47 protein-coding genes, 1 tRNA gene, 1 other RNA gene and 1 pseudogene (1 of these 50 running past the window's edge) are annotated in these 57,671 nt (G+C 73.1%); 28 read left to right on the top strand and 22 right to left on the bottom strand.

Annotation, left to right across the window (positions count from 1 at the left end):
- Window positions 1-108: 108 nt before the first annotated feature.
- Window positions 109-285: a hypothetical protein gene (locus K8Z49_RS14050; protein ID WP_161791047.1), complete on the top strand. Its 177-nt coding sequence runs from the start codon at window positions 109-111 to the stop codon at window positions 283-285.
- Here K8Z49_RS14050 and K8Z49_RS14045 read toward each other — a convergent pair.
- Window positions 242-1,147, bottom strand: a complete 906-nt coding sequence (locus K8Z49_RS14045) for a LysR family transcriptional regulator (protein ID WP_412519122.1) — start codon at window positions 1,145-1,147, stop codon at window positions 242-244. The genes K8Z49_RS14050 and K8Z49_RS14045 overlap by 44 nt on opposite strands.
- A gap of 130 nt (window positions 1,148-1,277) precedes the next feature.
- Here K8Z49_RS14045 and K8Z49_RS14040 point away from each other — a divergent pair, with 130 nt between their 5' ends.
- The 9 genes from K8Z49_RS14040 (at window position 1,278) to K8Z49_RS14000 (ending at window position 8,739) form a co-directional block, all read left to right on the top strand.
- The gene (locus tag K8Z49_RS14040) at window positions 1,278-2,711 is read left to right on the top strand and encodes a form I ribulose bisphosphate carboxylase large subunit (RefSeq protein WP_021596381.1); all 1,434 of its coding nucleotides are present in this window, start codon (window positions 1,278-1,280) and stop codon (window positions 2,709-2,711) included.
- Complete coding sequence (locus K8Z49_RS14035; RefSeq protein WP_021596380.1) at window positions 2,711-3,139, top strand: ribulose bisphosphate carboxylase small subunit; 429 nt, start codon at window positions 2,711-2,713, stop codon at window positions 3,137-3,139. Before K8Z49_RS14040 ends, K8Z49_RS14035 begins: the two co-directional genes overlap by 1 nt.
- Complete coding sequence (gene cbbX / locus K8Z49_RS14030; RefSeq protein ID WP_412519119.1) at window positions 3,136-4,083, top strand: CbbX protein; 948 nt, start codon at window positions 3,136-3,138, stop codon at window positions 4,081-4,083. The genes K8Z49_RS14035 and cbbX overlap by 4 nt, the downstream gene beginning before the upstream one ends.
- A gap of 117 nt (window positions 4,084-4,200) precedes the next feature.
- Window positions 4,201-5,109: a proteasome assembly chaperone family protein gene (locus tag K8Z49_RS14025; protein WP_024936063.1), complete on the top strand. Its 909-nt coding sequence runs from the start codon at window positions 4,201-4,203 to the stop codon at window positions 5,107-5,109.
- Between the two features lie 51 nt (window positions 5,110-5,160).
- Window positions 5,161-5,580: a CBS domain-containing protein gene (locus tag K8Z49_RS14020; RefSeq protein WP_111829765.1), complete on the top strand. Its 420-nt coding sequence runs from the start codon at window positions 5,161-5,163 to the stop codon at window positions 5,578-5,580.
- Window positions 5,577-6,212, top strand: a complete 636-nt coding sequence (locus tag K8Z49_RS14015; protein ID WP_075020189.1) for a dienelactone hydrolase family protein — start codon at window positions 5,577-5,579, stop codon at window positions 6,210-6,212. The genes K8Z49_RS14020 and K8Z49_RS14015 overlap by 4 nt, the downstream gene beginning before the upstream one ends.
- Entirely contained in the window at window positions 6,212-7,312 is a 1,101-nt protein-coding gene (locus K8Z49_RS14010) for a geranylgeranyl reductase family protein (protein WP_412519116.1), read from the top strand. The genes K8Z49_RS14015 and K8Z49_RS14010 overlap by 1 nt, the downstream gene beginning before the upstream one ends.
- A 47-nt stretch (window positions 7,313-7,359) precedes the next feature.
- Window positions 7,360-7,434 (top strand) — tRNA-Val (locus K8Z49_RS14005).
- Window positions 7,435-7,728: 294 nt separating this feature from the next.
- Window positions 7,729-8,739 (top strand): aldo/keto reductase, encoded by a 1,011-nt coding sequence (locus K8Z49_RS14000; RefSeq protein WP_412519114.1) that lies wholly within the window; start codon window positions 7,729-7,731, stop codon window positions 8,737-8,739.
- 44 nt (window positions 8,740-8,783) lie between these two features.
- Here the strand turns inward: K8Z49_RS14000 and K8Z49_RS13995 are convergent, their stop codons facing one another.
- Entirely contained in the window at window positions 8,784-8,918 is a 135-nt protein-coding gene (locus K8Z49_RS13995) for a hypothetical protein (protein WP_021596374.1), read from the bottom strand.
- Window positions 8,919-9,226: 308 nt separating this feature from the next.
- Here K8Z49_RS13995 and K8Z49_RS13990 point away from each other — a divergent pair, with 308 nt between their 5' ends.
- Complete coding sequence (locus tag K8Z49_RS13990) at window positions 9,227-9,778, top strand: Imm15 family immunity protein (RefSeq protein WP_412519112.1); 552 nt, start codon at window positions 9,227-9,229, stop codon at window positions 9,776-9,778.
- A 282-nt stretch (window positions 9,779-10,060) separates the two neighbouring features.
- Here the strand turns inward: K8Z49_RS13990 and K8Z49_RS13985 are convergent, their stop codons facing one another.
- Complete coding sequence (locus tag K8Z49_RS13985; protein WP_021596372.1) at window positions 10,061-10,744, bottom strand: DUF899 domain-containing protein; 684 nt, start codon at window positions 10,742-10,744, stop codon at window positions 10,061-10,063.
- A gap of 52 nt (window positions 10,745-10,796) precedes the next feature.
- Window positions 10,797-11,312 carry a MarR family winged helix-turn-helix transcriptional regulator gene (locus K8Z49_RS13980; protein WP_021596371.1) on the bottom strand — a complete coding sequence of 172 codons (516 nt, stop codon included), beginning with the start codon at window positions 11,310-11,312 and terminating at the stop codon, window positions 10,797-10,799.
- Between the two features lie 95 nt (window positions 11,313-11,407).
- Between K8Z49_RS13980 and K8Z49_RS13975 the strand changes: the two genes are divergently transcribed.
- Entirely contained in the window at window positions 11,408-12,616 is a 1,209-nt protein-coding gene (locus K8Z49_RS13975) for an MFS transporter (RefSeq protein ID WP_412519109.1), read from the top strand.
- A gap of 46 nt (window positions 12,617-12,662) precedes the next feature.
- Here K8Z49_RS13975 and K8Z49_RS13970 read toward each other — a convergent pair whose 3' ends face one another.
- Window positions 12,663-13,724 carry a right-handed parallel beta-helix repeat-containing protein gene (locus K8Z49_RS13970; protein WP_021596369.1) on the bottom strand — a complete coding sequence of 354 codons (1,062 nt, stop codon included), beginning with the start codon at window positions 13,722-13,724 and terminating at the stop codon, window positions 12,663-12,665.
- Window positions 13,725-13,985: 261 nt separating this feature from the next.
- Window positions 13,986-14,522 (bottom strand): hypothetical protein, encoded by a 537-nt coding sequence (locus K8Z49_RS13965; RefSeq protein ID WP_075020193.1) that lies wholly within the window; start codon window positions 14,520-14,522, stop codon window positions 13,986-13,988.
- A gap of 367 nt (window positions 14,523-14,889) precedes the next feature.
- Between K8Z49_RS13965 and glnII the strand changes: the two genes are divergently transcribed.
- Together glnII and K8Z49_RS13955 are read left to right on the top strand one after the other, a co-directional pair.
- Window positions 14,890-15,903 carry a glutamine synthetase gene (glnII, locus tag K8Z49_RS13960; protein WP_021596367.1) on the top strand — a complete coding sequence of 338 codons (1,014 nt, stop codon included), beginning with the start codon at window positions 14,890-14,892 and terminating at the stop codon, window positions 15,901-15,903.
- A 170-nt stretch (window positions 15,904-16,073) separates the two neighbouring features.
- Complete coding sequence (locus tag K8Z49_RS13955) at window positions 16,074-16,703, top strand: hypothetical protein (protein WP_412519106.1); 630 nt, start codon at window positions 16,074-16,076, stop codon at window positions 16,701-16,703.
- 13 nt (window positions 16,704-16,716) lie between these two features.
- Here the strand turns inward: K8Z49_RS13955 and K8Z49_RS13950 are convergent, their stop codons facing one another.
- Window positions 16,717-17,160 (bottom strand): universal stress protein, encoded by a 444-nt coding sequence (locus tag K8Z49_RS13950; RefSeq protein WP_033333123.1) that lies wholly within the window; start codon window positions 17,158-17,160, stop codon window positions 16,717-16,719.
- A gap of 32 nt (window positions 17,161-17,192) precedes the next feature.
- Window positions 17,193-18,926: a RelA/SpoT family protein gene (locus K8Z49_RS13945; protein ID WP_412519103.1), complete on the bottom strand. Its 1,734-nt coding sequence runs from the start codon at window positions 18,924-18,926 to the stop codon at window positions 17,193-17,195.
- 257 nt (window positions 18,927-19,183) lie between these two features.
- Between K8Z49_RS13945 and K8Z49_RS13940 the strand changes: the two genes are divergently transcribed.
- From K8Z49_RS13940 to K8Z49_RS13920, 5 genes are all read left to right on the top strand, one after another.
- Window positions 19,184-20,206, top strand: a complete 1,023-nt coding sequence (locus K8Z49_RS13940; RefSeq protein ID WP_412519101.1) for an alpha/beta fold hydrolase — start codon at window positions 19,184-19,186, stop codon at window positions 20,204-20,206.
- A 215-nt stretch (window positions 20,207-20,421) separates the two neighbouring features.
- A complete protein-coding gene (locus K8Z49_RS13935; protein WP_412519099.1) occupies window positions 20,422-26,925 on the top strand; it encodes an SDR family NAD(P)-dependent oxidoreductase in 6,504 nt (2,167 codons plus the stop codon).
- Window positions 26,922-31,223 carry a beta-ketoacyl synthase N-terminal-like domain-containing protein gene (locus K8Z49_RS13930; protein WP_412519097.1) on the top strand — a complete coding sequence of 1,434 codons (4,302 nt, stop codon included), beginning with the start codon at window positions 26,922-26,924 and terminating at the stop codon, window positions 31,221-31,223. Before K8Z49_RS13935 ends, K8Z49_RS13930 begins: the two co-directional genes overlap by 4 nt.
- Before the next feature lie 43 nt (window positions 31,224-31,266).
- Entirely contained in the window at window positions 31,267-32,487 is a 1,221-nt protein-coding gene (locus K8Z49_RS13925; protein ID WP_412519095.1) for a glycosyltransferase, read from the top strand.
- Window positions 32,488-32,525: 38 nt separating this feature from the next.
- Entirely contained in the window at window positions 32,526-33,260 is a 735-nt protein-coding gene (locus tag K8Z49_RS13920; RefSeq protein ID WP_412519093.1) for a maleylpyruvate isomerase family mycothiol-dependent enzyme, read from the top strand.
- On the opposite strand, the gene K8Z49_RS13915 is transcribed toward K8Z49_RS13920, so the two are convergent.
- On the bottom strand, window positions 33,248-34,147 hold the full coding sequence (locus tag K8Z49_RS13915; RefSeq protein ID WP_024936057.1) for a LysR family transcriptional regulator: 900 nt from the start codon (window positions 34,145-34,147) through the stop codon (window positions 33,248-33,250). The genes K8Z49_RS13920 and K8Z49_RS13915 overlap by 13 nt on opposite strands.
- Before the next feature lie 72 nt (window positions 34,148-34,219).
- On the opposite strand from K8Z49_RS13915, the gene K8Z49_RS13910 reads away from it, so the two are divergent.
- Entirely contained in the window at window positions 34,220-34,603 is a 384-nt protein-coding gene (locus tag K8Z49_RS13910) for a RidA family protein (RefSeq protein WP_412519091.1), read from the top strand.
- Window positions 34,604-34,636: 33 nt separating this feature from the next.
- Here the strand turns inward: K8Z49_RS13910 and K8Z49_RS13905 are convergent, their stop codons facing one another.
- Genes K8Z49_RS13905 through K8Z49_RS13890 form a run of 4 tightly spaced genes read right to left on the bottom strand, consistent with a single transcriptional unit; the run spans window position 34,637 to window position 39,417 of the window.
- Entirely contained in the window at window positions 34,637-35,290 is a 654-nt protein-coding gene (locus tag K8Z49_RS13905) for a DUF1361 domain-containing protein (RefSeq protein ID WP_024936056.1), read from the bottom strand.
- A gap of 17 nt (window positions 35,291-35,307) precedes the next feature.
- Entirely contained in the window at window positions 35,308-38,031 is a 2,724-nt protein-coding gene (locus K8Z49_RS13900) for an ATP-binding protein (RefSeq protein WP_412519088.1), read from the bottom strand.
- Window positions 38,032-38,033: 2 nt separating this feature from the next.
- A complete protein-coding gene (locus tag K8Z49_RS13895; protein ID WP_075020199.1) occupies window positions 38,034-38,609 on the bottom strand; it encodes a 3'-5' exoribonuclease domain-containing protein in 576 nt (191 codons plus the stop codon).
- On the bottom strand, window positions 38,596-39,417 hold the full coding sequence (locus tag K8Z49_RS13890) for a hypothetical protein (protein WP_412519086.1): 822 nt from the start codon (window positions 39,415-39,417) through the stop codon (window positions 38,596-38,598). The genes K8Z49_RS13895 and K8Z49_RS13890 overlap by 14 nt, the downstream gene beginning before the upstream one ends.
- Before the next feature lie 469 nt (window positions 39,418-39,886).
- Between K8Z49_RS13890 and K8Z49_RS13885 the strand changes: the two genes are divergently transcribed.
- The gene (locus K8Z49_RS13885; RefSeq protein ID WP_412519084.1) at window positions 39,887-42,007 is read left to right on the top strand and encodes a hypothetical protein; all 2,121 of its coding nucleotides are present in this window, start codon (window positions 39,887-39,889) and stop codon (window positions 42,005-42,007) included.
- Here the strand turns inward: K8Z49_RS13885 and K8Z49_RS13880 are convergent, their stop codons facing one another.
- From K8Z49_RS13880 to K8Z49_RS13860, 5 genes and pseudogenes are all read right to left on the bottom strand, one after another.
- Window positions 42,008-42,676 carry a M48 family metalloprotease gene (locus K8Z49_RS13880; RefSeq protein WP_412521358.1) on the bottom strand — a complete coding sequence of 223 codons (669 nt, stop codon included), beginning with the start codon at window positions 42,674-42,676 and terminating at the stop codon, window positions 42,008-42,010. It abuts the gene before it with no gap.
- A gap of 1,350 nt (window positions 42,677-44,026) precedes the next feature.
- Window positions 44,027-44,116, bottom strand: a pseudogene (locus K8Z49_RS13875) (DUF2510 domain-containing protein); the annotation flags it as partial.
- A gap of 69 nt (window positions 44,117-44,185) precedes the next feature.
- Window positions 44,186-44,584, bottom strand: a complete 399-nt coding sequence (locus K8Z49_RS13870) for a hypothetical protein (protein WP_021597445.1) — start codon at window positions 44,582-44,584, stop codon at window positions 44,186-44,188.
- Window positions 44,585-44,636: 52 nt separating this feature from the next.
- On the bottom strand, window positions 44,637-44,981 hold the full coding sequence (locus K8Z49_RS13865) for a DUF6191 domain-containing protein (protein WP_024936756.1): 345 nt from the start codon (window positions 44,979-44,981) through the stop codon (window positions 44,637-44,639).
- A 45-nt stretch (window positions 44,982-45,026) separates the two neighbouring features.
- Window positions 45,027-45,569: a pyridoxamine 5'-phosphate oxidase family protein gene (locus K8Z49_RS13860; protein WP_021597443.1), complete on the bottom strand. Its 543-nt coding sequence runs from the start codon at window positions 45,567-45,569 to the stop codon at window positions 45,027-45,029.
- A 113-nt stretch (window positions 45,570-45,682) separates the two neighbouring features.
- On the opposite strand from K8Z49_RS13860, the gene K8Z49_RS13855 reads away from it, so the two are divergent.
- From K8Z49_RS13855 to rnpB, 5 genes are all read left to right on the top strand, one after another.
- A complete protein-coding gene (locus K8Z49_RS13855; protein WP_075020203.1) occupies window positions 45,683-46,504 on the top strand; it encodes a Nif3-like dinuclear metal center hexameric protein in 822 nt (273 codons plus the stop codon).
- Window positions 46,501-47,244 carry a zinc ribbon domain-containing protein gene (locus K8Z49_RS13850; RefSeq protein WP_021597441.1) on the top strand — a complete coding sequence of 248 codons (744 nt, stop codon included), beginning with the start codon at window positions 46,501-46,503 and terminating at the stop codon, window positions 47,242-47,244. Before K8Z49_RS13855 ends, K8Z49_RS13850 begins: the two co-directional genes overlap by 4 nt.
- Window positions 47,241-48,341: a bifunctional RNase H/acid phosphatase gene (locus tag K8Z49_RS13845; protein ID WP_075020204.1), complete on the top strand. Its 1,101-nt coding sequence runs from the start codon at window positions 47,241-47,243 to the stop codon at window positions 48,339-48,341. Before K8Z49_RS13850 ends, K8Z49_RS13845 begins: the two co-directional genes overlap by 4 nt.
- A 72-nt stretch (window positions 48,342-48,413) precedes the next feature.
- Window positions 48,414-49,757, top strand: a complete 1,344-nt coding sequence (locus K8Z49_RS13840; protein WP_021597439.1) for a TrpB-like pyridoxal phosphate-dependent enzyme — start codon at window positions 48,414-48,416, stop codon at window positions 49,755-49,757.
- 81 nt (window positions 49,758-49,838) lie between these two features.
- An RNA gene (gene rnpB, locus K8Z49_RS13835) (RNase P RNA component class A) lies at window positions 49,839-50,235 on the top strand.
- 578 nt (window positions 50,236-50,813) lie between these two features.
- Here rnpB and K8Z49_RS13830 read toward each other — a convergent pair.
- The gene (locus tag K8Z49_RS13830; protein ID WP_021597438.1) at window positions 50,814-51,062 is read right to left on the bottom strand and encodes a hypothetical protein; all 249 of its coding nucleotides are present in this window, start codon (window positions 51,060-51,062) and stop codon (window positions 50,814-50,816) included.
- Window positions 51,063-51,289: 227 nt separating this feature from the next.
- Here K8Z49_RS13830 and K8Z49_RS13825 point away from each other — a divergent pair, with 227 nt between their 5' ends.
- Window positions 51,290-51,493 carry a hypothetical protein gene (locus K8Z49_RS13825; protein WP_021597437.1) on the top strand — a complete coding sequence of 68 codons (204 nt, stop codon included), beginning with the start codon at window positions 51,290-51,292 and terminating at the stop codon, window positions 51,491-51,493.
- Between the two features lie 45 nt (window positions 51,494-51,538).
- Here the strand turns inward: K8Z49_RS13825 and K8Z49_RS13820 are convergent, their stop codons facing one another.
- The 3 genes from K8Z49_RS13820 to K8Z49_RS13810 all read right to left on the bottom strand — a co-directional run bounded on the left by K8Z49_RS13820 (window position 51,539) and on the right by K8Z49_RS13810 (window position 56,648).
- The gene (locus K8Z49_RS13820; RefSeq protein ID WP_075020207.1) at window positions 51,539-53,797 is read right to left on the bottom strand and encodes a SulP family inorganic anion transporter; all 2,259 of its coding nucleotides are present in this window, start codon (window positions 53,795-53,797) and stop codon (window positions 51,539-51,541) included.
- Between the two features lie 109 nt (window positions 53,798-53,906).
- Window positions 53,907-55,784, bottom strand: coding sequence for a hypothetical protein (locus K8Z49_RS13815; protein WP_412519079.1), 1,878 nt, complete (start codon window positions 55,782-55,784; stop codon window positions 53,907-53,909).
- A 273-nt stretch (window positions 55,785-56,057) separates the two neighbouring features.
- Entirely contained in the window at window positions 56,058-56,648 is a 591-nt protein-coding gene (locus tag K8Z49_RS13810) for a YbhB/YbcL family Raf kinase inhibitor-like protein (protein WP_235206392.1), read from the bottom strand.
- Window positions 56,649-57,036: 388 nt separating this feature from the next.
- On the opposite strand from K8Z49_RS13810, the gene K8Z49_RS13805 reads away from it, so the two are divergent.
- A protein-coding gene (locus tag K8Z49_RS13805; protein ID WP_021600125.1) for an NAD(P)/FAD-dependent oxidoreductase crosses the window boundary here: on the top strand, window positions 57,037-57,671 show its 5' end (the start). Its footprint extends 739 nt past the window's final position; only the first 635 of its 1,374 coding nucleotides appear in the window; its start codon is at window positions 57,037-57,039; the stop codon falls past the right edge of the window.

The following is a 57,671-nucleotide window of genomic DNA, read 5'->3' as shown; positions in this document are numbered from 1 at the left end:
GTTCCGAATCCGATTCTGTCGTTTTCGTGCCCCGGCGTGTACGCGGGCACGGCGATGTGAGGGACCGCACTCCTCTAGGGTTGCTCCGGTGATGCGGATGGTGGCGTGGTGACCGGGCTCGCCGTGGCGATGGACGTCGTCGCCGCGGGGTTCTTCGCGTGGTTCCTGGTGCTGGTGACCCGCAAGAGGGGCGTGCCCGCCGGCGAGGGCGGCCGGTCCGTCGCGATGGTCCTCATCGCGGTCAGCCTGGGGCTGCTCTCGGTGTCGCTGTGGAGCCTGCCCTAGCGGCGGTCCAGCCCGGCGCGTCCAGCAGGTGCCGGACGAACAGCAGCGTCGTCGGGGTCGGCGCGGCCCCGGCGACCGCGTGCCACGGCCGGTCGAGCGGCATGCCCGGCGCGCCGACCACCACGAGCCGTCCCGCCTCCAGTTCGGCGCCGACCGCGTCCCGGGACACCAGGGCCACCCCCAGCCCCGCCGCGGCGCCCGCGACCACCGCGCCGTTCGAGCCGAGCACGAGCCGCGGCGGCGCGGTCTCCCGCTCGGCCAGGTAGGCGTCCGCGCTGGCCCGCGTCCCCGAGCCGGGCTCGCGCATCACCCACGGCGTGCGCGCGAGGTCGAAACCGGCCGCGACCGCGGGCGCACCGACCACGACCAGCTCGTTCGGGCGCCTTGCCAGCACGGTCGCCGCGGCCTCCGCGGGGGCCCGGCCGGCGAGCACGAGGTCGGCCTCGTGCGCGGCGAGGCTGCTCCACACCTGGCGGCGCGGCCCCACCTCCAGCGTCAGCTCGACCTCGGGCCACCGCTCGCGGAACGACGCGAGCAGGTCGGGAAGGAGCTGGTCGGCGGCCGTCGTGACCGCCGCCAGCCGCAGCGTCCCGCGGCCGGGATCGGCCGCGCCGCGCGCCGCGGCCCGCCCCTCCTCCAGCAGCCCGAGCACCTGCCGCGCGTACCCGGCGTAGGCGGTGCCCGCCTCGGTCAGGCCGATCCCGCGCCCCTGCTTGCGGACGAGCGCGACGCCGAGATCGCGGGTCAGCGCCGCCACCGCCGCCGACACCGCGGACTCGGTCACGTACAGCCGCCGCGCCGCCGCCCGCACCGACCCGGTGTCGGCGAGGGCCACGAACGTCCGCAGCCGTGCTTCAGTCACGCGTCCGGCCTCCTCATTCAAGTGAATGCTTGATGGTCACCGAGAACACTTGATGGACATCGCAAGTGTCGGGCGGCGAAGCTCGACCCGTCACGGTTCCACGAATGCTCCAGGCTGAAGGAGAGCGGCGATGAGCTCGGGCAGATGGTCGGCGGGCGTGATCCCCTACGCGGAGATGGGCTACTGGCGTCCGGACTACGAGCCGAAGGACAGCGACATCCTCGCCGCCTTCCGGATCACCCCGCAGCAGGGCGTGCCGCCGGAGGAGGCCGGCGCGGCCGTCGCGGGCGAGTCGTCCACCGCGACCTGGACGGTCGTGTGGACGGACCGGCTCACGTCCTATGAGAACTACCAGGGCAAGTGCTACAAGGTGGAGCCCGTCCCAGGGCAGGGCGACCAGTTCATCGCCCACATCGCCTACGACCTCGACCTGTTCGAGGAGGGATCGATCGCGAACCTGACGTCGTCCATCATCGGCAACGTCTTCGGGTTCAAGGCGCTGAAGGCGCTGCGCCTGGAGGACATGCGGATCCCGCCCCACTACGTGAAGACGTTCCAGGGGCCGGCCCACGGCATCGTCATGGAACGCGAGTACCTCGGCAAGTTCGGCCGCCCCCTGCTGGGCGCGACCGTCAAGCCCAAACTCGGCCTGTCGGCCCGCAACTACGGACGTGTCGTCTACGAGGCGCTCCGCGGCGGCCTGGACTTCACCAAGGACGACGAGAACATCAACTCCCAGCCGTTCATGCGGTGGCGGGACCGCTTCCTCTACTGCATGGAAGGCGTCAACCGGGCCCAGGCCGCGACCGGCGAGGTCAAGGGCCACTACCTCAACGTCACCGCCGCGACGATGGAGGACATGTACGAGCGCGCCGAGTTCGCGAAAGAGCTCGGCAGCGTCGTCGTGATGATCGACCTCACGATCGGTTACACGGCCATCCAGTCGATGGCCGGATGGGCGCGTCGCAACGGCGTCCTGCTGCACCTGCACCGCGCTGGGCACTCCACGTACACGCGGCAGAAATCCCACGGCGTGAACTTCCGCGTCATCGCCAAGTGGATGCGCCTCGCAGGCGTCGACCACATCCACGCCGGGACGGTCGTCGGCAAGCTGGAGGGCGACCCGAACAGCGTCCGCGGCTACTACGACACGCTGCGCCTGGACAAGGTCGAGGCCGACCCGGTGAAGGGCCTGTACTTCGACCAGGAATGGGCGTCGATGCCCGGGACGATGCCCGTCGCCTCCGGCGGGATCCACGCCGGGCAGATGCACCAGCTCCTGCACTACCTGGGCGAGGACTCGATCCTCCAGTTCGGCGGCGGGACGATCGGCCACCCCATGGGCATCGCCGCCGGCGCGACCGCCAACCGCGTCGCGCTCGAAGCGATGATCAAGGCCCGGAACGAGGGCCGCGACTACCTCGCCGAGGGACCCGACATCCTGCGCGCCGCCGCCAAGCACAGCCGCGAACTCGACATCGCCCTGTCCACCTGGGGCGACATCACCTTCACCTACGAGTCCACCGACACCCCCGACGTCGTCGAAACCCCGGTGAGCATCTGATGCGGATCACCCAAGGCACCTTCTCCTACCTGCCCGACCTCACCGACGAGGACATCGCCGCGCAGATCGCCTACGCGCTCGGCCAGGGCTGGCCCTGCTCGGTCGAGTTCACCGACGACCCGCACCCGCGCAACCCCTACTGGGAGATGTGGGGGCTCCCGATGTTCGACCTCGCCGACCCGGCCGGCGTCCTCTACGAGATCAACGAGTGCCGCAAGGCCTACCCGCACCACTACATCCGGCTGAACGCCTACGACGCCCGCTACGGACGGCAGACGACGGCGCTGCAGTTCATCGTCCAGCGCCCGGCCGAAGAGCCCGGCTTCCGGCTCGACCGGACGGAGACGTCCGACCGGCGCGTCCGGTACACGCTGCACCCGTACGCGCTCGACCGTCCCGAAGGCGACCGCTACGGGGCGGGACGTTGACCGAGCGGCCCGGCTTCGGGATGCGCCGGAACGGCTCCCCGGTGGATCCCACCCCGTCCACCGGGGAGCCGCTTCCGCCCGGCGCCCGCGTCGACCTCGCCCGGGAACGCGCCGACTCGCAGGCCGGATCCGTCCTGGACGCCCTCGACGCCGACCTCGTCGGGCTCGCCCCGGTCAAGACCCGCATCCGCGAGATCGCCGCGCTGCTGCTCGTCGACCGCGTCCGGGCCCGGTTCGGCATCGACTCGGGACGCCCCAGCCTGCACATGTGCTTCACCGGCAGCCCCGGGACGGGGAAGACCACCGTCGCCGTCCGGCTCGCCGAGCTGCTGCACCGCCTCGGCTACGTCCGCCGCGGCCACCTCGTCTCCGTCACCCGCGACGACCTCGTCGGCCAGTACGTCGGACACACCGCCCCCAAGACCAAGGAGGTCCTGAAACGGGCCATGGGCGGCGTGCTGTTCATCGACGAGGCCTACTACCTCTACCGGGCCGAGAACGAGCGCGACTACGGGCAGGAGGCCATCGAGATCCTCCTCCAGGTCATGGAGAACCAGCGGGACGACCTCGTCGTCGTCCTCGCCGGCTACAAGGAGCGCATGGACTCCTTCTTCGCGTCCAACCCCGGCATGAGCTCACGCATCGCCCACCACATCGACTTCCCCGACTACGAACCAGAGGAGCTGGAGGCCATCGGCCGGCTGATGATGGCCCGCGAGGGCTACGCCCTCGCGCCCGAGGCCGAACCGATTTTCCGCGACTACCTCGCCCGCCGCCGCGACCAGCCCCGCTTCGCCAACGCCCGCTCCGTCCGCAATGCCATAGAACGCGCCCGCCTGCGGCACGCCAGCCGCCTCCTCACCGCCGGTGAGGTGGGCCGCGAAGACCTCACCACCCTCCACCCAGACGACTTCCTCCCCAGCCGCGTCTTCCAAGGGCCATGAGCTCGGATGGAGCCGGGGCCGCCCGGCGTGGAGAGTGACGGGCGTCACGACCGAACCGGGGATGAGCCTCCGGATGTCCTAGTGTTGTGCGCAGGACATGTAGAGGTGGGGGAGAAGTTGCTTAACCCTGAGGATCTGTACGAGCTTGACGGCGACCTGCCGGAGATGACGGGTCCGGTGCTGCTGCACAGCCTCGACGGTTTCGTGGACGCCGGGTCCACCGGCCAGCTCGTGCGGGAGCACCTCCTGGAGGCGCTGGAGCACCGCGTCATCGCCCGCTTCGACGTCGACTCGCTGATCGACTACCGCGCCCGCCGGCCGCCGATGACCTTCGACCGCGACCACTGGGCCTCCTACGAGGCGCCCGAGCTCGTCGTGCGGCTGCTCCACGACGACGTCGGCAGCCCGTTCCTGATGCTGTCCGGGCCCGAACCCGACCGGCTGTGGGAGGGTTTCACCGCGTCCGTCCTGCACCTGGTGAAACGGCTCGGCGTCGGGCTGGTCGTCGGCTTCCACGGCATTCCGATGGGCGTCCCGCACACCCGTCCCGTCGGCACCACCGCGCACGCCACCCGCCCCGAGCTGATCACCCGCAACTCCTGGTTCGACAAGGTCCAGGTCCCCGGCAGCGCCGCCGGGCTGCTGGAGCTGCGGCTCGGCGAGGCCGGCCACGACGCCGTCGGGTTCGCCGTCCACGTCCCGCACTACCTGGCCCAGTCCGCCTACCCGGCCGCCGCCGTCTCCGCCCTCGACGCGATCGTCTCCGTCACCGGGCTCGTGCTGCCCGTCGAGCGGCTCCGGGAGGCGGCCGCCGCCACCGACGCCGACATCGCCGAGCAGGTGGACGGCAACGACGAGGTCGAGAAGGTCGTCCGGGCCCTGGAGCAGCAGTACGACGCGTTCGCCGGCGCCGCCGAGCGCGACAACCTGCTCGCCGAGTCGCAGGACATGCCCACCGCCGAGGAGCTCGGCGCCCAGTTCGAGCGCTTCCTCGCCGAGCAGGACGGTCCGGACGCGGCCGGGTAGACATATCCCGTCCGCCGCTGGGTAGGCGACGCCCCGAGAGGGGAGGTCCGCATGGCCCAGAGGGTGAACGAAGTGATGACGCCGGTGCCCGTGGCGGTGTCACCGGACACCAGCCTGGTGGAGGTCGGCGACCTGATGCGCCGGCACGGCATCGGCGACGTCCTGGTCGTCCATGAGGGCCGGCTCCGGGGCCTCGTCACCGACCGCGACATCGTCGTCCGCGCCGTCGCCGCCCAGCGCGACATGGCCGGCACCACCGTCGCCGAGATCTGCTCCACCAACATGATCACGATCGCGCCGGGCGAGGACGCCGACGCCGCCGTCCGCCTCATGCGGCGGCACGCCGTCCGCCGCCTCCCGGTCGTCGACGGCGACCGCCCGGTCGGCATGGTCTCCATCGGCGACCTCGCCGTCCAGCGCGACGAGCGCTCGGCCCTCGCCGACATCAGCGCCGAACCGCCCAACACATGATCACGCTGAGGCTGCCGGACGCCGAGCTCGGCGGCGACCTCGCCCTCCCGGACGCCGCCACGGGCGTCGTCCTCTTCGCGCACGGCAGCGGCAGCTCCCGGCACAGCCCCCGCAACCGCGCCGTGGCCCACGGCCTCAACGCCGCGGGCATCGGCACCCTCCTCATCGACCTCCTCACCGAGCACGAGGACGAGATCGACCGCGTCACCGCCGCCCTCCGCTTCGACATCGAACTGCTCACCCTCCGCCTCATCGGCGCGATCGACGCGCTCGCGGACGGCCTCGAATCCGCCCCCCACACCGCCGGGCTCCGCATCGGCCTGTTCGGCGCGAGCACCGGCGCCGCCGCCGCCCTCGCCGCCGCCGCGGCCCGCCCGCAGATCGGCGCGGTCGTCTCCCGCGGCGGCCGCCCCGACCTGGCCGGCCCGTCCCTCGCCCGCGTCCGGGCCCCCGTCCTGCTGATCGTCGGCGGCCGCGACACCGAGGTCCTGGAACTGAACCGGAAAGCATCCAAGAGCCTGGAGGACTCCGAGGTGCACGTGATCTCCGGCGCGGGCCACCTCTTCGAGGAGCAGGGCGCGCTCGAAGAGGTCACCACCCAGGCCGCCGACTGGTTCAACCGGCACCTGTGATGCACGACGTCATCGTGGTCGGCGCGGGCCCCGCCGGATCCGCCGCCGCGACCCACCTCGCCCGCTCGGGCCTGGACGTCCTCGTCCTGGAGAAGACGTCCTTCCCCCGCGAGAAGATCTGCGGCGACGGCCTGACACCCCACGCCGTCCGGGAACTCCACTCCCTGGGCGTCGACATCACCACCCCCGGCTGGTTCCGCAACGACGGCATCCGCCTCATCGGCGCCGGCCGCCGCCTGGAGATCCCCTGGCCCTCCGGCTCGGGCCTCACCCGCACCCGCGCCGACCTCGACGAACTCCTGGCCCGCAATGCGATCTCCGCGGGCGCGACCCTGCTGAACACCAAGGCCACCGCCCCCATCTCCACCCACGGCCGGGTCACCGGCGTCCGCACGGCCTCCGGAACCCACCGCGCCCGCCTGGTGATCGCCGCGGACGGCGCCTCGTCCCGTCTCGGCGTCGCCCTCGGCCTGCGCCCCCGCCGCGACCGCCCCATCGGCATCGCGGGCCGCCGCTACTTCCGCAGCCCCCGCCACGACGACCCCTACCTCGGGATCTGGCTGGACCTGGCCCCCGCCGGCTACGGCTGGATCTTCGGCATGGGCGACGGCACCGTCAACGCCGGCGTGGCCCTCCTCCGCACGGACCACCCCGACTACCACGGCCTCTGCTCCCGCTGGCTGGCCTCCCTCCCCACACACTGGAACCTCACCGAGGAACACGCTGTGGGCCCCCTCCGCGGCGCGGCCCTCCCGATGGGCTACAGCCGCCGCCCCCACTACCTACCCGGCCTCCTCCTCGCCGGCGACTCCGGCGGCATGATCAACCCATCCAGCGGCGAGGGCATCGCCTACGCCCTGGAGGCCGGCCGCATCGCCGCCGAAGTGATCACCACCGCGTCCCGCTCCCCGTTCCCCGAACACGTCCTCCGCCGCTACCCCGACGCCGTCCGCCGCGCCAACGCCACCCCCTTCACTCTCGGCCGCGCCTTCACCCGAGCCATCGACGACCCCCGCATCATGCGCCTGGCCACCCGCCACGGCCTCGCCCACCCGCCCCTGATGCGCCGCGCCCTGAAGACCCTGGGCGCCCTCCCCTGACCGTTTCGCGCACCCCCTCCAGAACCAGGTACGCTTTCCCGGCACCCGGGCGCGTAGCTCAGGGGAAGAGCACTCGCCTTACAAGCGAGGAGTCGGCGGTTCGAACCCGTCCGCGCCCACCAAGGTCAGGGCCATGATCCGCTGTCGCGGATCATGGCCCTTCCTCATCCGAGTGACAAAGTGAGTGACTAAGCTAAGAGATCCCGCGGATAGGGGCGCCGTCGCGAGCGCCGCGATACCGCCGCCCGGGCCAGCGGAATTAATGGTCGAGCGATGATCGGTCGTGGCGACGGAATCGCGAGGGCGGGTTGCCGTCGGGGCTGAGCAGTGTCCCACGCTCGGGAACCTGACAGGGCGCGTATGCCCCCGCCTCCGAGTTTGCGTTGGAGCGCACTCCAGCTCCTAGGTTCCGAAGCGTGCGATACATCAAACTCGGAACGACCGGACTGGAAGTCTCCGCCATCACCCTCGGCTGCATGAGCTTCGGCGAACCGGGCCGGGGCGGCGAGCCCTGGTCGCTGGGCGCGGACGCCAGCCGGGACATCATCAAGCAGGCTTTCGAGGCCGGCGTCAACTTCCTCGACACAGCCAATGGGTACAGCGCCGGAAGCAGCGAGGAGATCGTCGGCCAGGCGGTCAAGGCCTTCACCCGGCGAGAGGAGGTCGTTCTCGCCACCAAGGTCTGGATGCGGATGCGCCCCGGCCCGAACGGCGCCGGGCTGTCCCGCAAGGCGATCTTCGCCGAGCTCGACGCCTCGCTGAAGCGACTGGGGACCGACTACATCGACCTGTACCAGATCCACCGCTGGGACTACGACACCCCGGTCGAGGAAACCCTCGAGGCGCTGCACGATGCGGTCAAGTCCGGGAAGGTCCGCTACATCGGAGCCTCTTCCATGTACGCCTGGCAGTTCGCCAAGGCCTTGTACCTGGCTGACCTGAACGGCTGGACCCGGTTCGTGTCGATGCAGGACCACTACAACCTCATCCACCGAGAAGCAGAGCAGGAGATGCTCCCGCTCTGCGCCGACCAGGGCATCGGCGTGATCCCGTGGAGCCCGCTGGCGCGGGGCAGGCTGACGCGGGTCCGTGACACCGCCACGGCGCGTGCCGAGACCGACGAGGGGGGCAAGATCCTCTACCGCGACGAGGACCAGGCAGTGGCCGAGCGCGTCCACGAGATCGCGGGCAAGCGGGGTCTGTCCCCAGCCCAGGTCGCCCTTGCCTGGGTCATGCGCAACCCGGTGGTGACCTCGCCCATCGTCGGGGTCACCAAGCCGGCCCAACTGGCCGACGCGATCGCCGCGGTGGACGTCGAACTCGACGACGACGAGGCCGCGTACTTGGAGGAGCCGTACCAGCCGCACGAGGCCGCCTACCTGCAGGAGTCCTTCTACAAGCAGCGGTCTGTGGCGGGCTCCCGGTAATCCGGGCTACCGCCGGGCCTTCGGCGAGTCCTTGGGCTCGGCCTTCACAACCTGTGGTCGGCCCGGCGGTGCTTGCGGGCGGTCGCGCGCAACTGCATGATCTGCGCGCTGCCCGCCAGCGCGGTGAGCAGGATGCCTGCCACCGCGGCCAGCAGCAGGGCCAGCCAACGCTGGGACACACGGCCAGCCCGCCGACCATGACGCCTCGTCCTCTACCCGCGGAATCTCTTTGGACCCGCGCCACCAGCTCGTACTCGACCAACCCGGTCTCCCGGGTTGAGTCTCCTATGTCGTCGCCGACGCCCCATGAGGTCGCGGAGCGTTGCGCCGGACTCGGGCGCGAACGTGTTCCCGAGGTGGACGCCGCTGCGCCTGTCAGTGAAGATCAGCAAGCTATGCCGCTCTGCTCGTAGTAGGCGGCTTACGGGCTGGGCCGAGCGTGGCACGATGGGCGATCCCGGGAGGCCCTTGCGGTGAGGGGTGATCATTGGTAGAGCAACCGGCGCTCATCGATCCACGGTTCGCGGCCGACTTTGCGCGGCTGATTCATCATCAGTTGCTCGATGATTTCGACTCGTTTCTCAAGCGGGTCGATGATTTTGATGAGCCGCCGCTTTACACTCAGTACGCCCAACTGGCTTTCCTTGGGGGTCTGACCACTGAGCAGAAGAACCGTCTGCTCATCCGCGCTGCCGTCGCGCAGCTGCCTCGGATCGTCGAACATGGTCATGGGCACGACTTCTACTGCGTGGTCTCTATCCTCGGCTGGGACGAGTTCGAGAACGGCGGCCTCATCCGTCCGGCTTTCTGGTACACCAAGCCCAGCACGAGGCCCGATCCAGGCGACCCGCGCGGCATCCTTGACTACGTTCAGTTCAACCCACCTGCCAGCCGTTACAGCATGTTCGTGGCCGGCGCGCTCGACCACGATCCGGGGTATCTGATCCACGATGATTCGGGGACGGGTGATCCCTGGATGAGACGGGTCTACGTCAGGCTCGGCCTGTACTCGTCCGACGTCTACCAAACGCTGCGGTGAGGCAACGTCGCTGGCCACCGTGCGCCCGGTCCGGTGCGGATCATGGCCTGGCCCGGTCTGCGGTCGTTGAGTGTCGTAGGCGGTCCTTACGCTGCCAGTGCGCGGTCGATCTCTCGGGGCATCCAGCACTGTAGAGCGCCCAGTCTCCCTGGTTCTGTACGAGGGCGGCCTTGCCTGTGAGCAAGGACCTAATCTGCGGCCAGGCTCAGTTGAGGGGCCATGTGTAGCCCGGCAGGATCGGCCGCGTGCGGCCGATCCTGACATCAGGCCGTGTTCGGTGGGTTAGGTGTGCGGGCCGTAGTGGGTGGCTATTTGTTCGGAGCTGGGCCAGCGGCTGTAGGTGGGGGACTGGGGCCAGCCCTTGGGGGAGTCCTGCCATTCCTCCTGGCGGCCGTAAGGCAGGAGGTCGATCAGGGCGAAGGTGTGGGTGAGTTGCTCGGTGCCGCGGCCGTTGGTGTGCCAGGTGCGGTAGACGGTGTCGCCGTCGCGTAGGAAGACGTTCACCGCGAAGCCGCCGCCAGGGGGTGCGCCCACGTCGGTGCCGAAGGTGCTGTCGGCGGTGGAGTACCAGGTCATCTTGTTGCCCACGCGGCGCTTGTAGGCGAGGGCCTCGTCGATCGGGCCCTGGGTGACGATGACGAACCTGGCGTCGTAGGCGTCCAGGAACTCCAGCCGCGTGAACTGCGACGTGAGGCCTGTGCAGCCTGAGCACTGCCAGGTCTCGCCCGGGGACCACATGTGGTTGTAGACGATCAGTTGCGACTTGCCGTCGAAGACGTCGGCCAGGGAGACCGGGCCGTCCTCGCCCTCCAGGGTGTAGTCGGGCATCTCGACCATGGGCAGGTGGCGGCGCTGGGCGGCGATCGCGTCCAGTTCGCGGGTCGCGGCCTTCTCGCGGGCGCGGAGCTCGTCGAGGTGGCTTTGCCACGTCTCGGCGTCCACGACGGGCGGTAGTGCCTTGGTCATTGGTTCCTCCGAAGGTTGTGGTCTGGATGTAGACCACGTCCGTTCGTGGAACTCATCGGTCGGTGGCCGGCTGGGCTTCGTCGCCGAGGTTTAGGAGGAGGGTGCGGAGGGTTGCTGCCAGGTCGTTCTGCTGGTTGTCGTCCAGGGCGGCTAGGAGGCGGCGTTCGTTCTCGACGTGGGCGGCCACGGCCTGGTCGATGAGGTCGCGGCCGGTGGGGGTGAGGGCGACGATGACGGTGCGGCGGTTGGCGGGGTCTACGTCGCGGGTGACGTAGCCCTTGGCGACGAGCCGGTCGAGGCGGTTGGTGACGGCGCCCGAGGTGACCATCGAGGAGCGGGCCAGCGCGCCCGCGGTCATGCCGTCGGACGAGCCGGCGCGCCGGAGGGTGGCGAGGACGTCGAATTCGCCCCGTTCCAGGCCGAACTCCTCGAAGAGGGCCTTGAGTTCGCGTTCGACGATGCGGGTCAGCCGCGAGAGGCGGCCGAGGACGCCCATGGGGGACGCGTCGAGGTCCGGGCGGGCACGTGCCCACTGCTCCAGGACGACGTCGACGGCGTCACGGGTCACCTGAACTCCTTAGCGTTGAACTGTTTGACGTCAAGGTATCAGCTTGTTAACGTCTCAGCGTTGAAGATTTCAACGTTGAGACGTTGGAGGGTGTAGTGGTCACCAGTTCGCGCCCGGTTTTGCGGGCCTGGGGAGGGGTCGCTGCTATCACGGCGAGCCTGTTCGTCTTCCTCACTACTGAGTTGATGCCTGTCGGGCTCCTTACTCCGTTGAGCGGGAGCCTGGGCATCTCGGTGGGGGTCGCCGCGCTCATGGTCACGCTGTACGGCGTCTCGGCCGGGTTGGGCGTGACGTTCATCGTGGCGTGGACGAGGCGCGTCAACCGGCGGGTGCTGCTCGCCGTACTGCTGGCCATCCTGGCCTTGGGGAACCTGGTCACGGCTGTGTCGCCGAACTATCCGCTGGTCTTAGCGACGCGGCTCGTCATGGGGTTCGCCAGTGGGGTGTTCTGGGCCATCGGGGTGAGCATGGCGATGCGGCTCGTCCCGGAGCGTCAGGCGAGCAGGGCGTCCGCGGTCGTGATGTCCGGCATCTCGATCGCCACGGTGGTGGGCATACCGCTCGGGACGGTCCTGGAGGACCTCACCGGCTGGCGGAACACGTTCCTGATCTGGGCAGGCCTCAGCCTGGTGGTCTTCTTCGCGGTCGCAGTGGTGGTGCCGTCGCTTCCTTCGGCGAACGCGGTTTCGGTGCGCGAGGTCTTCGGGCTGCCCCTGAAGAACGTGCCGCTGCGGTCGGTGCTGTTGACTGTGGTGCTGTTCGTCCTCGGCCATTTCGGGGCGTATACGTTCGTGCGGCCCTTCCTGGAGGAGAAGGCGTCCGCCGGGCCTCTCTTCATCACCGTGGTGCTGATCGTCTTCGGTGTGGGGGGTGCGGTCGGGAACTTCGCCGCCGGGTACACGGTGAACAGGAGCCTCAAGGGCAGCTTCGTTGTGGGGTGCGTGGGGCTTGTCGTGTCGCTCTTGTCGCTGCTCACGGTCGGGAGCGGGAAGGTCGGTGCGGTCGTCGCGCTGGTGCTGTGGGGGCTGTCCTTCGGCGTCGTGCAGTTGTCCCAGGTGAACATGACGCTGGCCGCCGCGCCCGAGACCTTCGAAGCCGCGATGTCGCTCAACACCATGGCGTACAACACGTCCATCGCACTCGGGGCGCTGTTCGGCGGACTGTTCGCCGACCATCTGGGCGTCACCAGCGTCGTCTGGTTCGGTGTGGTTCTGACGGCGGGTTCGCTGCTCGTCACCTCGGCTCGGAGGCCCTCACGCCCCGCTTTCGAGGCCGGCGATGTTCCCAGCCTGATCAAGGAGTGAGCGCGGTGGAACCCCCTGTTCCGGTGGGAACAGGGGGTTCGCGCCGTCAGTGGTGGCACAGGCCGTTCGGCTTGGAGGTGCCGCAGGAGTTGTGGCGGAAGCGGTTGGTGTCGCTGCCGCTGTTGTCGACCAGGTCGAACGGCGCGTTGCCGCGGACGAGGTTGAACTTGATCAGGTTGTGGTGCGCGGGACGCTGCGCCGGGCTCGGGAACAGGACGATCCCGCCGGAGTAGGGCAGCTTGCCGCGGTTCCCCTTCACGGTGTTCTTCTCGATCGAGTTGTGGTCGCCGCCGAAGAGCAGGATGCCGGTGCCGCCGAGCGGCGGGACCGGGCCCTGGCCGGGGCAGAACCGGTTGTTCTTCTCGACCAGGTTCTTCCAGACCTTGGTGTGGCCCTGCCCGCCCTTCTGGCCGTCGTCGGCCAGGACGACGCCGGTGCAGTTGCCGACGAGCTTGTTGCCAAGCACCTTGACGTGCCGGGCGTGCCGGACGAGCACGCCGATCGCGTTGCCCGAGGCGTGGTTGTGGGCGACGACGGTGCCGCGCGCGTTCTTGATGTCGCCGACGTAGAGGCCGGCGTCGAGGCGGTTGCCGATCGCGCGGTTGTGGACGAACGCGCCGCGGGTCGAGTTGAACTCGGCGATGCCGTACTCGCCGTTCCTCGCGGCGAGGACGTGCTTGACGGTCAGCCGGTCGGTGTAGGTGCCGAAGACCCCGGTGTCCTTGAACCTCTCGACCTTCAGGCTCTTGATCGTGACGCCCCTGACCAGGTGCTTCGCGCGGCCGACCACGCAGAAGCCCATGCCCGGCACCCCGGCCTTCTTGCAGTGGTCCTTGCGGCCCGGCCGGATCACGGTCCTGTCGCCCGCGCCGCGGATCGTCAGGCGCTTGCGGATGAGGACGCCCCCGCCGTAGCGGCCGGCCTTGAGCTTGATGACGTCGCCCGGCCTCGCGCGGTCGACGGCCTTCTGGATCGAGTGGCCCGGCCGCACGACATGGGTCCGCCCGCCCTTCTCGCCGGCGGTCGCCGCCTGGCCGGCCGGTGCGAAGGAGGCCAGCCCGCCCAGCACGACGACCGTGCCGAGCGAGGCGCCGAGAATTCGCTTCATCCCATTCCCCCGAATCTGTTCCTTGTGATGGGAAGCCGAAAGCGCGCCTTGGCGCCGACGGTTCCCTGATCATCTTGGAGCGGCCGGCCCATTGCGTCGATGCCATGGACGTAAACGTTCGGAGGCTTTAAGGGAAGCCAATAAGTATTTGCCGACGCTTTCGGCGGTCCGGGGTTTCCTTGACCATCGTCGTGGCGGACGCGGACGCGGACGCGGGGGCGGGAGCGGCCCCGTCCGCGGGGCGGACGGGGCCGCGGGCCGTCATCGTCCGAGGCCGAGGAGCCCGTTGAGCTGGGCGACGAGGGCGGGGAGCGCGGCGGCGTCGCCGGTGCCGTCGAGGATGCCGGCGATCGCGCACAGCAGGTTGCCGAGCAGGTTCCCGGGACCCGAGATCGCCGTGATGTCCAGGACCACCCGGTCCAGGTGCACCGTCAGGCCGAGGAGGTCGAGGTCCAGCGGGCCGAGGGTCAGGTGCAGGATCGGGCAGGTGGCGGAGGGCAGGGAGACCGGGAGCGAGACCGGAGCGTCGGCGACGGTTCCGGTGGTGGCGCCCGAGGCGTCGCGCATGGTTCCGCTCAGCGCGCCGTCCAGGAGCAGTCGCCGGTCCTGTGACGTGAACGCGGTCGGCACGACGGTTCCGGTGAACGTGGAGCCGTCCGCCGCGGTGCCCGTCACCGGGACGCTGTCGAGCGGGGGCGGGGCCGCGGCCTCGCGGGCCGAGGCGGGTGCGACGCTGAACGCGAGCGCGGTCAGCAGTGCGATCACGAGTGCGGACAGGTGAAAGAGGGACCTTCTCATAGACGCATTCCTCCTTTTGGTCTTGCGTCTCTCTTGGGAAGGTTTCGCCTTACCCAGGGCGATTTTCAGTACACGCCGCGAAGGTCGAGGTGTATGATCGTTTTTGGTCGTTCCAGGTCACGGCGGGAAACGTCGGAGAAAATGGCCGATTCGCGCCAATCTTGGTGATCGGGTAAACCATTTCTCCGGTCATGCGTCGTCCGCGCGGCGGGTCCCTGACCGTCCGAGCCGGTGTGAGCAGAGTCTCAGCAGGTCAGCTCGTGTGTTACATGGCGTTCACACGAGGGCAACAGATGCGAAATGCCTGGTTGGCACGTTCTGTGGAGCCGAACCCACCCACGGCCGGCGGACACGAAGGGGATCGACGTTGAGCTATAAGGCCGAGTACATCTGGATCGACGGCACCGAGCCGACCGCGCGGCTGCGGTCGAAGACGCGGATCCTCGCGGACGGTGCCGACCTGCCGGACTGGGGTTTCGACGGGTCCAGCACGAACCAGGCGCCCGGCGACCGCTCCGACTGCGTGCTGAAGCCGGTCTTCTCCTGTCCCGACCCGATCCGCGGCGGCGACAACAAGCTGGTCCTGTGCGAGGTGTACCTCGTGGACGGGACGCCGCACGAGACCAACACGCGCGCCCTGCTCCGCCCGATCGCCGCGCAGTACGAGGCGCAGGACTCCTGGTACGGGATCGAGCAGGAGTACACGTTCTTCAAGGACGGGCGTCCCCTCGGCTTCCCCGAGCGCGGCTTCCCGGCCCCGCAGGGCTTCTACTACTGCGGCGTGGGCGCGGACGAGGTGTTCGGGCGCGAGATCGTCGAGCGGCACCTGGACGCCTGCCTGGAGGCGGGCCTGAAGATCTCCGGGATCAACGCCGAGGTCATGCCGGGGCAGTGGGAGTTCCAGATCGGCCCGGCCGGCCCGCTCGAGGTCGGCGACCACATGTGGGTCGCCCGGTGGCTGCTGTACCGCATCGCCGAGGACCACGACGTCGCCGCCACGCTCGACCCGAAGCCGGTCGAGGGCGACTGGAACGGCGCCGGCGCGCACACCAACTTCTCGACCCGGGCGATGCGCGAGGGCTACGACGCGATCATCACGGCGTGCGAGGCGCTCGCCGAGAAGGCGCAGGAGCACGTCGCCGGGTACGGCGCCGACATCGAGCGGCGGCTGACCGGCATGCACGAGACGGCCCCGTGGAGCGAGTTCAGCTACGGCGTGTCGAACCGGGGCGCCTCGGTGCGGATCCCGTGGCAGGTCGAGGTGGAGAAGAAGGGCTACATCGAGGACCGCCGCCCGAACGCCAACGTGGACCCGTACGTGGTGGCCCGCCTGATCACGGGCACCTGCTGCGCCGCGCTGGAGAAGGCCGGCCAGGTCTGACGGACGACCGGACGATCCCCGGGGAACACCGCGTTCCCCGGGGATCGTCGCGTTCCGGGGGCCCGTCCGGAGCAGGGAACGCGGCCAAACATCTGCAAAATGGTGGGCATGGGTGAGTTCCGCCCATCGGTGCCGGGTAGCACCTCTACGTTCGCACCGGGGGAGGGAACATGCCCGATTCACCGTTCGGGCGGTACTCCGGCGACCTGCCCGGCAGGCACGCCGGCCGTCCTGTGCCACGGCCGTTGGAACGTTCGTTCCGGTGCCCCTCCACGGTGCGGCGACGCCCGCCGGAGGCGCCGGCGCGGCGGTACGAGGACTTCGTCGCCCTGCACGAGGAGATGTCGGCCGACGCGCGCCGGCCGTTCCGGGCGCTGTGGTGGGCGGGGATCTCCGCCGCCCTGGCCGGGGCGGGCCTGGCGTTCGTCGCGGTGGTCGCGCTGCGGGCGATGTTCGGCGTCGAGGTGCCGGTGTTCGCGGGCGGCAGCGCCGGCACGGCGCCCGCCGCGACCAGCTACGCGCTGTGCGCGATGGCGGCGACGGTGCAGGCGACCGCGCTGATGCACCTGCTGCTGTCGTCGGCGGCGCGTCCCGTCCGCGCGTTCGCGTGGATCGGCGGCTTCGCGGTCGTGCTGCTGACCGTCCTGCCGCTGGTGCTGCGCGGCCCCTTCGACGCGGCGCTCGCGACGTCGGCCGTCAACCTCGCGGGCGGGACGGCGGTGGTCGTGCTGCTGTCCGCGGTGGTGGCGTGTTCGCGGCGGTCCCCATGGGAGGGCCCGCCCGGACGCTTCAGACGCTGACCGGCCGGCCCGGTCAGGGCACCACCGTCACCGGCCAGCGTCCCGTCCGGACGAGCCGGACCGCGACGGACCCGACGAGCCGGTGCCCCGCCTGCGCCGACGCGCCGACGATCACGGCGTCCGCGCGGACCTCGTCGGCGACGCGGGCGAGGACGCCGTACGGGTCGCCCTGCTCGGCGACGAACTCGTAGGGCACGCGCATGCGCTCGCCGGCCGCCTCCAGCTCGCGGCGGATCTCCGCGGCGATCTCGTCGGCGGTCTCGCGCAGGGCGGACGCGCCGCCCGGGGTGAGGGTGCTCAGCGAGGCGACCGGCGCCACGTGCACGACGACGAGCCGGGCGCCGCCGCGGCGCGCGAGCCCCCACGCGTAGGCGCCGGCGCGCAGCGACGTCTCGGACCCGTCCACCCCGGCCACGATCACCTTCGGGCCGTCGACGCCGTACTCGAACGGTGCCATGCGATCACCTCGCGGCCAGCGTAACCGGCGGCTCAGGGGCGGGCGAACCGGGCCAGCAGGTCGTCGAGGCCGAGCGCGCCGGTGCTCAGCGCCGCGTACATCTGGTCGATCTCGGGGAAGCCGAGATCGCGGGCGACGGCGAGGGAGTCGCCGCGCGCCTCCGCCGCGAGCAGGTCGACCTCCCGCCCGGCGAGGGCCCGGGCGAGGCGGCGCCGTCCGGCGGCGGCGGCCTCCTCGGCGCGCCGCAGCGCGAGCCGCTGCTGGATGCGGACGCGGGCGGGCACCGACACCGCGAAGCCCAGCCAGTCCTCCGACGGCGCGCCCGCCGGGTCGGTGAGGATCTCCACGACGTTGCCGCTGCGGATCTGCACCGACATCGGCGCGAGCCGCCCGTTGACGACGGCGCCGATGCAGCGGTCGCCGGTGCCGGGGCCGAGCGCGTAGGCGAAGTCGAGCGCGGTCGCGCCGGCGGGCAGCGCGACGATGTCGCCGCGGGTGGTGAACGCGGCGACGTGGCCGGCGGCGAGGTCGGCGCGCAGCCGGTCCAGGAACTCCGCGGACGGCGCGTCGGACTGCCAGGCCAGCAGCCGGCTCAGCCAGACCAGGTCGCGGCGGCCCGCGACGGTGGTGGCGGTGTCGCCGCCCGCGTCCCTGATGTGCGCGACGATGCCGTACTCGGCGACCGGATGCATCGCGTCGGTGCGGATGATCACTTCGAACGGGTCGCCGTCCGGGCCGATCACCCGGGTGTGCAGCGACCGGTACATGTTGTCCTTCGGCATCGCGATGAAGTCGCGGACCTGCCCGGCGACGGGGTGCAGCGCGGCGTGCACGGCGCCGAGCGCGATGTAGCAGTCGGCCTCGGCGCCGTCCACCAGCAGCAGTACCCGCGCCGCCTCGCCCGGCCGCAGCCCGGCCAGGTCGCCGCCGCACGACTGGTGGACCGCGTACAGGTGGGACGGCCTGACCAGCACGCGGGCCGGGACGCCGTGCTCGGCGAGCGAGGCGCGCAGCCGGGCCGCCGCGGGCCCGAACGTCCGGCCGGCCCGGCCCAGCGCGTCCCGGACGGCGGCGCGCGTCGCGGCGTGCGCCCGCGGGTCGCGGGCCTCGAAGGCGAGGTCGTCCATCTCCCGCTTGAGGACGTGGACGCCGAGCCGGTCGGCGAACGGGACCAGCAGCTCGTGGGACGCCTGGGCGTAGCGGGCCCGCTTGTGCTCCGGCTGGTACCGCAGGGTCCGCAGGTTGTGCAGCCGGTCCGCGAGCTTGATCACCAGGACGCGCAGGTCGGCCGCCGCGGACAGCACGATCTTGCGGAACGTCTCGGCCTCGGCGCGGTCGCCCCAGCGCCTGCCGTCCAGCTTGGTGACGCCGTCGACGAGCACGGCGATCTCGTCGCCGAAGTCGGCGCGGACCTCGCCGAGCGTGTACGGGGTGTCCTCGACGGTGTCGTGCAGGAGCGCCGCGACGAGCGTCGTGGTGTCCAGGCCCATCCCGGCGAGGATCATCGCGACGGCCAGCGGATGGGTGATGTACGGGGCGCCGGACTTGCGGAGCTGGCCCCGGTGCAGCCGCTCGGCGACCGTGTAGCCGCGCAGCAGCTCGGCCTCGGCGCTGCCTGGGAGGGCGGCGCCCGGCTGGGCGGCGCGGTGCGCGGCGAGCAGGGGCGCGACGGCGGCGCGCACGGGGTCCGGCCGGGTGCCCGTGGCGGAGCCCCAACGGAGCGGGGGGATCCGGAACCGCCCCGTCGCCGGATTGAGCGTCGCCATCACGCACCGCCTGGACGCCTGCCCGCGGCACGGCCGCCACGGACTGTGATCGTCATTATGCGCGAAGTGGCCGTGCGTGCGCGAGACCCGCCCCGGGCCACCTCCGGCCCGCGCTGTCAATCCGATTTAACGAAGGCTTCACAGGCGGTCGATTTCGACCGTACTGAGACCAGGGTAGTAATACGGGAGTGCGCGGGGGCCGGCTTAGGTCATTGCGCGCCCGGTGCGGTCGTCTAATGCGGATGGATAATGGCGAAATGATCCTCACCCCGCGAGGCCTGCGAGCCGCCACGTCCAATCTTCTCCAGCTCGCGCTGTACGGCCACATCGCCGACCTGCGGCCGATGCCGGCGGAGACGGTCGGCGACGGCCCCGGGGGGACGGTGTACCGCTACCGGCCGCCGGACGGGCTGGTGCCGGCCGGGCCGCCGGTGCTGTTCGTCCCGCCGCCGGCGGCCCCGGCGCGCTGCTACGACCTGCGTCGGGGGTGCAGCCTCGCCGAGCACGTCGTCCGGGCCGGGCGGCGCAGCTACCTCCTCGACCCGGAGCCGGCCCGGGAGGGCGGCTCTGACCTGGGCATCGGGGAGTGGGTCCAGGATGTGCTGCCGGGCGCGGTCCGGGCGGTCAGCGCGGACGCGGGCGGGCAGCCGGTCCAGCTCGTCGGCTGGTGCCTCGGCGGGATCTTCGCGCTGCTGACCGCCGCGGCCGATCCGGGGCTGCCGATCGCGTCCGTCGCCGCGATCGCCGCGCCGGCCGACGCCCGGGGGGTGCGTCCCGCGCCGCCGCCGCCGCGGGAGCGGGCCTTCGGGCTCGCCGGCATCGACACCTACCTGGTGCGCCCCTACCGGACGATAATCAACCTCGACAATGCCGACTTTCTCGCACAGATTGAGGCACTCGATCATTTCGCCGGCGCGTTGATGTCCTATCCGGGACGCGCCGCCCGGCAGATTTACCACGCCCTTTCCCGGGACGGCGCGCTGCTGGCGGGCGGCATCGAGATCAATGGGCGGACGGTCGATCTCGGTGCGGTGGGCGTGCCGGTTCTGGCCATCGCCGGGCGCGGCGACCCGCTCGCGCCGGTCCGGGCCGTCCGGCCGCTCGTCCGGCTGCTGCGCGGGGCGCCGCAGGTGCGGTTCGAGGTCGCGAGCGGCGGCCACCTGGACGTGCTGACCGGACGCTCCGCCAAGGCGACCACCTGGCGGCACCTGGACCGGTGGCTCGACGAGGGCATCGTCCGGCACGGCATCCGCGCGCAGCGCGCCGCCGCCACCCTCTGACCCCGGCCGAACCCTCCCGCGCGTCAAAAGACGTTCCAGACTCCTTCGCCGGGCCGCCATCAACGCGCCCCCGGGTGTGTCGTCCCGGTGATCGGGATGTCGCCGACCGTAGTGTGGCGCACCGTTGTTGCGGAGCCGCGCCGGCCACGGCCGGGCCGCGCGGGACGTCGGGGGGCAGGCATGGCGGCGCACGAGGGCAGGACGGCGGGCGGGACATGACGGGGGGCGGTACCGCGCACGGCGGCCGGTCCCTGGCCGAGATCATCGGGGTCACCCCGTTCGGACGTCCCGCGCCTCATCTCGCGGTGGCCGTCGCGCGCGCGGGCGGGACCGGCGTCCTCGACCTCGGCACCGACCGCGCGACCGGGCGCGCCGCGCTCGCCGACGCCCGCCGCTGGTGGACGGGCCCGTTCGGGGTCCGCGTGCCGGCCGGGTGCCAGGTCAGGCCCGGCGACCTGCCGCCCGCGGTCGGCACCGTCCTGCTCGACGCGCCTTGCCTGGACGCGGACGATTCCCTGGACGTCGCCGGGTTCGCCCGCGGGCGCCGCCTCCTGGTCGAGGCGGTCGGCCTGGACGAGGCGCGCGCCGCGATCAGCGTGGCCCGCGGCCTCACCGGCGACGTGGGGATCATCGCGCGGGGCGCCGAGACCGGCGGGCGGGTCGGCGAGCCGACCACGTTCGTGCTGCTCCAGCAGCTGCTGGCCGAGCTGGACGTCCCGGTGTTCGCGGCGGGCGGGATCGGCCCGCACACCGCCGCGGCGGCGGTGGCCGGGGGCGCCTCGGGCGTCGTCCTCGACGTGCAGCTCGCGCTCGTCCGCGAGACGGACCTGCCCGCCGGGGTCGTGGCAGCGCTGAAGGCGATGGGCGGCACCGAGACCACGGTGGTCGACGGCCACCGCGTCCACCCCGGCACCGAGCCGGAGGAGCAGGGCCGCGCGGCCGGGCAGGAGCCGTTGCCCGTGGGCCAGGACGCGCCGCTCGCCGCCGCGCTCGCGGGACGGTACCGGACGGCCGGGGGAGTGGTGCGGGCCGTCCGGGAACAGATCGAGGCGCACCTTCGCGCGGCCGTCGCCGCCGAACCGCTCGCGGCGCGCGGGGAACCGGTCGCCGCGCAGAAGCCGATGATCCACATCAGCGACGGCTCCGCGTTCGCGGGCGCGGTCGCGCAGGACGGCGGCCTGCCGTTCCTAGCGCTCGGCCTGATGGACGGCGACCGGGCGCGCGAGCTGCTGCGCGACACCGCCGACCGGCTCGGCGGACGGCCCTGGGGCGCCGGGATCCTCGGGTTCGCGCCGCCGGAGCTGCTGGAGGCCCAGATCGCCGCCGTCCGGGAGGCCGGGCCGGCGCATGCGATCATCGCCGGCGGGAGCCCGGCGCAGGCCGCGCCGCTGGAGGCCGCCGGGATCGCCGCGTACCTGCACGTCCCGTCCCCGGAACTGCTCGACCGGTTCCTCGCCGAGGGCGCCCGCAGGTTCGTGTTCGAGGGCGCCGAGTGCGGCGGCCACGCCGGGCCGCGTGCGAGCTTCCCGCTCTGGGAGGCGCAGGTCGAGCGGCTGATGGCGTTCGACGGCGACGCGGCGGAGCTGTCGGTGATGTTCGCCGGCGGCGTCCACGACGAGCGGTCCGCCGCGATGGTCGCGGCGCTCGCCGGGCCGCTCGCCGAGCGCGGCGCCGGCGTCCGCGTCCTGATGGGCACCGCCTACCTGTTCACCACGGAGGCGGTCGCGGCGGGAGCGATCCCGCCGGGCTTCCAGGACGTCGCGCTCGGCTGCCGCGCGACGGTTCTGCTGGAGACGTTCCCCGGGCACGCGACCCGCTGCGCCCGCACCCCCTACGTCCGGACGTTCGAGGAGACCCGCCGCGAGCTGGAGCAGGTCGGGACGCCCACGCCGGAGGTGTGGCGCCGCCTGGAGAAGCTGAACCTCGGCCGCCTGCGCGTCGCGAGCAAGGGCATGCGCCGCAGCACGCCGGTGGACACCGATGTCCAGCGGGAGGAGGGCATGTTCCCGCTCGGGCAGGCCGCCGCCCTCCGCTCGGCCACGACCACCATCGTCGCCCTGCACGACCAGGTCACCTCGGGCGCGACCGCCTTCCTCGCCGGCCGCGCCGCCGAGCTGGGCATCGCCGGACCGGAGGCGGCACCGGCCGCCCGGCCCCCGGCCGACATCGCGATCATCGGCATGGGCTGCGTCTTCCCGGGCGCCCGCGACGCCGACGAGTACTGGGCGAACATCGTCGGCGGCGTCGACGCGGTCACCGAGGTCACCCGCTGGGACCCCGAGGTCCACTACTCCCCGGACGAGGAGGGCAGGACGCCGTCGAAATGGGGCGGGTTCATCCCGGAGATCCCGTTCGACGCCTCCGCGTACGGGATCCCGCCGCACGTCCTCGGCGGCATCGACCCGGTCCAGCTGCTCTCGCTGGAGGTCGCGTCCCGAGCCCTCGCCGACGCGGGCTACGGCGACCGCCCGTTCGACCGGTCCCGGACGTCGGTGGTCTTCGGCGCTGAGGGCGGCGGCGACCTCGGCATCGCGTACGGGGTGCGGGCGACGCTCCCGTCCTACTACGGCGAGGTCCCGCAGGGGCTGGACGAGCAGCTGCCGCGCCCGTCCGGCGACTCCCTCCCCGGGGTGCTCACCAGCGCGATCGCCGGGCGGATCGCGGACCGGCTCGACCTCGGCGGGCCCGGTTGCACGGTGGACGCCGCCGGCGCGTCCTCGCTCGCCGCGCTCGACGCCGCCTGCAAGGACCTCGCCACCGGCACCAGCGACATGGTGCTGTGCGGCGGCGCCGACCTGCGCACCGGCGTCCAGGACTACCTGCTGCTCGCCTCGGCGGGGGCCCTGTCGCCGTCCGGACGCTGCGCCGCGTTCGACGCCGCGGCCGACGGTGTCGCGCCGGGCGAGGGCGTCGCGTGCGTCGTGCTCAAGCGGCTCGCCGACGCCGAACGCGACGGCGACCGGATCTACGCGGTCGTCAAGGCGGTCGCCGGAGCGAGCGGGGGCCTCACCGCGCCCGGCTCGCAAGGGCGGCGGCGCGCCCTCGAACGCGCCTACGAGCGCGCGCGTGTCGCACCTGACGCCGTCGGGCTCGTCGAGGCGGACGGCGCCGGAACCGAGGCAGGGGACAGGGCGGAGCTGGCGGCGCTGACCTCGGTGTTCTCGCCGGCCGCGCAGGGCGCCGTCACCCTCGGCTCGGTGAAGTCGCAGATCGGCCACACCCGGAGCGCCGCGGGGCTCGCCGGGCTCATCAAGACCGCGCAGGCCCTGCACGCCGGAGTGCTCCCGGGGACGCTGCACCTGACCCGGCCCGCTCCGGACTGGACGCCGGACGGCCCGTTCGCCTTCGCCGCGTCCGCCCGGCCCTGGGCCGTCCGTCCGGGCGGACGGTACGCGGGGGTGAGCGCCTCCGGCCTCGGTGGCGCGGACTTCCACGCCGTCCTCGCCGGATACGAGGGGGCGCCAGAGCCGGTGTCCGGGCTGGCGGAATGGCCGGCCGAGCTGTTCCTGATCCGCGGGGCCGACCGGTCCGCCGCCCGCGCCGAGATCGACCGGCTCACCGAGCTGCTCGCGGGGCGGCCCCGGCTGCGCGACCTCGCCCGGACCGCCGCCTCGTCCGAGGGGCCGGTGCAGGTCGCGCTGGTCGCCTCCGGACCGGACGACCTGCGCGAGAAGCTCGCCCTCGCAACGGAGTTCCGCGCGGCGCCCGGCGTCTTCGCCGCGTCCGGCCGGGACCCGGGGCAGGTCGCGTTCCTCTTCCCCGGCGAGGGCGGCGGGCGGCCCGGCATGCTCGCCGGCCTGTTCGTCGCGTTCCCCCGGCTCCAGCGCCTCCTGCGCCTGGCGGGCGGGCGGTACGCGGCGGCGATGTACCCGCCCGCGGCGTTCACGCGCGCGGAGTCCCGGCGGCACCGGGCCGGGCTCACCGACCCGCGGGTCGGCCGGCCCGCCGCCGGCATCGCCGGGCTGGCCGTCCACCGGCTGCTCACGGCCGTCGGCGTCCACCCGGACCTCGCCGCCGGGCACGGCCCCGGCGAGCTGACCGCGCTCTGCGCCGCCGGCGTCGTCGACGACGCCGGACTGGTCGAGCTGAGCGCCGCCGCGGCGGCGCCGCCCACCGAGGGGGTCCCGCTCGCCGCCGGCGCGTCCGACGCCCTGCGCGCCGAGCTGCTCGGCCGCGACCTGAGATCGCCGGCGTTCCCCGTGTGGTCGAACCTGACCGCCGCCCCGTACGGCGCCGACGCGGGCGAGCTCGCCGCCACCCTCGCCGGGCACCTCGCCGCGCCCGTCCGGTTCGCGGAGCAGATCGAGGCGATGTACGACGCGGGCGCCCGAACCTTCGTCGAGGCCGGTCCGGGACGGGCCCTCACCGGCCTCGTCGGCGGGATCCTCGGCGACCGCCCGCACACCGCCGTGAGCTGCGACGCCCCCGGTGAGAACGACCTGGCCGGACTGCTGGCCGCGCTCGCCGCGCTGGCCGCCGCCGGCGTCCCGGTCGACCCGCTGCCGCTGTTCGCCGGCCGCGGCGCCCGCGCGCTCGCCGGGCCGCCCGCGGCCGCGCCCGGCTGGCTGGTCGGCGGCCACCTCGTCCGCAACGCGGACGGCGGCCCCCCGCCGGGCGGGCTGCGGCCCGCCGAGCGGATCGACCCGCCCGGCGCGGACGCCGCCGAGGCCGCCGTCCTGGAGTACCTGCGCGCGGGCCGCGAGATGATCGCCGCTCAGCGGGAGGTGGTCATGCGGCATCTGGCGGACCGGCACTCGGCCACGCCCGCGCCGGGCCCGGCCGATCCGGCCCCGGCCGATCCAGCGCCGTCCGTCCCGGCGCCGCGTCCCGTCGTGACCGAGGAGGCACTGTCGGGTGAGGCCATGTCGGGTGAGGCCATGCCGGGTGAGGCGCTGTCGGGTGAGGCCCCGGCCGGGGAGGAGCCCGGGGCCGCGCTCGACGTCCGCGCCACCGTGCTCGCCGTGCTCAGCGCCCGGACGGGCCGTCCCGAATCCCTGCTGGACGACGGCCTGGACCTGGAGGCCGACCTGGCCATCGACTCCGCCGGACGCACGGTGATCGCAGGGGAGCTGGCCCACCGCACCGGCGTCGCCCTCCCCGAACCCGGTCACCTCGCCGGCGTGACCACCGTCGGGGAGATCGTCTCCTGGCTGGAGGGCCGCCTCGGCGCGGCGCCGGCCGGACCGGCGCTTCCGGCCGTCCCGCCGCAGGCCCGGTCCGCCGCCCACGTGACGAGCGCGGCCCTGTCCGGAGGCCCGCCCCCGGCTCCGTCCCTGGCACCGGAGACCACGGCGGGCGGCGTGACCGGCGTCATGGAGGAAGAACCCGTCCCGCTCGGCCTCGCCCGGCACGTCATGCGCATCGTCGACCTGGACCCGCTCCCGGCGCCGCCCGACTCGGGGACGGCCTTCGCCGGGAGGCGCTTCCTCGTCGTGGACGACGGATGCGGCGTGGCGCTGGAACTGGCGACCATGCTGGAGAGGCACGGCGCGCAGGTGCGGACCCCGACGGACGTGGACGAGCCCTGCGACGGCCTCGTCCATCTGGCGGCGCTGCGGCCCGGGGCGGCGGGCGTCCTGCCGCAGGCGTTCGAGGACGTCCGGCGGGCGCTGGACGGCGGGCTGCGCTGGCTCGTCTTCGCCGGCGGGGCGGGCGGCACGTTCGGCCGCCGGTTCGAAGGCCGCGGTGCCGGGGACCCCGCGCCGGGAGCCGGGCTGCGCGGGCTGGCGACGGCGATCGCGCACGAGTACCCCGAGGTGCTCGTCCGCGCGCTGGACACCGACACCAAGAACACCCCGCGCGCGATCGCCCGGCAGATCCTCGCCGAGTTGCTGACCGTGGACGGACCGGTCGCCGTCGGCCACGACGGCGACCTCCGGCACGGGCTGGACCTGGTGCCCGCCGACCTGCCCGCGGAGAGCGGCCTGGACCTCGGGCCGGACGGCGTCGTCCTGCTGACCGGGGGAGCGCGCGGCATGACCGCCCGCGTCGCGCTGGAGCTGGCGCGGACCAGCGGCTGCCACATCGAGATCATGGGACGCGCCCCGGAACCCGCCGGGGAGCCGGAGTTCCCCGAGGCCGAGGACGAGGCCGCCCTGCGCCGGGCGCTGGTGGCGCGCGGCGAGGCCGGCCCGGCGGAGATCGAGGCGACGATCCGCAGGGTGCTGGCGGGACGCGAGACGCGCCGGAACCTGGCGGCGCTGCGGGAGCACGCGGCCTCCGTCCGGTACCACGACGGCGACGTGCGGGACCCGTACGCCGTGCGGAACGTCGTCGGCGCCGTCTACCAGCGCCACGAGCGGCTGGACGGCGTGATCCACGGAGCCGGTCGCGCCGCGGGCCGGCTCGTCCGCGACATGGCGCCCGAGTCGTTCGAGCAGGCCTACCGGACCAGGGTGGACGGCGCCGCCGCGCTCGTCCAGGCGGTCCGGTCCGACCTGGAGTTCTTCGTCGTCCTCGGCGGCGTCGCCGGAGCGCGGGGCGGGCGGGGGCAGGCCGGTCCCGCCGCCGCGGCCGAGGCGTGCGGCACGCTCGCGCACGTGTGGCGGACCCGGCTGCGCGGCCGGGTGCTCGCCGCCGACTGCGGCCCGTGGCCGGGGTCCGCGACGCCGGAGCCCGGGGTCGGGCCGGTCGATCCGGACGCCGCGGCCGCCGCGCTGCTCAGGGAGATCGCGCACGGCGGCGAGACGCACGTCGTGTTCACGGGGACCGTCCGGTGAGCGACGCCCGGGAGCCGATCGCGATCGTCGGCGCGGGGGCCGTGTTCCCCGGCGCGGGATCGGCGGCCGAGCTGTGGCGCAACGTCCTCGCCGGATTCGACGCGATCACCGACGTGCCGCCCGGCCGGTGGGACCCCGCGCTCTACTACGACCCCGGGGCGTACGGCCGGGAGCCGGAGAGCGACCGGTTCTACTGCCGGCGCGGCGGGTTCGTGGACGAGCAGGCGACCTTCGACCCGGCCCGGTTCGGGATCACGCCCGCGGCGGTCACCGGGATGGAGCCCGACCAGCTCCTCGCGCTGCGCGCCGCCGGCGACGCGATCGCCGCCGCGGGCGGTGACGAGCGGCTGCCCGACCGGACCCGGATCGGCGTGGTCATCGGGCGCGGCGGCTACATCACGCCGGGCGTGGCGCGGTTCGACCAGCGGGTCAGGACGTCCCACCAGGTCGCCGGGATCCTCGCCGAGCTGGTGCCCGAGCTCGGGGAGCGGCGGCTGGCGGAGATCCGCCGGGCGTTCTGCGCCCGGCTGGGCCCGGACGACCCGGAGGCGTCGGCCGGGCTCGTGCCGAGCTTCACCGCGTCCCGCATCGCGCACGGCTTCGACCTGCGCGGTCCCGCGTACACGCTGGACGCGGCCTGCGCCTCGTCGCTGCTCGCGGTCGAGCACGCCGTGCGGGCGCTGCGGAGCGGGCAGGCCGACGCGATGCTGGCCGGGGCCGTCCACCACGCCCAGCACGCGACCGTCTGGAGCGTCTTCAGCCGGCTGCGCGCGCTGAGCCCGAGCGAGACGATCCGGCCGTTCGACCGGGCCGCGGACGGGACGCTCCTCGCGGAGGGGACGGGCGTCGTCCTGCTGAAGCGGCTGCGGGACGCCCAGCGGGCCGGCGACCCGGTCATCGCGGTCATCGCCGGGGTCGGGTCGTCCAGCGACGGCCGGGCCGCGAGCCTGCTGAGCCCGCTGGTGGACGGGCAGGTCCTCGCGGTCGAGCGGGCCTGGCGGGACGCGGGCCTCGACCCGGCCGCGCCCGGCGCGGTGGGGCTGATCGAGGCGCACGGCACCGGCGCCCCCGCGGGCGACGAGGCGGAGCTCGCGACGCTGCGCCGCGTCTTCGGCACGGCCGGCCCGCCGATCGGGCTCGGCACGGTCAAGTCGATGATCGGGCACGCGATGCCGGCCGCCGGGATGGCCGGGCTGATCAAGGCGGCGTTCGCGCTGCGCGACGGCGTGCTGCCGCCGACGCTGCACGTGGACGAGCCGCATCCGGCGCTGCAGGACGGCCGCCTGCGGCTCGTCCGGGAGGCCGCGGAGTGGCCCCGGGACGGCGGGCCGAGGCGGGCCGCGGTCAACGCGTTCGGGTTCGGCGGCGCGAACGCCCACGTGATCCTGCGGGAGCCGCCCGCCGCCCGCCGGGCCCGGCGGCGCAGGCTCGACGCGCCGCCCTCGGAGGAGGGCGTGCTGAGGCTGGCGGCGCGCACGACCGACGACCTGGCCGAAGCGTTGGCCGTCCCGGATGAGGAACTTCTCGCCCAGGTCGCCGGGGACGTCCCGGACCTGCCGTGCCGTGTCGCCATCGTCGGCCCCACGCCGCGCAGGCTGGACCTGGCGCGGGCGGTCGTCCAGCGCGGAAGCGCCTGGCGCGGCCGGAGCGACGTGTGGTTCTCGCCCCGCCCGCTGCTGGCGGACGGCGGGCGGCTCGCGTTCCTGTTCCCCGGTTTCGAGCCCGCCTTCGACCCGCGCGTGGACGACGTCGCCGAGCATTTCGGGCTGCCGAAGGCCCGGCTCACCGGCCGCACCGACCTGATCGGGCACGCCGCCGACGCGATCCGGGCCGGGCGCCTGCTCGCCGCGGCGCTCGCCGAGCTGGGCGTCGAGCCGGACGCCGTGGCGGGCCACGGTCTCGGCGAGTGGACGGCGGCGACCGTCGCGGGGCTGTACGCCACCGATGAGGTCGCCGCGCTCGTCGAGGCGCTCGACGGCGAGATCCCGGACGTCCCCGGCATCGCGTACGCGGCGCTCGGCTGCGGCGCGGCGCGGGCGCGGGAGGCGGCCGGCGGGCGCCCCGGCGTCTTCGTCAGCCACGACAACTGCCCGCACCAGTCGGTGATCTGCGGCGGGCGCGGCGAGATCCGCGAGATCCTCGCCCGGCTGGCGTCGGAGGGGGTGCTCGGGCAGGAGCTCCCGTTCGCGACGGGCTTCCACACGCCGCTCGCCGAAGCCTGCGAGAAGCGGGTGAGGCACGCCTTCGAGGCACTGGCGGTCCAGGAGCCCCGGGTCCCGCTGTGGTCGGCGACGGCGGTCGCGCCGTTCCCGCGGTCCGCGCCCGACGTGCGGGACCTGGCCGTCCGCCACCTGCTCGAACCGGTCCGGTTCGGCGAGCTGATCGAGGAGCTGTACGGCGCGGCGCACGTACGGGCGTTCGTGCAGGTGGGGCCGGGGAGCCTGACCGGGTTCGTCGCCGACCGGCTCGGCGACCGCGAGCACCTCGCGATGGCCGTCAACGTGCCGAAACGGGACGGGATGGCCCAGCTCCGCCGCGTCGTCGCCGCGCTCTGGGCGGAGGGCTACGGCGCGGCCCCGCCGTCCCCGCCGCCGGTCGCGGGGATGCGCCTCGACCTCGGCACGCCGCTGGTCACGCTGGACGGGGCGGTGCCGCCGATCCGGCTCGCGTCCGGGAAGCCGCCGCTGCCGGCCGGTGATCCCGTCATGGCGGAGCTGGAGGCGCTGCTCGACGACGCCGCGAGCGGCGCGCAGTCCGTGGTGGAGGCGTTCGGCGGCCGGACGGCGCCTGCGGCCGCATCCGAGCCGGACCTGCCGGAGACGGAACTGTCTGAGGCGGGCCTTCCCGAGACGGGCGGGTCCCCGGTGGCGGCGGAACTGGACGCCTCCCGCGTCTTCTCGCTCGACACGATGCCCTACCTGGCCGACCAGTGCGTCGTTCCCCAGCCGCCGAACTGGCCTGACATGGCGGACCGGTTCCCCATCGTCCCGCTGGCCACGCTGCTGGAGACCATGGCGGCCGCCGCACGCGAACTCGTCCCGGACCTGGTGGTCGCCGGGTTCGAGGACGTCCGCGCGGTCCGCTGGATCGTCGCGGCCCCGGCGACCGCGGCGCGCGTCCGCGCCCATGTCGTCGGCGAGGGCGACCGGCCGCGCAAGGTGAAGGTCGTCGTGGAGGGCCACGCCGACGGGACGGTCCTGCTCGCCGGGCACTACCCGATGCCGCCGGCCCCCGACCACACTTCGCTCAGCATCGAAGGGCCGCCCATAGTCACAGCCGAACGGCTCTACGAGGAACGCTGGATGTTCCAGGGGCCGCTCTTCCGCGGTATCAGCGAGATCACCGCGCTCGCGGAGGACGGTGTGCGCGCCGTCCTGACCTCCTTGCCCACGCCGGGAGCGCTCATAGACAGCGCAGGGCAACTGTGCGCCCACTGGCTCCAGGTCTACGGCGACACCAACCAGACCGTGTTCCCGGTGGGGATCGAACGGCTCTCCCTCTACGGGCCGCTGCCGCCCGCGGGCGAACACCTGGAGACGACGGTCTGGAACCAGTCCCTGACCGACACGACCATGCGCTGCTCTGCGGAGTTGATCCGGGACAACGGCACGGTGTGGGCACGCATCGACGGATGGACGACGCACCGCTTCTACACCGACGAGTCCCTCTGGCGGATGAAGTTCACCCCCGAGGTGTCGGGAACGGGGGAACCGCAACCAGGCGGCTGGTGCCTGGCCCGCCGGCGCTGGGACGGCAGCGCGTCCCGTGATCTGCTGATGCGCCAGTACCTGTGCGCCGCTGAACGAGCCGAGTACGAGGCGCTCCCGTCCTACGCGCAGGGGCCGTGGCTCCTCGGACGGATGGCGGCCAAGGACGCCGTCAGGCACCACCTGTGGAGCGACGGGCACGGGCCCCTGTTCCCAGCGGAACTCACCGTCCAAGACGGCCCCCTCGGTCCCCTCGTGACGGGACCGTTCGATGAGCCGCTCACGGTCGCCGTCGCCTCGGACGACGAGCTGGGCGTCGCCCTGGTGCGGCCGGGCCTGGTGCCGGCCGGCATCGCCCTGGTGGAGGACGAGAGGAACGCGCGGGTCCGCGCGGCCAAGCAGGCGGTGCTGCGGTCGATGGGCGCCGGAGCGGACCGCCCCGAACTGGTCGTGACCGTCGCCGACGCCGAACGGCTCCTGATCGCGGCCGGCGGCACGGTCACCACCGTGGAGACACGCGAAGTCGACGGACACGTCGTGGCCTGGACGGCGGCGTCCGGCGGCCCGGACATGGAGGAGAGCCGAACATGAACGCCGAGCTGGACCGCGCCACCGCGCCCGCGGGGGCCGTCCGATGAGCGCCCGCCGCGTCCGGGTCCCGTCCCTGCTCGGCGACCCCGGCATCGGGCGGGCGCGCGCACCGGAGCGCCGCTTCCTGCTCGCCGTCCCGCCGCTCGCCGGGCACGTGGCCCCGGTCGCCGCGGTCGCGGCCGAGCTCGCCCGCCGGGGCCACAAGGTCGCCTGGACGGGACACCGGCCGTCCCTGGAGCCCCAGCTGCGTCCGGGCTCCCGCGTCTTCAGCGCCGCCGACGACTTCGGCGGCCGGGTGGAAGCCGTGCTGGAGCGCTGGGAAGGGCTCCGCGACGTCGCCGCCCTGCGCTTCTTCTGGGACGAGTTCCTCGTCCCGCTCGGCCACGCGATGATGCCCGGCGTGGAGCGGGCGATGGAGCGGTTCCGCCCGGACGTGGTCGTCTGCGACCAGCTCGTCCTCGCCGCCCCGGTCGCGGCGCGGCTGCGGGAGATCCCCTGGGCGACCGCCGCGGTGTCGCCGGCCGAGTTCACCCGGCCGCTCGCCGGCCTGCCCGAGGTGGAGCAGTGGGTGCGCGACCGCATCGGCGACTTCCAGCTCGACCACGACATCGACGACCTGCTCGACCTCCGCTTCTCCGACCACCTGGTGCTGTGCTTCTCGACCGGTGCGCTGGTCGGCGACACCTCGGTCTTCCCCGACCACTTCGCTTTCGTCGGGCCGATCCTGGGACGTTCCGCGCCCGCCGCGTTCCCGTGGGAGTGGCTGGACGGCCGTCCCGCGGTCCTCGTCGCGCCGGGCATGGACGGCGGTCCGCTCGGCGAGGGGTTCCTCCGGGCCGCCGCAGGCGCCGTCCGGGACATGGACATCCAGGCGATCTTCGTGGCACCTCCCGGCGCGGTGGGGGAGACGCCGCCGAACGTCCTCGTCCGCGAGACCGTCCCTGGGCACAAGCTGCTCGATCGCGTCGCAGCGGTCGTGTGCCACGGGGACCACGGCACGGTCTGCGAGTCCCTCGCCCACGGCCGTCCGCTGGTGGTCGCCCCCGTCCGGGGCGACCAGCCGGCCATCGCCGGGCGGGTGGAGGCCGCCGGCGCCGGTGTCCGCGTCCCGTGCGCCGAGGCCGGTCCGGACGAGCTGCGCGGCGCCCTCGCGACCGTCCTGGAGGACGGCCCGCACCGGGCCGCAGCGGAGCGCGTGCGGGGCGCGATCGGCTCGGCCGGCGGCGCCGCGGAGGCCGCCGACCGGCTGGAGAAACTGGAATGACGGCCGACATACCGAATTAGATTCGGTATGGTGCCGGAATGGCGGACATATTCGACGATCTGGCCGCGGAGTACCGCCGGCTGGCGGCGCTGCTGGAGTCCCTCGCCCCGGAGCAGTGGTCCCACCCGTCCGACGCCGAGGGCTGGACCGTCTCCGACGTCGTCCTGCACCTGGTGCAGACCGAGGAAGTGATCAGCGGTCCTGCCATCGCGGACGGGACGCCCTTCCTGCCGTCCACCGAGACCACCGTGGACGGCCTGGCCGCCGACATGGTCGCCGCCGAGCAGGGCATCGCCCCCGCCGACCTCCTCTCGCGCTGGCGCAAGGCCGCCTTCGCCACCCCCGGCGCCCTGCGCGCCCACCCGCCGGGCACGCGCCTCTCCTGGGTGCGGACGTCCCTGTCCCCGCGCACGCTCGCGACGACGCGGCTCGCCGAGCACTGGGCCCACGCCCTGGACATCACCGTCCCGCTCGGCATCCCGTACCCGGACACGGACCGGATCCGCCACATCGCCTGGCTCGCCCACCGCACGCTGCCCTACGCCTTCTCCGTCGAAGGCCTCCCGGCCGCCCCCGTGTTCTGCGACCTCACCGGCCCGGACGGGACGCGCTGGACGTTCGGCGACCCCGCCGCCCCGTCCCGCATCACGGGCCCGGCCTTGGACTTCTGCCGGGTCGGCGCCCGCCGCCTCCCGCCGGGACGGACCGCTCTCACCGCCGAGGGCCCGCACGCCGCCGACGCGCTCCGCCTCCTGCGCAACTACGCCGCCTGACCGCCGCGGACGACCGCCAGCAGGTTCGCGACCAGCGGGCTCGGATCGCCCGGCCGCCACGCCACGGCGACGCGCGTCCGGACGGCCCCGGGCTCGATCCGGCGGAACGCGACCCCCGCGAGCCGGATGCGCCGGATGCTCGCCGGAGCCAGCGAGACGCCCAGCCCCGCTTCCACCAGCGCGCAGACCGTCTGCCACTCCACCGCGTCCTGGACCACCCGCGGCGCGAAGCCCGCCGCGGTGCACAGGCCGGTGATCCGGTCGTACAGCCCCGGGCCGGCCGTGCGGGGCAGGAGCACGAAAGGCGACTCGGCGAGGTCAGATACCCGCACGGTCCGTTGCGTGGCCAAGGGATGCCCGGTCGGCAGCACGGCCACGAAGGGCTCGGTCACGACGGTCTCGAAGACCGGCCCCGCCTCGTCCGGTGGTTCGCGCAGCAGCCCGATATCGATCGTCTTGTCGCGCAGTGCCGTGAGCTGGGGCGCCGTGGTCATCTCCCGGATGTCCAGGTCGACGCCGGGGAACCGCTGCCGGAAGGTGTGCAGCAGGCCGGGCAGGACGGTCAGGGCGAGGGACGCGGCGAAGCCGATCCGCAGGCGTCCCGCCCGGCCGTCACCGGCGGCGCGGGCCGCCGCCAGCCCCGCCGCCAGGTCGCCGAGCGCCCGCCGGGCGGCGGGCAGCAGCTCCCGCCCGGCCGGGGTGAGGTCGACGCGCCCGGGTCCGCGGGTGAACAGCGCGTGCCCGACCTTGTCCTCCAGACGCCGGATCTGCTGGCTCAGCGGCGGCTGCGCGATGCCGAGCCGATCAGCGGCATGGCCGAAGTGCAGCTCCTCCGCGAGAACGACGAACGCGTGCAGCTGCGCCAGCGGAAGCTCGGGACGCTCCATACGTCTACAGATATCACCTGATCCTCACCGGTGTATTAGACGTATCACGCCGGCCCATCTAGCTTTCCTGGCATGACGGAGCGACGCGCGATCCTCAGCGGCTCGACGTTCGAGGAGCAGATCGGCTACGCCCGCGCCGTGGTCGACGGCGACCGGGTGCACGTGTCGGGCACGACCGGGTTCGACTACACCACCATGACGATCTCGGACGACGTGGTGGAGCAGGCCGAGCAGTGCCTGCGCAACATCGAGGCGGCGCTCGCGGAGGCGAAGTGCGCCTTCGCCGACGTCGTCCGCGTCCGGTACCTGCTGCCCGACCGGGCGGACTTCGAGCCGTGCTGGCCTACTCTGCGCGCCCGGTTCGGCGACGTCCGCCCCGCCGCCACCATGCTCGTCTGCGGTCTCGCCGACCCCCGGATGAGAATCGAAATAGAGGTCGACGCCCGCAAACCCTGACCGGTGCCTCGTCGCGAACCGCGAAATCCCTGGTCAGGAGGGAAGAATCGGGCGGAAGTGGCGGGCGCTTCTCAGCGTGGCCGCATAGGAGGCCTCGGCTATGGCCTTCGTCATGAAATGGCCTGCCCAGGTGACCAGGAATGTGACCACGATGAGGACGGGAGCCCACGCCCAGGTCAGGTGGACGACGATCCGTTCGATCGTCGCGTGCGGGTCGACGACGGGTTCCCAGCTGTTCAGGCGCGCCCAGCGTCCGAGGAAGACGCCGATGGCGCAGAGGGCGTGCGCGGCGATGGTGACGCGCCCTTGCCAGGCGCCCAGGCCGAGGCGGGCCAGGTGACGGAGGGCCGCCGAGAGGGCGAGGTAGTACGCCAGGAACCCCGAGCCGATGAGCAGCGCGTAGACGGGAAGGACGGCGGTCACGACCGGGCCGCCGCGGTCGGACATGATGATGTCGCCGCGCAGGTGCACCAGGTCCGTGACGACGTACGGGGCGTTCGGCAGGAACAGGACAAAAAGGACTAGACCCGACCACCAGAACGGTGACCGGGAGAGCCGGTGGCCGCGGAAGAGCACAAAGGCGAGGCCCACCGGGATCCACGCGAGAAATGTGTTCCAGCCCATCCACCAGGCGTCGCGACGCAGAACATCGACCAGATTCGGTGCCACCTGCTCCAGTACCCCCATGGACCTATAGTGCACGCTCATTCGGTGACATACGAGCCGAGCAGCCCGCCGAAATTGCGGAGCGCGGACGTGGCCTCACGGAAGCGGTCGGGCCATTCGGGGTCGGTGCGCAGAGCCCCGACGGCGGTTTCGAGGGTCTTGCCGGAGCCCCAGAGGGCGAGGTTGCGGGCGTCCTGGTCGCGCTGGTCGCGCTCCCACCACGCGTTCACGGTGCGGAGCTGTCCGGCGAGGGTGTCGCCGGGAATTGCGCGTTCGTAGAGGCCCTCCCATTCGCCGCTCGAAGGGTGGCGCCCCCCGCCGGGCGTCTCCTGGCTCGCCCGCTCCAGCTCCTCAACGACGAGGCACCAGCGGTAGGGGGCCGCGAAGTAGGACGTCTCGTCGGTCGAGCACGCGTTGCCGTGCAGGACGTCCACCAGGTGGTTCGCCAACCCGGTGGGGGCGGCGCGGGACGCGACGGCCGCGTCGACGGCGTGGGACACGGTGCAGTCGCGCAGCCGCGCCGGCAGGCCGTCCAGAAGAGACGGGTCCGGCCGCGGCGTGCCCCAGCCGGTGAGGTGGGCGGCCGCCGCCAGCTCGGCCCAGACCACCAGCTCGGGACGGTCCGCCACGGCGCGCTGGGCGGCGCGCATGTCGCGGAGCGTGCAGGGGGAGTCGCGGCAGTCCGCCCCGCAGGTGCCGCTGCGCGGGGTCACCAGCACGCTCGGGGACGCCGTCGGCACGGCCTTCTCCAGGTGGGAGCCGTCCGGCATGCGGACCAGGTGCGGGAAGTCCATGCCGTCGGTGAACACCGCGCCCTCGCCCGGCGTGAGCGTGACCAGGAACTGCGACTGCGCCTCGGTGATGTTCATGGTCGCGCCGACCGCGTCCCGGTCGTCCTTCGCCGGCAGCCGGTGGACGATCTTGACGGCGGTGTTCTTGATGACGTCCGGGACGAGCTTGGACGGGATCTGCTCCGCCACGATCAGCCCCTCCCCGTACGCGCGGATCTCCGCGAGGAGGCTCGCGAACGTCTCCACCGCATGGGCCGCCGCGCCCGCCTGCTCGGTGCGGCGCAGCAGCCGGTGCGCCTCCTCGAACACGCTCAGGTGGCGCAGCCCGGTCGAGGCGCCCCGCCGCTGCCGCAGCCGCAGGTGCTCCACCAAGCGGACCAGGACGGTGCCCATGAGGAACGCCTTGTCGCGGTCGTCCCCGACGTCCTCGATCTCCAGGACCACGTTGCGCGACAGCAGCGCGTCGAAGTCGATCGGGTGGCCGCCCTCGAAGAACCGCCCGGTGGTGCCGAGCCGGAGGCTGGACAGCCGGACCCGGATGAAGCCGCGGACGTTGTCGGTGATCTCCTGGCTGTAGCCGATGTCGTCCACGACCTGCTCGGCGGTGGCCTGCAGGTCGGCGAGCGTCGGGTAGCGCGGGGACGTCCCCGGTAGGGACGGCTCGCCGAGCGCGAGGTCCCAGCCGAGCCGCTCGTAGCAGCGGGTCAGCGCCGCCGCGAGCACCTGCGGGAACGGTTCCTCGGCCTCGAAGGCGGCGAGGAACAGGGCGCGGACGAGGTCGGCGTGGGTCTGCAGCGAGAACGGCCGCCCGTCTGGCCCCAGGGCCGGTTCGAGGGGGTTGATCCCGGCCGCGACCGCCTCTGCGTCTCCCGGCCGGATCGTGACGACCTCCGCGTCCGGGAGCCGCGCGGCCATCAGCCGGTACTCGGCCTTGGCCGGCTCGACGACCATCCACGGGAGCCCCGCCTCCGACGCCGCCGTCAGCAGCGACCGGACGGTCTGCGACTTCCCCGCGCCGGTCGCGCCGCACACGAACGTGTGCCGGTTCAGGCTGGACAGCGGCAGCGACATCTCGCCCACGTCGCGGCGGTTGCGGTCCAGGACCCGGCCGAGCCGCACGCCGGTGGCCGCCGACTCGGGCGTCACGTCGAACTCCGGCCGCATCACGAACCGGACCCCCGCGACCTCCCGGACGGGCGGGCGGGCCAGCGCCGCCACCAGCTGCGTGCTCGCCTCGAACGGCCCCGCCGCGCCCGGGACCAGCGCGTACGGCAGCCGGCTCAGATCCGCCGACGCGGACACGAGCGCGGCGACCCGGGCGGCGGCCCGCGGCGTCGCGGCGCCGGCCGTCAGATGCACCCGCCACAGACCGGACGTCGCGGCCTGGCGCAGCTCGCGGTGCCGCTTGTCCATCCGGAGGGCCGTCACCGACTCCTCGGGCGACATCTCCGCCATCGACTGGGCGCGCTGCTGCCGGTCCGCCAGGTCGTCCGCGAGCCGCCGCGCCTCCTCGGGCTCGACGGGCTCGGCGACCAGCATCCACGCGAACGGCTGCATCCACACCGACAGCAGGCCGTCCTCCAGCGACGGCCGCGCGGGCTCCTCCGGCGCCGGATCGTCGACGAGCAGGCCGTCGGCGATGCCGCCGATGCTCACCCAGTGCGCCATCGCGTCCTCGGCGAGGCCCTCGGGGAGCATCACCCCGCGCCCGCCGGCGGGCAGGCTCAGGCTCAGCGTCGCGTCCTGCCCGTCGCGGTCGGCGAGGAGCCCGCTCCCGCCGACGAACACCTCCGTCGGGCCGAACGCCTCGGCGCGCCGCCACCCGAGCAGCACCGGGTCCCCGCCCGCGTGGTACGCCGACACGAGTGCCGCGAGCCGCTGGTCGCGCCACTCGTCCCGCCCGTCGTGCTCGTCCGGGCGGGGGACCTCCAGCAGCCGGCACACCGGCAGGCCGCGCACCACGTCCCACATGCTCAGCCGTCCCAGCGCACGAGGTTCTGGAACAGTTCGGCCTGCTCCACGGCGTCGTCCAGCGCGTTGTGGGTGTGCGGGCGGTCCGGCAGCAGCGCGGCGGGCATCTGCCGCTTCGTCGACCGGACGACCATCGCGTTCGCCTTGGCCGCGTAGAGGCTCTTCATGTCGAGATGGCGCGAATGGCCGAACGGCGACGAGGACGTGAACCGGATCCAGTACCAGTACAGCCACATCCAGTCGAAGGCCAGCGGATAGGCGACCAGGACCGCCGCGGCATCGCCCGCGGTCCGTTTGATCCAGGCGGACGCCGCGTGCATCGCCTCCGCCGGGTGGCGCCCTTCGGCGGCGAGCTGATCGCGGTCGAGCCCGCTCACCGCCAGGGCCTCGGGTACGAAATCCTCGCTGATCGGCTTCAGCTCTGCGTAGAAGGTGCGCTCCGCCGGGTCGGACGGCTTGAAGGTCGCGCCGTCGAACGTCCCGCAGGCGGCGATGCCGAAACTGAGCATCGAGTACGGGCCGGGGATCGGGCCGTCCGCCTCGACGTCCACCGAGAAGTACGCCTCAGTTCTCGCCATCTTCGCTCTCCGCGCCGTCCTCGGGATCGATCACCGTCCAGCCATCTTCGCGCAGTTCCGGTTCCCGGACGCCCGTCTCGGTCAGGGTCACCCCGCGGCCGAGTTCGTCCTCCCAGCGCTCGGCCCAGGCGCGCAACGCCTCGGACCCGGCGATGCCGTCGCCGTCGAACTGGAAGTCGTAGCCGTCCGGGGCATCGGCGATGCCGAGCCGGTACTGGCTGTCGAAGAACGGCGCGAACGGTCTGGGTCTTTCGCGGGAGAAACCGGCGGCACGGTATTTCGTGACGGCTTTCTCGGCTCGCTGGGCGCGGTCTTCCTCGGACGTGTTCCGGTGGCGTTCGGCCACCTTGATCCGGACGTCTTTCTCGCTCTGGGGGAACCATTTCCCTGGGCCGTCCGAGCAGAACCGCACACTGGAGCCTCCCAGTCGGACGGCCACGTCAGTGAGGCCATCGGAGGCCAAGGCCTCACGCAGTTCGGCGACGCATTCGTCCCATTGCTCAGGACTTATTCCAAGGGGAGCGCGCCGGTCCTTCATGTTCCAGACCTCGTCTGGAGAAACGCCGGCGAAAGCGTATTCGCGGTCGGTGAAGACGTACCCGGACTGATCCGTCACGTGCGGGTACGCCGCCTTCGACCGGTCGGCCGCGGGCTTCTCCGCAATGGCCGCCGCACCGTTCTCGTCGGCGGGACGCGGCGGCTCGGGCTCACGGCCCCGGCCGTCGTCGCCCGCGGCCTCCCGCCCCGCGCCGGCCGCCGGCTCCTCGGGCCTCTCACGGTCAGGGACGTCTTCGTCCGGGACGGACACGGCGTCGTCCTCGTCCGGGACGGATACCGAGTCCGGGTCGTCGCCGGGAGGGTCGTCCGCTTCCGTGCCCGGATCGTCGTCCCGGCTTGGACCCTCGTCCGGCTGGTCGACGTCGGAAGGACCCGGGCGGTCGGGGACCTGAGCGGCCGCGCGGCTGGCCGCCCGCGAGGGAGCCCCGGGCGCGCCCGGACGGTCCGGCGGAGGAGGCGGCGGCTCGGCGACCTGTGGCGGACGGTCGGTCTTCTCCCTGAATCCGTCCCTGTCCAGCGCCATGGACAGTCAGGTTATTGAGCAAGGGCCCCATTGGGAAGGCCGATTCCCGGCGGAGGGCCTGACAAGTCACGTGTCAATCTGCTTGGGTTGTTTGCGGCATCGCCGCGCATGACCCGACAGGCGTGACGATCGAGTCGGCACCCGGACGGAACGGGGGTTCAACATCGTGAGGGGCAGACCGGTCGATCATGGGGGATTGCTGGCACGCCGCGAGCGGCTGTTCAGCCCCGACCCCCGCCTCGGCTGGGTGTTCCGCGACCGGTGGTGGTTTCTCAGGCCGTTCCCGGAGCCCCCGCCGCAGCAGCAGGCGCTGCCGGAATACCTGGCGCGCCGCGTCACCGAGACCGAACAGCTCGCGCAGCGCAGGCTGAGCCGGACGCTCCCCGTCAGCGCCGCCATCGCGGCGCTCCTCGTGCTGTTCGCCGCCTGCTCGGCCAGCGACTCCCAGATGGTGAAGACGCCCGTCCCCACCGGCATGCTCCTGCTCGCGGTCATCGCCGTGGCGCCGGGCGCGGCGCTGACGTGGTGGGCCGTCCGGCAGCGGCAGGCCGCCCGGCAGGCCTACGAGCTGGCGCAGCAGCAGATCACGGGCGGCTACCACGAACAGGCCCGGCAGTGGCAGGCGCGCAAGCAGGCCCACGACGCCGGCGAGCGCGCACGGCTGGACGGCCTGCCCGAGTGGGGCTCCGCCCCGCGCCCCGGCCGCCGGCTCGACGTGTTCGGCGGGACGCTGTGGGCCTGGGAGGCGCTGCTCACCACCTACGGCACGTCCACCCTCGCCGTCCAGCCGCTACTGGTGCTCGACCTGTCCCGGGAGGTCGTCAGCCGGGAGCTGGTCGAGCTGTCCCAGGCCGCCTGGATGGGCGTGGACGTGCAGCTGCTGCCCAGCCGCCTGGCCTCGTCCAAGCTGCTGGCCGACATGCCGCCGCAGGACCTCGTGGACGCGATCGTCGAGTCCATGCACGGCGGCACCCCCGACGCCGCCCGCGCCGACCGCAGCATGGACGACCGGATCCTGACCAAGGTCTGCCGCGCGCTCGGCGACGACATCACGCTCGGCCGGATCGCGGCCGCCCTCCGCGCCCTGATGGGCGAACCCGACGACGGTGACGTCCTGACCCGCGACGAGCGCCGGCACATCGCGAACGAGCTGTTCACCGTGGAGTACCGGCGGCAGGCCCACGCGAACCTGTCCCGCATCGAGTCCTACATCCACCCGCTGGAAGAACTCGGCACGGAACCCCCCAAGGAGGAGGGCGCCGGCTACCTGACGTGCATGGCGCTGGACAGCCAGGCCCGCAACGTCCGGTCCGAGCTGCTCACCGACCTGGTCGTCCAGTGGGTCACGCACCGGATCACCGCTTCGCAGGACTCCACCCCCGCGCTCATCGTCGCCGGCGCGGACGAGCTGGCCCGCCGCCACCTGGAGCGCCTGTCGGACGCCTGCGAGCGGCGCGGCGTCCCGCTGACCCTGCTGTTCCGGCGGCTGCGGGAGACGTCCGCGGAGATGATCGGCGGCGGCGCCGTCGCGTTCATGCGGCTCGGCAACCACGAGGACGCCACCCGCGCCGCCGACCTCATCGGCCGGGACCACCGGTTCGTCCTGTCGCAGGTCACCAAGAACGTCGGCGGGAACGAGTCCCACACGTCCACCGACACCGAGGGCGCGGGCGACTCGGAGTCCACCAGCACGAGCCGCACGACGGGGACGTCCCGCAGCTGGGGGACGAGCCGCTCGTCCGGCACCACCTACTCGGGCGGCGAGATGTTCGGCCTGTTCCCCGACCGGTCGACCAACTACCAGCGCGGCAGCAACCGGGGCGGCTCCACCAACACCAGCGACACCGTCGGGACCTCCACGTCCACGTCCCGGAACTGGTCGGCCGCCTACTCCTTCGCCGAGGGGACGAACTGGAGCGACGCCGACACGACGCAGCGCGTGTACGAGTACGCCGTCGAGCCCGTCACCCTCCAGCACCTGCCGGACCACGCGCTCCTGCTCGTCGAGTCGGCGCCCGGCGGGGGCCGCGCGATCACGCCCGTCGAATGCGACCCGGCCATCATCACCCTGGAGCGCGTCACCACCGGGCCCCTCCCGGACCCGCCCGCCCCGCAGCAGGCGATCCCGGCGCCCGTCACCGCCCCGCAGCAGTGGGCGACACCGGCCGCTCCCCAGTGGGCCGCGCCGCCGGCGCCGCCCCCGCCCCGGGCGCCGCTCGCGGTCGACCCGGGCCCGCCGCCCGGCGGGCAGACCGGCCCGCGGCCGCCCGACACCCCGCGCCAGGGGCCGCCACCGCTGTTCGGCGGGAAGGGCTGATCAGCCGAGCCGGCGGCGCAGCGCCTGCGCCCGCCGGACGAGGGGGAGCGGCAGCCCGTGGGGCTGGTGCTCGATGCGTTCCTCCACGGCCGAGACCAGCTCGGCGCCGAACCCCAGCCGCACCGCCGCCGCGTCCGCCCGCGCCTCACCGCGGGCGCTCAGCAGCCGCGCGCCCAGCGCGGCCCCATGGGCGACCGCCGCGGGCAACGCCACCACGACCGTGACCGCCGCCGCGAGGACGGCCAGCAGGAACACCAGCAGGAAGCCGATCGGCCGGTGCCATTCCACCGCCCGCTTCCACATCGGCACGACCGGGGCCCACGGCCTCCGCAGCGCCCACACCAGCGCGCGTCCCGGCAGCGTCACCTGCGCGTGGACGAACGCGGGGAGCGCCCGCCACCCCAGCAGATGCCCGAGCTCATGGGCGAGGACGGCCTCCAGCCGTCCAGGCGGCAGCGAACGCGCCGACCGGGACGTGACCGCGACCGTCCGCCCGAACGGCCTGCACGCGTTCAGCTCGTCCGACTCGACGACCACAAGCCGGTAGGCGCCCGCCCCAGCACGCCGCTGCACGTCCTGCCACGGCTGCCCCAGCCTGACGCGCTCGGTGACGTCCGGCTCCCGATAGCCATAGGCGAGCCGCGCGGTGAACGGCGCCAGCAACAGCACCACCCACACCACAACCACAACAACCGGACCCCACACGGGCCACAGAACCTGCAACCCGACCGCCACGGCCGCGACCGCCACCCCCTCGGCAGCCACGGTCGCCACAACCGCGCCCCCGGCACGCCCAGCAGGCTCCAGCGCCCGCCCCGGAGGCAGATACCGCCCACCATGCGGAACCACGTCCGCCCCCACAGGCGAACGCGACGCTTCCATCGGAGGCGCGCCCGGCCGCGCTGACGGAACGGACGCGCCCGACTGAGGCGGCGCCACCCCCCGAACACCCAACGGCGGCGCCTGACCACCCACCATCCGCTGCGGCTGCGGCCCCGCCCCCCTACTCGTCCGCCCCCCAACATGAGGCGGCGCCGACGTCTCGAACCGAACCGCCTCCTCCCCAGACGGCACGAACGGCGCCGAAGCACCAGCCCCCCCAACACGCCCCGCACCCCCAGGCACCTGCCTCGAACCACCAAAAGGCCCCTGACGCACCGCTGCATCCCCCCGCGGCACGACTGATCCCTGTGCAGACGTCCCAGGCTCCTGTGCCGCCCCATCGGGAGGTCCTTGTTGCCCTGCCACGTCCCCGCGCGGCTCCGCAGGCGGCGCAACTGATCTCTGCGTATGCGCCCCGAGCGCTTGCGCCAAACCGCCAGGTGGCTCTCGACGCCCCGCAGCACCTCCAGGCCTCGCCGCCCCGGACGGCGCGCCCGACCCTTGCGCGGGCGCCCCGTGCGCCGTGCCGTCAGGAGGCTCCTGGCGCACTGCTGCGTCCCTGCGGGGCTCCGCAGGGGGCGCGACTGATCCCTGTGCGGGCGGCCCCGGCGACTGTGTCGAACGGCCATGAGGCTTCTGGTGCATCGCCGCGCTATCGCGCGGCTCTGCGGGCGCCGCGACTGATTTCTGTGCAGGTGTCCCGGGTGGCTGTGTCGAGCCGCTAGGCGGCTTCTGGTGCGCTGCCGCGTCCTTACGCGGCTTCGCAGGCGGTGCGGCCGGTTTCTCTGCGGGCGGCCCGGGCGGTTGTGCTGGGCCGTCGGGAGGTCGCTGGTGCGCTGCTGCGCCTGCGGGCGGCTCCGTGCGCGGTGCGGTCGGTGGTGTTTGTGGAGGTTGCTGGGGGGCTGGCGGCGATACGGCTTTCGGTGGGGAGGCTTTGGGCGTCGCTTCCGCCGGTGGGGGCGGGTCAGTGCGTGCAGGGGGCTGGGTTGGGTGAGCCTGTGGGTGGGGTGGTGGGGTGGCGAAGCGTGGTGGGGGAGCCGTTGGTGGGGTGGGTGGTGGGTGGTGTTCGGTTTGTGGGGGCTGAGGCGGTTTCGGTGGTTGCTGTGACGCGCGGCGGCGGGAGCGGGAGGCGTAGGGGCGTGACTGGTCGGTCCAGGTTTGTCCGTCCCAGTAGCGTTCGCGGCCCATCCACTCTGGATCTGGGTACCACCCAGGTGGTGCGCTCACCGGAACCCCGCCTCCCGTCAGGAACAGATCAAGGCTTGCGCACGCCACGACACAGCGTCAACACGGTGGTCACAGCTTGGGGGTGAAGGGACGGCGATGGGCGGGATCGTCCGGGTCGGCGAGGCCGCGCAGGGCCGTCTCGACGAGCTCGATGGCCTGGAGGAGGGCGACGAGGCGGGCGCCCTCCCGGCGGTAGGTGTCCAGGACGGACTCGATGCCGTGCGGCGGGACGGTGTCGCCGAGGTCGACGCGGGCCGTCCGGAAGCCCTCCCGGGCCGCCTCGACGGACGCGCTGACGTGGTGGCGGGCCATCCGGGCGAGGGCGATGGGGTAGCGGCGCAGGACGCCGTAGCGCCGGTACTCGGGCGGGACGAGCTCGAGCAGCCAGGCGAGGGCGGTGTCCTCGAAACGGTCGGTGCCCGGTGGGTGCACCTGCGAGGGCCAGCCGGGCGGAACGTAGGTGCTCACGAGGGCAGGATAACCCCGGTTCGAACTTATGTTCGATATGGATCGTGAACTGTCACTCGGCCGGTGGGGTGCGGCGGATGCGGATCGTGCCGGAGTCCAGGTCGTCGCGGGCCTTGCCGTCGCCGGCCTGCTCGTGGTCGTCCTGCCGCAGGATCTTCTGCCGCTCCTGCTCCTCCTGCTTGATCTTCTTGGAGCCTTCGAACGCGGACGCGAGATCCTCGAACATGCCGCCGCCGAAACCGGCACCGGTCTCGCCGGTGCCGCGGATGGCCCCCATCAGGGACGACCTGCCCGTCCCCTCGCGGGGCCACTCGACGGTCTCCGGCTCGGCCGCCTCGGGGCGGTTGCCCATCGGGCGGCCCTTGACGCGCTTGCGCCGGCGAAAGGGTGACTTCACACAGACTCCAACGTGATGAGTCTCCAGATTGATCCCAGCGGGCGTTCAGGTGGCGAACGACCACCGGGTGGGAGAACCGGTGAAGTCTCCCTGGCGGAGCCCGAACACCGACTGCGGACGCACCGCGACGGTCGCGTTCACCTCGGGGTCCAGGAAATCCACACGATAGCGCGTGGCGTACTTCGAGTTGACCAGGTCGATGAACCGCTGCAAGTCCCGCTGTTCGGTGAGGACGTGGGCGCGCCCCTCGATGACCACCGGGTTCTCGGCCTCCTCGGTGGTGACCACGACCTGCGGGTTCAGCCGCAGGTTCACCATCTTGCGGGACGGGACGGAGCTGCTGAACAGCAGCGCCTCTCCCGACCAGGCGCCCCACACGGGCATGGCGTGCGGGCGGCCGTCCGGCCGGACCGTGCACACCCAGAAGTTGCGGGCCGCCTGCAACCGTTCCACGGCCCAGGACCACGGCAGCAGGCCGCTTCCCTCGTCAGGTCCCTGGATGCCGTAGCCGGGCATGTACGGGCGTTCCGCTACAGGCTCGGCAGGCGTGATGGGCTCCGGTTCCGCGGCGGCTCCGGAAGCCGACATGGCGTTCCTCCCTCGGTCGTGCACTGTCCCGTCCATATCGTTACAGACGCCGGCGTCTCTTGGTGACGCTCGGTGGCTCGTTGGGAGCGGCTCGGCGCGGTAGCCTGCGGGACGTGCGCCTATCCCATGTCATCACGGCTCTGGAGGAGCTCTACCCGCCCGCGTGGGCGGAGTCCTGGGACGCCGTCGGCCTCGTCTGCGGCGACCCGGACCAGGACGTGGACCGGGTGCTGTTCGCGGTCGACCCGGTGGCCGCGGTGATCGACGAGGCGCTGGAGTGGGGGGCCGGCCTCGTGGTGACGCACCATCCGCTGCTGCTGCGCGGGGTGCACTCGGTCGCCGCGACCACGCCGAAGGGACGGCTCGTCCACCGCATGATCAGGAACGGGATCGCGCTGCACACCGCGCACACCAATGCCGACCGCGCCGACCCGGGCGTGTCGGACGCGCTGGCGCGGGCCGTCGGCCTCACCGGGGGGCTGCGTCCGATGGTCCCCGCCGACGACGATCCCCGGCGCGGCCTCGGCCGGATCGGGGAGCTGGACGAGCCGGTCACCCTGCGGGAGTTCACCCGCCGGGTCGCGGCCGGGCTGCCGGCGACCGCGTGGGGCGTCCGCGCGGCGGGCGATCCGGACCGTCCCGTCCGCACGGTCGCCGTGTGCGGCGGCGCGGGCGACTCCCTGCTCGGCACCGCGCGGGCCGCCGGTGTCGACGCCTACCTCACCGCCGACCTGCGGCACCATCCCGCGTCGGAGTTCGCCGAGGACGGCGGGCCGGCGCTGGTGGACGCCGCGCACTGGGCGACCGAGTGGCCGTGGCTCGCCGACGCCGAACGGCGCCTGGCCGGGTCCTCCCCCGAAGCGGGCAAGTTGGAGACACGGGTGTCCACGCTCGTCACCGACGCGTGGCGCCTTCACGAAGAAGGAGCACAGTGAAAGCCGCACCGCAAGCCCAGCTTCGCCTGATCGACCTGCAGGACCTCGACAGCTCGCTGGACCGGCTGGCGCACCGCCGCCGGACGCTGCCCGAGCTGGCGGAGATCGAGCGGCTGGAGGCACGCTTCACCGAGCTGCGCGACGCGATCGTGGCGGCCGAGACCGAGGTCGGCGACCTGCAGCGGGAGCAGAAGAAGGCCGAGCAGGACGTCGACCAGGTCCGCACCCGCGCCGACCGCGACCGGCAACGGCTCGACTCGGGGCAGGTGACCTCGGCGAAGGACCTCGGCAGCCTCCAGGCGGAGATCGAGTCGCTGCAGCGCCGCCAGTCCGACCTGGAGGAGGTCGTGCTGGAGATCATGGAGCGGGCCGAGGAGGCGGAGGGCAGGGTCGCCGCGCTGCGGGCCGAGCGGTCCGGGGCGCAGGAGGAGCTGGAGACCCTCACCGGGCGGCGCGACGAGGCCCAGCGCGGGATCGACGAGGAGGCGGGGACGACCAGCACCGCGCGCACCGCGGTCGCCAAGGACGTCCCGGACGAGCTGCTCGCGCTCTACGAGAAGCTGCGCGGCCAGTTCGGCGGCGTCGGGGCCGCCAAGCTGTTCCGCGGCGCCTGCCAGGGCTGCCACCTGGCCCTGAACACCGTCGACCTCAACCGGATCCGCAGCGCCGCCGAGGACGAGGTCATCCGCTGCGAGGAGTGCCGCCGCATCCTCGTCCGCACGCCCGAGTCGGGCCTGTGAGCTCCCGCAAGCTGGTCGTCGAGGCGGACGGGGGGTCGCGCGGCAACCCCGGCCCGGCCGGGTACGGGGCGCTGGTCCGGGACGCGCTGACCGGCGAGGTGCTGGCCGAGGTCGCCGAGTCGATCGGGCACGCCACCAACAACGTCGCCGAGTACCGGGGCCTGATCGCGGGGCTGCGGGCCGCCGCCGGGATCGACCCGTCCGCCCGGGTCGAGGTCCGGATGGACAGCAAGCTCGTCGTGGAGCAGATGTCCGGCCGCTGGAAGATCAAGCATCCGGACATGGTGCCGCTGGCGCTGGAGGCCCGGGAGGTCGCCGCCGCGCTCGGCTCGGTGTCCTACGGCTGGATCCCGCGCAACCGGAACGCGCACGCCGACCGGCTCGCCAACGAGGCCATGGACGCCGCGGCCCGCGGCGAGCACTGGACCCGCAAGGTCGAGGAGACGCCCGGGGAGCCCGAGCCGCCGCCGCGTCCCGTCTCGGGCACGCCGATGACCACCCTGCTGCTGCGGCACGGCGAGACGCCGCTGTCGACCGAGAAGCGCTTCGCCGGGATCGGTGACATCCCGCTCACCGCCAACGGCGTCGCCCAGGCCCGCAGTGCCGCCCTCGCCCTCAAGGACCGCGGCCTGGACGCGATCGTCACCTCCCCTCTGGCCCGCTGCCGCGACACGGCCGCCGAGGTCGCCGCCGTCACCGGCCTGGACGTCCGCGTCGAGGACGGATTTCGGGAGACCGACTTCGGCGACTGGGAGGGCCTCACGTTCGCCGAGGCGGGCCGGGGATGGCCGGCCGAGCTGAAGGCGTGGCTGGCCGACCCGGAGGCCGCGCCGCCCGGCGGGGAGAGCTTCGCCCGGGTGTCGCGCCGCGTCCGCACGTCGCTGGACAAGCTGAAGGTCCGCTACCGCGAGCAGACGGTGCTGGTCGTCTCCCACGTCACGCCCATCAAGCTCCTGGTGAAGGACGCCCTGGGCGCGCCCATGTCGGCCCTGTACCGGATGCACCTGGACGTGGCGTCGCTCTCGTCCATCGACTGGTACGCCGACGGCCCCGCCACCCTGCGCACCTACAACGACACCCACCACCTTCCGGCCTGACCGCAACCGGCCTTCCCACCTGGCCCCTGGCCGCCTACCCTCCGCACTAGGCATCGTGCGCGGGGAGGCGGCGTGACCACGAAGATCCTGCTGGACGAGTCGAGGCTTCCGGCCCGCTGGTACAACGTCGTCCCCGACCTGCCGGCGCCGCCGCCCCCGCCCCTGCACCCGGGGACGCGCGAGCCGGTCGGCCCGGACGATCTGGCGCCGCTGTTCCCGGCGGACCTCATCGCCCAGGAGGTCAGCGGCGACCGCTTCGTCGACATCCCCGAGGAGGTCCGCGAGGTCTACCGGCTCTGGCGCCCCACGCCCCTGATCCGCGCCCACCGCCTCGAGCGGGCCCTCGGCACGCCCGCCCGGATCTACGTCAAGTACGAGGGCGTGTCGCCCGTCGGCTCCCACAAGCCGAACACGGCCGTTCCGCAGGCCTACTACAACGCGTGCCAGGGCGTCCGCCGCCTCACCACCGAGACCGGCGCCGGCCAGTGGGGCAGCGCCCTCGCCTTCGCCTGCGCGCAGTTCGCCCTGGACTGCGAGGTCTGGATGGTGCGCGCCTCCTACGACCAGAAGCCCTACCGCCGCTCGATGATGGAGCTGTTCGGGGCGCAGGTGCACGCGAGCCCGTCGCCGCTCACCTCGTCCGGCGCGAAGATCCTGGCGGACGACCCGGACTCGCCCGGCTCCCTCGGCATCGCGATCAGCGAGGCCGTCGAGTCCGCCGCCCCCGAGGACACCCGCTACGCCCTGGGCAGCGTCCTCAACCACGTCCTGATGCACCAGACCGTCATCGGCGAGGAGGCCCTCGAACAGCTCGCCCTCGCCGGCGACACCCCCGACCTGATCGTCGGCTGCACGGGCGGCGGCTCCAACTTCGCCGGGCTGTTCTTCCCGTTCCTCCGCGAGAAACTGCGGGGCCGCATGGACCCGGTCGTCCGCGCCGTGGAACCCGCCGCGTGCCCGTCCTTCACCCGCGGCCACTACGCCTACGACTTCGGTGACACCGCCGGGTTCACGCCGCTGCTCAAGATGCACACGCTGGGGCACGACTTCGTCCCCGACCCCATCCACGCGGGCGGCCTGCGCTACCACGGCATGGCTCCGCTGCTCTCCCACATGTACGACCTGGGCCTTTTCGAGGCGACGGCCAAACCGCAGCGCGAATGCTTCGAGGCCGGCGTCCTGTTCGCCCGGACGGAGGGCATCGTCCCTGCCCCGGAGCCCACCCACGCGCTGGCCGCCGCGGTGGAGGAGGCCCGCCGCTGCGCGGAGTCCGGCGAACCCAAGGTCATCCTCACCGCCCTCTGCGGCCACGGCCACCTCGACATGGCCGCCTACGACCGCTTCCTGTCCGGCCGAATGGAAGACCACGCCATCCCACAGTCCCGCCTGGACCAGGCCCTGACCACGCTCCCCTAGAGGTGTGCGAGCCGACTTGCACACCGTTGAAGAGCGGTGCGTGAGTGCCTCACGCACCCGCTAACCTTGACGTACGGCGGACGAGCCGGCCGGACGGCCGCGTCGGGGAGCGATCCCCGTCGAGGAAAGTCCGGGCTCCACAGGGCAGGGTGGTCGGTAACGCCGACCCGGGGTGACCCGCGGGACAGTGCCACAGAAAGCAGACCGCCACCGGTCCGCCGGTGGTAAGGGTGAAACGGTGAGGTAAGAGCTCACCAGCGCCCACGGTGACGTGGGCGGCTCGGTAAACCCCACCCGGAGCAAGGTCAAGAAGGGGCCCCGCAAGAGGCCCCGCGCAGGTGCCTGAGGGCGGCCCGCCCGAGCCTGCGGGTAGACCGCTGGAGGCCGCCGGCAACGGCGGTCCGAGATGGATGGCCGTCACCCGCCGCCCCGCAAGGGCCGGCGGGCACAGAACCCGGCTTACAGGCCGGCTCGTCCGCCCCACCCACCCCATCAGGGCCACGAAACCGGGCCCAAGAGGCCAACGGCCGTCGTGACGGACTTGCGCCCCAGACCACCGCGACACTTCGGAAACAGGCACGCCTAAACGGGCGGCAGCGCAGCAGCCGGTGGCCGGGTGGCAGCAGGCGGCGTCGATGGGGAGATGTTGAAAAAATGGCTGCCGGTGCGCGGACTCATGCGCATGAACCCATTCCGGATGACATCGCCCGTATTGCCGTAGATGGGTCCGACCGTGGGAAGCATGAGGACCTGAGAACCGGGCCGCACGCGCAGCTGATTCGACGCATGGCTCGCCGCCTTTCAACGGCGGTCAGCAGTGGGCTAAGGCCCTAAGCCGGTCGGTCGACGCGAAATCCAAAGGAGTCCGGACCGTTTGACGAGCGGCAACACGCCACCACACGCCGACTGATACGGGCAGGTGGCAGCGGCGATCCGTCCGCCGGTCCCGGCTACGAGGCCCCGCCCCCACGCAAGTGCGGAATCGTCCAGTTCTATTCGAGTTGGAGGCTGGTGCTACTGACCCCGACGTACCGTGGCACACCTGAGTCCAGTCGGTCAGTCCCAATACCCATCACAAGAGATGTGCCATTCTCCGGAGGCTAGGTCGATGGGCTCGTCAACCCACGGCTGCAGGATAGGCGCGATCTCTTCCGTCACTACCCACCCCATCATGATGTTGCCGTCGTCGCTCATCATGACGTGCGGCCGCAACGGCTCGTCGACGGCTCGCGGAAGTACCCAGGTACGCTCCAAATTCCCGTCCGAGCCGAACTTCTGAATGATGTTCTGGTGGTGGTAGGGCACGGCCGTACCCTAGTCGCTCGGTCGTTGGCGAGGCCGTTTGCCGGAGGGCGCATCATGGGCACATGACCGCCCTCCGGCGGTGGGGGTTGCGCCGTGTGACTCGGGAGAAACGGGTCATACGACACAGAGGGCCGGAAACAAGGCGCTTACCGTCCTGGTAAGAGCTGATCACCCTGATCGGTGGCGGCGGCGGGGCCGGGTGCTGGGTCCCGTCGAGAGGAGCGCTGATGTTCGTCATCGTGTTCATGGCCCTCGTCCTCGCCGGGATGATGGGGGGCCTGGTGTACCTGTGGGACTTCTCGCGCGCCAGCCGGCGCGACGCGCTGTTCCTTCCGGCGTCCGACCGGCGCGCGCGGCGGGCGCGCCGGGTGACGGGAATGTACGTACGCGACTACGCGCGCCGCGACGACGAGCTCGTCGGACGCTGGTGAGCGCGGTCGAAGGCGGGCCGCCCGCGGCGGGGGGCGGCCCGCGCCTCATGTGAGCGGCCGGGAATCGGGGATCTCGTCGGGGACGCGGACGAAGGTCCCGGTGGGCCGGTCCAGGATCTCCACGGTGGCGGACTGGAGGTCCAGGTAGAGGCCGACCAGCTCGATCTCGCCGGACTCGACCCGCTCCCGGAGCCAGGGGTAGGTCAGCAGGTTGTCGAGCTGCTGCATCACGTTGATCTTGCAGAGCCGGGTCAGGGGCGGCTCGTCGCCGGACGGCTTCTCGGCGAGGAAGCGGGCCAGGCTGTGGTTGCCGTGCTTCAGCCAGCGGGAGAGGCCCTCCAGATGCTCGACCTCGGTGCCGCCGGCCAGCAGCGCGGCCATCGCGCCGCAGTTGGAGTGGCCGCAGACCGTGATCGTCCGGATGTCCAGGACGTTGGTCGCGTACTCGACGGTGGCGGCGACGGAGTCGTCCGGGGTCCGGGTGCCGTGCCGGGGGACGAGGGCGCCGACGTTGCGGTTGATGAACAGGTCGCCGGGGCCGCTCGCGGTGATGATGTTGGGCACGACGCGCGAGTCCACGCAGGTGATGAACAGGTGCTCGGGCTTCTGCTCCATCGCCAGCTCGGCCATGATCGGCCGGACGAGCCGGGCCGTGCGGCCGTGGTACTCGCGGACGCCGTTCAGCAGCACGTCCGCGGGGGACATGTCAGGTGCGTCCAGCTCGGCCTCGGAACGCCGCCGCCGGTTCTCCCAGGGCGCCCACCAGCGGGTGTGCGGGGGAGTCTTCCGCGGCTGGGACATTTCGCCTGTCACGGCTCTTTCATACCAAGCCTCGTGAATCTCGTCGATATCGACCCTCCCTCCTTGGCGCTCGTGGGCGAGCCGCCACTGGTGGATCGCGTCGAAGGCGGCGTGGTCCATGAAGTCGACGTTGAGGTCGAGGTCGACGCTGGAACCGGCCGGGACGTCCTGGAGCACCCGGGTCGCCTTCGGAACGCCGAGGAAGGTCAGGGTGCCCTCCACCACCACGTGGACCCGGGGCGGGCCGGGGGCGTCGCCCGGCTCCGGGATCAGGTGTTCGGCACGGACCGTCAGGCGGGTGAGCCGCCGCAGCGCCAGCACCGCCATCACGGCGATGCCGAGCAGCACGCCCTCGCCGAGGCCGAGGAGGACCACGCCGGCGAAGGTGACGTAGTAGGCGGGCGCCTCGCGGTGGTGGCGAAGGTCACGGACACGGGCGGTGTCCATCAGCTTGACGCCCAGCACGATCAGCAGGGCCGCGAGGGCCGGGAGCGGAACCTGCTCGATCAGCGGGCCGCACGACAGCGCGAGGACGAGCACCCACACACCGTGCAGCACCGACGACGCCCGGGAGCGCGCGCCCGCCTCCAGGTTGGCCGTGCTGCGGACGATCACGCCCGCGATCGGCAGGCCGCCGAGCAGGCCCGACACCGTGTTGCCGGCGCCCTGGCCGATGAGCTCCCGGTCGAGGTCGGCGTGCCGGACGCCGGCGGGACGGGCGCGGTCGATCGCCACGCCGCACAGGAGCGACTCGACGGCGGCCACGAGCGCGACGGAGAGGACGGCTCCCACGATCCCGGGCAGATCGCCCTGCGGCAGGACGGGGGCGTGCCAGTCGCCGAAGAGGGTGTCCGGGAGGTCCACCCGCCGTGCGTTCCAGCCGAGCGCCCAGACGGCGGCGGTCGCGAGGGCGATCGCGGGCAGCGGGCCGGGGACGAGGCGCAGCCATCCGCCGCGGGGCAGCCGCGACCAGATCAGCAGGACGAGGATCGTCAGCCCGCCGAGCAGCGCCGGATGGGTGTGCGGGTGCGCGAGCTGGCCGGGCAGCTCCCGCAGGTTGGTGACGGCCGACCGCTCCGGGCTGCCGCCGAGCACCACGTGCACCTGGGCGAGGACGAGGACGGCGCCGACGCCGGCGAGCATCCCGTGCACGACGGCGGGGGAGACGGCGAACGCGGCCCGGGCGACCCGGACGGCGCCGAGGGCGAGCTGCAGCAGCCCGCCCAGCATGGTGATCATGCAGGTGGCGCGCCAGCCGTAGGTCTGGATGAGCTCGGCGACGATCACGGTCAGGCCGGCCGCGGGGCCGCTGACCTGGAGGGGCGAGCCGCCGATCAGCCCGGCGACGATGCCGCCGGCGACCGCGGCGATCAGCCCGGCGGCGACCGGCGCCCCGGACGCCACCGCGATTCCCAGCGACAGCGGGATCGCGACCAGGAAGACGACGAACGATGCGAGCAGGTCCTGTCGGAAGCTGGAGACGTTGAGTGGCTTCGTAGTCACTCTATGTATATAACCAGGATTCCCGGTGCTTCACCTCGGACACGGCCGGGCCCGGACACGCCGAGGGCCGCCGGACGGATCCGGCGGCCCTCGGCCCTGCGCGCGTGCCTCAGCGGCGGTAGTTCTCCCAGTCGTCCGCGGCGGGCTGGCGGGAACCGTACTGGCCGGCCTCGTTCTGCTGCCCGCCCTGCGGGTACCCGCCGCCCTGCTGCTGCTGCGAGCCGCCGTAGTAGCCGGAGCCGTACGCCTGGGTGGCGTTCGGGTCCTGCTGGTACCCGCCGGAGGCGCCCGGGTCGTGCGGCGCGGCCAGCGGGTCGCCGCCGTTGTAGCTGCTGCCGCTGAAGTCGCCGTAGTTGCCGGCTCCGCCGGGACCGGGGGCACCGGGACCGGGGGCGCCGCCCTCCGTACCGCCGAAGGCGCCGAAGGGCTCCCGGCCGCCGCTCAGGGGGTCGTCGTAGCGCGGCGACTCGCCGTAGGCGGGGGCCGTCGGGTAGCCGTCGCTCTGCTGGCCCTGCCCGTACCCGGACGGCGCGCCGAGCCCGGAGTCGTAGCCGGAGCCGCCCCCGAGCCCGGGGTCGTAGCCGCCGCTCTGGCCGCCGGCCTGCGACGGCCACGGGCCGGTGTTCCCGGTGCCGGGCGGGCTCGGCGGGGCGGAGGAGGTCGTCCCGAAGGACCCGGTGCTGAGCGGGTCGCCCAGGGGGTCGTTCAGGGAGCCGCCTCCGTAGGAGCCGCCCGACTCCGTGGGAGCGCCGCCCGCCGACCGCTGCCGGTCGGACTGGATGCGCTGGAGCAGCTCGTCCACGGTCGGGAGCTTGTGCCCGTCGGTGTCGGACCCGCCGCCGGTGCCGCCGAGCGCCGCCGCCGGGGCGGCGGGGACCGGAGGGGCGGGAGGGGCGGGAGGCGCCGGGGGAGCGGGCGGGGCGGCCGGCTCCTCGGGGCGTCCGAGGGGCAGCCCGAGCGGGTCGGACACCCGCGGGTCGCCGCCGAGCGGGCCGCCGGGGGCGGGCGGGGCGCCCGGCCGGTCGAAGTCGGTGCGGCCGCCGGGAGGCGGGCCGGCGGCGGGGCGGTTCCCCAGCGGGTCGGCGTTGTAGTCGCCGTAGGACGGCTCGGGGGAGCCGTACTCGGGCGAGCCGTACTGGTCCTGGCCGCCGTAGGACGGGTCGCCGGGACCGTAATCGGCCGCGCCGTAGGCGGGCTGCGGTTCCTGCCCGCCGTACGCCGGCTGGTCGGGGACGCCGTAGGGGGCCTGCGGGCCGCCCGGCACCCCCGGTCCGGCGAGGTCGGCCGGGATCGGGTCGAGCGACGTAGCGCCCGGGTCGTTGTTCGGGAAGGCGGGGCCGCCCTGGAACCCGCCGGGGCCCGCGGGCATCTGCTGCGGGCCCGTCCCGCCGCCGAGGCCGTTGAGGACGGTGCCGTCGGCGCCCATCGAGACGGGCTGGGTGAGGTTGGGCGGCTCGGCGGGCGGCTGCTCGGGCGGGGGAGCCTGCGCGTTCAGCGGGTCCGCGGCGGGGTCGGACTCGGGGCGGTCGCCGTCGTGGTCGTGCTGCCACGGGAACTTGGGCTTGTCGAAGGTGATCGTCGCCCAGTAGTCGTCGTCCTCCATCTCGTCGGACGCGGGGCCCGGCGGCGGGGGCGGCGGGGCCGGGGCGGAGGTGGGGGCGGCGAGCGGACCGCCGCCGCCGGCGACGCGGCGGTCGGGGACGGGCTCGGGCGCGCGGTCGTAGCCGCCGTCGTAGCCCTCGTCATAGCCGCCGTCGTAGCCGCCGTCGTTGTAGCCGTCGTTGTAGCCGGGGCCGTACTCGTCGGGGCCGCCCATCGGCTCCTGCGGCGGGGCTCCGCGGCGGCCGCGCGGCTGCTTCTGCGGCTCGTCGTCCATCCAGTCGTCGTCGTCGCGTCCCGCCCTGCTGGCCCGCAGGCCGAGGGCCACGAGGACGACCACGAGGACCACGACCACAATGAGGCCGAAGACCACGATGTAAGAAGTCATGCCACCACCCAATGCCTAGGCCCGGCGAGAGTTGCCGGCGCGGACCGCGGGTCCGTCCCGATTGTCGCCAGCGTCCGGAATGTCACGGGTATCCGCCGTCCCGGCGTGCCCCGATTCTCTCCGACCGCTATGACCGTTGTCACACCCTTCGCGCACATTTACCCTCACACGGCGCGTACCGATCGGCCAACTTCGCCGACCCGCACACCCCTGTCAGCTTCAGCCCCCCGAGGGGTCCGCCCTGACCCTGTACCGTGCTCACAGGCTCCACGGTCAACGCGCCTGCTCGCCGCCGAAGTTCCCGGTGATCCGTCCGCGTCCCACCGTGTGCTCGGCGATGGCGGGGAGCGAGTCCTTCAGTTCGGCGCCGTTCCGGAACGGTGCCGGCTCGTCCAGTGCGTAGATGGTGAACCGGTACCGATGCCGTTCTCCCTTGGGCGGGCACGGCGGCACGTAGCCCGCCTTCTCGTTGCCAGTGGTCAACCCTTCGACGGTCTTGTCAAGCCTGGCACCCTCGACGATCTCGTTCACCGTTCCGTCGATGCCCGCGATCACCCAGTGGACGCGCGCGCCGCTCGAGGCGTCCGGGTCGTCCATGACGATCGCGATCGACTTGGTCCCGGCCGGTGCCGACCAACGGAGCGGTGGGGTCTTGCCATCCTGTCCGCCAGAGTACGTCCTGCAGCCGTATCGCGGGGGCAAGTCGCCGCCATCGCGGAAGACCGGGCTGGTCACGGTGAACCATTCCGACAGTTCGGCGCTCTTGTTCTCGGGCTGGCCGATCAGCCCGCAGCCGCCCACGGTCCCGGCGAGCGCGAGGGCGCCCGCCGCGGCCAGGATCGGACGCCGGTCTCTGCTCATCATCGATACGCTCCCGGGCGAGATCGTACGCCGCGCGCCGCCGGACCGCCGCCATCCCGGCCGCTGCCCCGGCCGCGCGCGTCCCGCCGCCGGCGCCCCCTTCCTCGTCCGCCCCAACGATAGGCCTTCCGCGGGAGTGGAACGGGCCGTTCACCCGGCTCCGGGCGACGCCCGCGCGCGCCGGGCCCTGTGACCTTCGTCATGCGTGGTTTGTCCCGATCCATCCGAAAATTTGGGAAGTAGTGGCGGGTTTCACATCCGATCGTGGCCCTTGCTTTGCCAGAACGGGAAGTTTCGAGGTTCTTTCATGGTTATCGATTGGTGCCGGGCACGTTCCATCAGGTAGCTTGTGAATGTCTTCACAAGCCGACCGTGACATTGGAGGGCCGCAATGGCCAGGACCGCCGAGGGGACCCCTGGCGCTCCCCACATCCTCATCGTGGGTGGCGGCTATGTGGGCATGTACACCGCCCTGCGCCTGCAGAAGAAGCTGAAGCGCGAGCTCAGGCGTGGCGAGGTCAAGGTCACCGTCGTGGACCCGAACTCGTACATGACGTACCAGCCGTTCCTTCCCGAGGCCGCCGCCGGGAACATCTCCCCGCGGCACGTCGTCGTCCCGCTCCGCCGGGTGCTGCCGAAGTGCACCGTCCGCAAGGCGCGCGTCACCGAGCTGAACCACGACGAGCGATGGGCCATCGTCCAGCCGCTGGCCGGGCCCCCGGAGCGGATCTCCTACGACTACCTGGTCATGGCGGCCGGCGCGGTGCCGCGGCTGCTGCCCATCCCCGGGCTCGCCGAGAACGGCATCAGCCTGAAGACCGTCGGCGAGGCCATCCACCTGCGCAACCACGTCCTGGAGCAGCTGGAGATCGCCGAGTCGACCGACGACGTGGAACTGCGCCGCAAGGCGCTGACCTTCGTGTTCGTCGGCGGCGGGTTCGCCGGCGTGGAGGCGGTCGCCGAGCTGGAGGACATGACCCGCGACGCGACGAAGTACATGCGCAAGGTCACCCCGCAGGACCTGCG

It is taken from the genome of Actinomadura madurae (genome assembly GCF_047130825.1).
Taxonomy (GTDB): domain Bacteria; phylum Actinomycetota; class Actinomycetes; order Streptosporangiales; family Streptosporangiaceae; genus Spirillospora; species Spirillospora madurae.
The sequence above is the reverse complement of the archived record's forward strand: the minus strand, read 5'-3'. Positions and strand labels throughout refer to the sequence as shown.

Bases quoted from the DNA above. Each gene is read 5' to 3' on its own strand.
- K8Z49_RS14040 (WP_021596381.1), top strand. From the start codon at position 1,278: ATGAGCTCGGGCAGATGGTCGGCGGGCGTGATCCCCTACGCGGAGATG.
- K8Z49_RS13985 (WP_021596372.1), bottom strand. From the start codon at position 10,744: ATGACCAAGGCACTACCGCCCGTCGTGGACGCCGAGACGTGGCAAAGC.
- K8Z49_RS13860 (WP_021597443.1), bottom strand. From the start codon at position 45,569: ATGTCGGCTTCCGGAGCCGCCGCGGAACCGGAGCCCATCACGCCTGCC.
- K8Z49_RS13910 (WP_412519091.1), top strand. From the start codon at position 34,220: ATGACGGAGCGACGCGCGATCCTCAGCGGCTCGACGTTCGAGGAGCAG.
- K8Z49_RS13950 (WP_033333123.1), bottom strand. From the start codon at position 17,160: ATGGCACCGTTCGAGTACGGCGTCGACGGCCCGAAGGTGATCGTGGCC.
- K8Z49_RS13955 (WP_412519106.1), top strand. From the start codon at position 16,074: ATGCCCGATTCACCGTTCGGGCGGTACTCCGGCGACCTGCCCGGCAGG.
- K8Z49_RS13945 (WP_412519103.1), bottom strand. From the start codon at position 18,926: ATGGCGACGCTCAATCCGGCGACGGGGCGGTTCCGGATCCCCCCGCTC.
- K8Z49_RS13825 (WP_021597437.1), top strand. From the start codon at position 51,290: ATGTTCGTCATCGTGTTCATGGCCCTCGTCCTCGCCGGGATGATGGGG.
- K8Z49_RS14015 (WP_075020189.1), top strand. From the start codon at position 5,577: ATGATCACGCTGAGGCTGCCGGACGCCGAGCTCGGCGGCGACCTCGCC.
- K8Z49_RS13935 (WP_412519099.1), top strand. From the start codon at position 20,422: ATGACGGGGGGCGGTACCGCGCACGGCGGCCGGTCCCTGGCCGAGATC.
- K8Z49_RS13815 (WP_412519079.1), bottom strand. From the start codon at position 55,784: ATGACTTCTTACATCGTGGTCTTCGGCCTCATTGTGGTCGTGGTCCTC.
- K8Z49_RS13810 (WP_235206392.1), bottom strand. From the start codon at position 56,648: ATGATGAGCAGAGACCGGCGTCCGATCCTGGCCGCGGCGGGCGCCCTC.
- K8Z49_RS13920 (WP_412519093.1), top strand. From the start codon at position 32,526: ATGGCGGACATATTCGACGATCTGGCCGCGGAGTACCGCCGGCTGGCG.
- K8Z49_RS13915 (WP_024936057.1), bottom strand. From the start codon at position 34,147: ATGGAGCGTCCCGAGCTTCCGCTGGCGCAGCTGCACGCGTTCGTCGTT.
- K8Z49_RS13965 (WP_075020193.1), bottom strand. From the start codon at position 14,522: ATGAGAAGGTCCCTCTTTCACCTGTCCGCACTCGTGATCGCACTGCTG.
- K8Z49_RS13940 (WP_412519101.1), top strand. From the start codon at position 19,184: ATGATCCTCACCCCGCGAGGCCTGCGAGCCGCCACGTCCAATCTTCTC.
- K8Z49_RS14020 (WP_111829765.1), top strand. From the start codon at position 5,161: ATGGCCCAGAGGGTGAACGAAGTGATGACGCCGGTGCCCGTGGCGGTG.
- K8Z49_RS13900 (WP_412519088.1), bottom strand. From the start codon at position 38,031: ATGTGGGACGTGGTGCGCGGCCTGCCGGTGTGCCGGCTGCTGGAGGTC.
- K8Z49_RS13905 (WP_024936056.1), bottom strand. From the start codon at position 35,290: ATGGGGGTACTGGAGCAGGTGGCACCGAATCTGGTCGATGTTCTGCGT.
- K8Z49_RS14035 (WP_021596380.1), top strand. From the start codon at position 2,711: ATGCGGATCACCCAAGGCACCTTCTCCTACCTGCCCGACCTCACCGAC.
- K8Z49_RS14010 (WP_412519116.1), top strand. From the start codon at position 6,212: ATGCACGACGTCATCGTGGTCGGCGCGGGCCCCGCCGGATCCGCCGCC.
- K8Z49_RS13970 (WP_021596369.1), bottom strand. From the start codon at position 13,724: ATGAAGCGAATTCTCGGCGCCTCGCTCGGCACGGTCGTCGTGCTGGGC.
- K8Z49_RS13895 (WP_075020199.1), bottom strand. From the start codon at position 38,609: ATGGCGAGAACTGAGGCGTACTTCTCGGTGGACGTCGAGGCGGACGGC.
- K8Z49_RS13925 (WP_412519095.1), top strand. From the start codon at position 31,267: ATGAGCGCCCGCCGCGTCCGGGTCCCGTCCCTGCTCGGCGACCCCGGC.